General features: G+C 54.6%; 53 protein-coding genes and 2 tRNA genes. 32 read left to right on the forward strand and 23 right to left on the reverse strand.

Features of this window, described 5'->3' with window-relative positions:
• Nucleotides 1-166 precede the first annotated feature (166 nt).
• Nucleotides 167-445, reverse strand: a complete 279-nt coding sequence (locus ACIGG6_RS14095) for a hypothetical protein (protein ID WP_253503593.1) — start codon at nt 443-445, stop codon at nt 167-169.
• A 334-nt stretch (nt 446-779) separates the two neighbouring features.
• Here ACIGG6_RS14095 and ACIGG6_RS14100 point away from each other — a divergent pair, with 334 nt between their 5' ends.
• The 3 genes from ACIGG6_RS14100 (at nt 780) to ACIGG6_RS14110 (ending at nt 3,447) form a co-directional block, all read left to right on the forward strand.
• On the forward strand, nt 780-1,337 hold the full coding sequence (locus tag ACIGG6_RS14100) for a cytochrome b (protein WP_083026435.1): 558 nt from the start codon (nt 780-782) through the stop codon (nt 1,335-1,337).
• Between the two features lie 87 nt (nt 1,338-1,424).
• Nucleotides 1,425-2,009, forward strand: coding sequence for a YceI family protein (locus ACIGG6_RS14105; RefSeq protein ID WP_399845226.1), 585 nt, complete (start codon nt 1,425-1,427; stop codon nt 2,007-2,009).
• A 103-nt stretch (nt 2,010-2,112) separates the two neighbouring features.
• Entirely contained in the window at nt 2,113-3,447 is a 1,335-nt protein-coding gene (locus ACIGG6_RS14110; RefSeq protein ID WP_392567155.1) for an MATE family efflux transporter, read from the forward strand.
• A 1-nt stretch (nt 3,448) separates the two neighbouring features.
• Here the strand turns inward: ACIGG6_RS14110 and ACIGG6_RS14115 are convergent, their stop codons facing one another.
• The 4 genes from ACIGG6_RS14115 to ACIGG6_RS14130 form a co-directional block, all read right to left on the reverse strand.
• Nucleotides 3,449-4,933 carry an NCS2 family permease gene (locus ACIGG6_RS14115; protein WP_399845228.1) on the reverse strand — a complete coding sequence of 495 codons (1,485 nt, stop codon included), beginning with the start codon at nt 4,931-4,933 and terminating at the stop codon, nt 3,449-3,451.
• Between the two features lie 247 nt (nt 4,934-5,180).
• Complete coding sequence (locus tag ACIGG6_RS14120; RefSeq protein ID WP_399845230.1) at nt 5,181-6,371, reverse strand: amino acid aminotransferase; 1,191 nt, start codon at nt 6,369-6,371, stop codon at nt 5,181-5,183.
• Nucleotides 6,372-6,710 (reverse strand): 4a-hydroxytetrahydrobiopterin dehydratase, encoded by a 339-nt coding sequence (locus ACIGG6_RS14125; protein WP_083026445.1) that lies wholly within the window; start codon nt 6,708-6,710, stop codon nt 6,372-6,374.
• A 29-nt stretch (nt 6,711-6,739) separates the two neighbouring features.
• Complete coding sequence (locus ACIGG6_RS14130; RefSeq protein WP_399845232.1) at nt 6,740-7,651, reverse strand: GGDEF domain-containing protein; 912 nt, start codon at nt 7,649-7,651, stop codon at nt 6,740-6,742.
• Nucleotides 7,652-7,893: 242 nt separating this feature from the next.
• Here ACIGG6_RS14130 and cobA point away from each other — a divergent pair, with 242 nt between their 5' ends.
• The 4 genes from cobA (at nt 7,894) to dcd (ending at nt 11,607) form a co-directional block, all read left to right on the forward strand.
• On the forward strand, nt 7,894-8,754 hold the full coding sequence (cobA, locus tag ACIGG6_RS14135) for a uroporphyrinogen-III C-methyltransferase (protein ID WP_399845233.1): 861 nt from the start codon (nt 7,894-7,896) through the stop codon (nt 8,752-8,754).
• A gap of 146 nt (nt 8,755-8,900) precedes the next feature.
• On the forward strand, nt 8,901-10,079 hold the full coding sequence (locus tag ACIGG6_RS14140) for a coiled-coil domain-containing protein (RefSeq protein WP_253503604.1): 1,179 nt from the start codon (nt 8,901-8,903) through the stop codon (nt 10,077-10,079).
• Nucleotides 10,080-10,228: 149 nt separating this feature from the next.
• Nucleotides 10,229-11,029, forward strand: a complete 801-nt coding sequence (gene apbC, locus ACIGG6_RS14145) for an iron-sulfur cluster carrier protein ApbC (protein WP_052509914.1) — start codon at nt 10,229-10,231, stop codon at nt 11,027-11,029.
• An 11-nt stretch (nt 11,030-11,040) separates the two neighbouring features.
• Nucleotides 11,041-11,607: a dCTP deaminase gene (gene dcd, locus ACIGG6_RS14150; RefSeq protein WP_044628317.1), complete on the forward strand. Its 567-nt coding sequence runs from the start codon at nt 11,041-11,043 to the stop codon at nt 11,605-11,607.
• A gap of 79 nt (nt 11,608-11,686) precedes the next feature.
• Here dcd and purN read toward each other — a convergent pair whose 3' ends face one another.
• On the reverse strand, nt 11,687-12,430 hold the full coding sequence (purN, locus tag ACIGG6_RS14155; RefSeq protein ID WP_399845236.1) for a phosphoribosylglycinamide formyltransferase: 744 nt from the start codon (nt 12,428-12,430) through the stop codon (nt 11,687-11,689).
• A complete protein-coding gene (gene purM / locus ACIGG6_RS14160) occupies nt 12,427-13,506 on the reverse strand; it encodes a phosphoribosylformylglycinamidine cyclo-ligase (protein WP_273681968.1) in 1,080 nt (359 codons plus the stop codon). Before purM ends, purN begins: the two co-directional genes overlap by 4 nt.
• Nucleotides 13,507-13,705: 199 nt before the next feature.
• On the opposite strand from purM, the gene ACIGG6_RS14165 reads away from it, so the two are divergent.
• Both ACIGG6_RS14165 and hda read left to right on the forward strand, forming a co-directional pair.
• Nucleotides 13,706-14,818 carry an AI-2E family transporter gene (locus ACIGG6_RS14165; RefSeq protein ID WP_399845237.1) on the forward strand — a complete coding sequence of 371 codons (1,113 nt, stop codon included), beginning with the start codon at nt 13,706-13,708 and terminating at the stop codon, nt 14,816-14,818.
• Complete coding sequence (hda, locus tag ACIGG6_RS14170; protein WP_399845239.1) at nt 14,815-15,519, forward strand: DnaA regulatory inactivator Hda; 705 nt, start codon at nt 14,815-14,817, stop codon at nt 15,517-15,519. Before ACIGG6_RS14165 ends, hda begins: the two co-directional genes overlap by 4 nt.
• A gap of 80 nt (nt 15,520-15,599) precedes the next feature.
• On the opposite strand, the gene ACIGG6_RS14175 is transcribed toward hda, so the two are convergent.
• Nucleotides 15,600-15,974: a phasin family protein gene (locus ACIGG6_RS14175; protein WP_399845241.1), complete on the reverse strand. Its 375-nt coding sequence runs from the start codon at nt 15,972-15,974 to the stop codon at nt 15,600-15,602.
• Between the two features lie 303 nt (nt 15,975-16,277).
• Here ACIGG6_RS14175 and ACIGG6_RS14180 point away from each other — a divergent pair, with 303 nt between their 5' ends.
• Complete coding sequence (locus ACIGG6_RS14180) at nt 16,278-17,654, forward strand: class II fumarate hydratase (RefSeq protein ID WP_399845242.1); 1,377 nt, start codon at nt 16,278-16,280, stop codon at nt 17,652-17,654.
• 37 nt (nt 17,655-17,691) lie between these two features.
• On the opposite strand, the gene ACIGG6_RS14185 is transcribed toward ACIGG6_RS14180, so the two are convergent.
• Nucleotides 17,692-18,762: an endonuclease/exonuclease/phosphatase family protein gene (locus ACIGG6_RS14185; protein WP_399845244.1), complete on the reverse strand. Its 1,071-nt coding sequence runs from the start codon at nt 18,760-18,762 to the stop codon at nt 17,692-17,694.
• 182 nt (nt 18,763-18,944) lie between these two features.
• Here ACIGG6_RS14185 and ACIGG6_RS14190 point away from each other — a divergent pair.
• Together ACIGG6_RS14190 and ACIGG6_RS14195 are read left to right on the forward strand one after the other, a co-directional pair.
• Nucleotides 18,945-19,021, forward strand: a tRNA-Val gene (locus ACIGG6_RS14190).
• Nucleotides 19,022-19,046: 25 nt separating this feature from the next.
• A tRNA-Val gene (locus tag ACIGG6_RS14195) sits at nt 19,047-19,123 on the forward strand.
• Between the two features lie 69 nt (nt 19,124-19,192).
• Here ACIGG6_RS14195 and ACIGG6_RS14200 read toward each other — a convergent pair.
• The 4 genes from ACIGG6_RS14200 to ACIGG6_RS14215 form a co-directional block, all read right to left on the reverse strand.
• Nucleotides 19,193-19,663, reverse strand: a complete 471-nt coding sequence (locus tag ACIGG6_RS14200) for a GAF domain-containing protein (protein WP_399845247.1) — start codon at nt 19,661-19,663, stop codon at nt 19,193-19,195.
• A gap of 93 nt (nt 19,664-19,756) precedes the next feature.
• Nucleotides 19,757-20,551 carry a MetQ/NlpA family ABC transporter substrate-binding protein gene (locus ACIGG6_RS14205; RefSeq protein WP_399845249.1) on the reverse strand — a complete coding sequence of 265 codons (795 nt, stop codon included), beginning with the start codon at nt 20,549-20,551 and terminating at the stop codon, nt 19,757-19,759.
• Between the two features lie 113 nt (nt 20,552-20,664).
• Nucleotides 20,665-21,318, reverse strand: coding sequence for a methionine ABC transporter permease (locus ACIGG6_RS14210; RefSeq protein WP_399845250.1), 654 nt, complete (start codon nt 21,316-21,318; stop codon nt 20,665-20,667).
• Nucleotides 21,299-22,342 (reverse strand): methionine ABC transporter ATP-binding protein, encoded by a 1,044-nt coding sequence (locus ACIGG6_RS14215; protein ID WP_253506098.1) that lies wholly within the window; start codon nt 22,340-22,342, stop codon nt 21,299-21,301. The genes ACIGG6_RS14210 and ACIGG6_RS14215 overlap by 20 nt, the downstream gene beginning before the upstream one ends.
• Before the next feature lie 461 nt (nt 22,343-22,803).
• Here ACIGG6_RS14215 and ACIGG6_RS14220 point away from each other — a divergent pair, with 461 nt between their 5' ends.
• The 10 genes from ACIGG6_RS14220 (at nt 22,804) to moaE (ending at nt 30,592) form a co-directional block, all read left to right on the forward strand.
• On the forward strand, nt 22,804-23,430 hold the full coding sequence (locus ACIGG6_RS14220) for a riboflavin synthase subunit alpha (protein WP_399845252.1): 627 nt from the start codon (nt 22,804-22,806) through the stop codon (nt 23,428-23,430).
• Between the two features lie 197 nt (nt 23,431-23,627).
• Complete coding sequence (locus tag ACIGG6_RS14225) at nt 23,628-24,926, forward strand: NCS2 family permease (RefSeq protein ID WP_399845255.1); 1,299 nt, start codon at nt 23,628-23,630, stop codon at nt 24,924-24,926.
• Between the two features lie 34 nt (nt 24,927-24,960).
• Nucleotides 24,961-25,506 (forward strand): adenine phosphoribosyltransferase, encoded by a 546-nt coding sequence (locus ACIGG6_RS14230; RefSeq protein ID WP_044628303.1) that lies wholly within the window; start codon nt 24,961-24,963, stop codon nt 25,504-25,506.
• Nucleotides 25,507-25,512: 6 nt separating this feature from the next.
• Nucleotides 25,513-25,992, forward strand: coding sequence for a xanthine phosphoribosyltransferase (gpt, locus tag ACIGG6_RS14235; protein WP_044628302.1), 480 nt, complete (start codon nt 25,513-25,515; stop codon nt 25,990-25,992).
• A gap of 1 nt (nt 25,993) precedes the next feature.
• Entirely contained in the window at nt 25,994-26,677 is a 684-nt protein-coding gene (gene ung, locus ACIGG6_RS14240) for a uracil-DNA glycosylase (RefSeq protein ID WP_399845258.1), read from the forward strand.
• Between the two features lie 97 nt (nt 26,678-26,774).
• Entirely contained in the window at nt 26,775-27,404 is a 630-nt protein-coding gene (gene upp / locus ACIGG6_RS14245; protein ID WP_044628300.1) for a uracil phosphoribosyltransferase, read from the forward strand.
• A gap of 88 nt (nt 27,405-27,492) precedes the next feature.
• Nucleotides 27,493-28,722, forward strand: a complete 1,230-nt coding sequence (locus ACIGG6_RS14250) for a uracil-xanthine permease family protein (RefSeq protein WP_399845260.1) — start codon at nt 27,493-27,495, stop codon at nt 28,720-28,722.
• A 22-nt stretch (nt 28,723-28,744) separates the two neighbouring features.
• Nucleotides 28,745-29,293, forward strand: coding sequence for a molybdopterin-guanine dinucleotide biosynthesis protein B (gene mobB / locus ACIGG6_RS14255; protein WP_399845261.1), 549 nt, complete (start codon nt 28,745-28,747; stop codon nt 29,291-29,293).
• A gap of 18 nt (nt 29,294-29,311) precedes the next feature.
• Complete coding sequence (gene moaC / locus ACIGG6_RS14260) at nt 29,312-30,112, forward strand: cyclic pyranopterin monophosphate synthase MoaC (RefSeq protein WP_062360390.1); 801 nt, start codon at nt 29,312-29,314, stop codon at nt 30,110-30,112.
• Nucleotides 30,113-30,115: 3 nt separating this feature from the next.
• Nucleotides 30,116-30,592, forward strand: a complete 477-nt coding sequence (gene moaE, locus ACIGG6_RS14265) for a molybdopterin synthase catalytic subunit MoaE (protein ID WP_074210515.1) — start codon at nt 30,116-30,118, stop codon at nt 30,590-30,592.
• Nucleotides 30,593-30,601: 9 nt separating this feature from the next.
• Here the strand turns inward: moaE and ACIGG6_RS14270 are convergent, their stop codons facing one another.
• Entirely contained in the window at nt 30,602-32,203 is a 1,602-nt protein-coding gene (locus ACIGG6_RS14270) for a ribonuclease J (protein WP_399845262.1), read from the reverse strand.
• Nucleotides 32,204-32,477: 274 nt separating this feature from the next.
• On the opposite strand from ACIGG6_RS14270, the gene purU reads away from it, so the two are divergent.
• Nucleotides 32,478-33,332 (forward strand): formyltetrahydrofolate deformylase, encoded by an 855-nt coding sequence (purU, locus tag ACIGG6_RS14275; RefSeq protein ID WP_399845265.1) that lies wholly within the window; start codon nt 32,478-32,480, stop codon nt 33,330-33,332.
• A gap of 18 nt (nt 33,333-33,350) precedes the next feature.
• Nucleotides 33,351-34,022 (forward strand): energy-coupling factor ABC transporter permease, encoded by a 672-nt coding sequence (locus ACIGG6_RS14280; protein WP_399845268.1) that lies wholly within the window; start codon nt 33,351-33,353, stop codon nt 34,020-34,022.
• A 21-nt stretch (nt 34,023-34,043) separates the two neighbouring features.
• On the opposite strand, the gene lexA is transcribed toward ACIGG6_RS14280, so the two are convergent.
• Entirely contained in the window at nt 34,044-34,721 is a 678-nt protein-coding gene (gene lexA, locus ACIGG6_RS14285) for a transcriptional repressor LexA (protein WP_253504217.1), read from the reverse strand.
• Between the two features lie 228 nt (nt 34,722-34,949).
• Here lexA and ACIGG6_RS14290 point away from each other — a divergent pair, with 228 nt between their 5' ends.
• From ACIGG6_RS14290 to ACIGG6_RS14305, 4 genes are all read left to right on the forward strand, one after another.
• Nucleotides 34,950-35,627: a TetR/AcrR family transcriptional regulator gene (locus tag ACIGG6_RS14290; protein WP_044628292.1), complete on the forward strand. Its 678-nt coding sequence runs from the start codon at nt 34,950-34,952 to the stop codon at nt 35,625-35,627.
• A complete protein-coding gene (locus ACIGG6_RS14295) occupies nt 35,605-36,120 on the forward strand; it encodes a L,D-transpeptidase family protein (protein ID WP_399845271.1) in 516 nt (171 codons plus the stop codon). Before ACIGG6_RS14290 ends, ACIGG6_RS14295 begins: the two co-directional genes overlap by 23 nt.
• A gap of 82 nt (nt 36,121-36,202) precedes the next feature.
• Complete coding sequence (gene nagZ, locus ACIGG6_RS14300) at nt 36,203-37,213, forward strand: beta-N-acetylhexosaminidase (protein ID WP_399845273.1); 1,011 nt, start codon at nt 36,203-36,205, stop codon at nt 37,211-37,213.
• A 48-nt stretch (nt 37,214-37,261) separates the two neighbouring features.
• Nucleotides 37,262-37,840 carry a hypoxanthine-guanine phosphoribosyltransferase gene (locus ACIGG6_RS14305; RefSeq protein WP_139528041.1) on the forward strand — a complete coding sequence of 193 codons (579 nt, stop codon included), beginning with the start codon at nt 37,262-37,264 and terminating at the stop codon, nt 37,838-37,840.
• Nucleotides 37,841-37,852: 12 nt separating this feature from the next.
• Here the strand turns inward: ACIGG6_RS14305 and ppsR are convergent, their stop codons facing one another.
• Nucleotides 37,853-38,686 carry a posphoenolpyruvate synthetase regulatory kinase/phosphorylase PpsR gene (gene ppsR, locus ACIGG6_RS14310; protein WP_044628288.1) on the reverse strand — a complete coding sequence of 278 codons (834 nt, stop codon included), beginning with the start codon at nt 38,684-38,686 and terminating at the stop codon, nt 37,853-37,855.
• A gap of 236 nt (nt 38,687-38,922) precedes the next feature.
• On the opposite strand from ppsR, the gene ppsA reads away from it, so the two are divergent.
• The gene (ppsA, locus tag ACIGG6_RS14315) at nt 38,923-41,307 is read left to right on the forward strand and encodes a phosphoenolpyruvate synthase (protein ID WP_399845274.1); all 2,385 of its coding nucleotides are present in this window, start codon (nt 38,923-38,925) and stop codon (nt 41,305-41,307) included.
• A 151-nt stretch (nt 41,308-41,458) separates the two neighbouring features.
• On the forward strand, nt 41,459-43,246 hold the full coding sequence (gene ggt / locus ACIGG6_RS14320; protein WP_399845275.1) for a gamma-glutamyltransferase: 1,788 nt from the start codon (nt 41,459-41,461) through the stop codon (nt 43,244-43,246).
• A gap of 15 nt (nt 43,247-43,261) precedes the next feature.
• Here ggt and ACIGG6_RS14325 read toward each other — a convergent pair whose 3' ends face one another.
• The 3 genes from ACIGG6_RS14325 to acnB form a co-directional block, all read right to left on the reverse strand.
• The gene (locus tag ACIGG6_RS14325) at nt 43,262-45,205 is read right to left on the reverse strand and encodes a glycerophosphodiester phosphodiesterase family protein (protein WP_399845276.1); all 1,944 of its coding nucleotides are present in this window, start codon (nt 45,203-45,205) and stop codon (nt 43,262-43,264) included.
• Nucleotides 45,206-45,211: 6 nt separating this feature from the next.
• Entirely contained in the window at nt 45,212-45,706 is a 495-nt protein-coding gene (rraA, locus tag ACIGG6_RS14330) for a ribonuclease E activity regulator RraA (protein WP_399845278.1), read from the reverse strand.
• A gap of 151 nt (nt 45,707-45,857) precedes the next feature.
• Nucleotides 45,858-48,461, reverse strand: coding sequence for a bifunctional aconitate hydratase 2/2-methylisocitrate dehydratase (acnB, locus tag ACIGG6_RS14335; RefSeq protein WP_253504199.1), 2,604 nt, complete (start codon nt 48,459-48,461; stop codon nt 45,858-45,860).
• Nucleotides 48,462-48,985: 524 nt separating this feature from the next.
• Here acnB and miaE point away from each other — a divergent pair.
• Nucleotides 48,986-49,642 carry a tRNA-(ms[2]io[6]A)-hydroxylase gene (miaE, locus tag ACIGG6_RS14340; protein ID WP_054640852.1) on the forward strand — a complete coding sequence of 219 codons (657 nt, stop codon included), beginning with the start codon at nt 48,986-48,988 and terminating at the stop codon, nt 49,640-49,642.
• A gap of 29 nt (nt 49,643-49,671) precedes the next feature.
• Nucleotides 49,672-53,577, forward strand: a complete 3,906-nt coding sequence (locus ACIGG6_RS14345; RefSeq protein WP_399845279.1) for an AAA family ATPase — start codon at nt 49,672-49,674, stop codon at nt 53,575-53,577.
• 4 nt (nt 53,578-53,581) lie between these two features.
• On the opposite strand, the gene ACIGG6_RS14350 is transcribed toward ACIGG6_RS14345, so the two are convergent.
• Genes ACIGG6_RS14350 through queC form a run of 4 tightly spaced genes read right to left on the reverse strand, consistent with a single transcriptional unit; the run spans nt 53,582 to nt 56,065 of the window.
• Complete coding sequence (locus ACIGG6_RS14350) at nt 53,582-53,863, reverse strand: YkgJ family cysteine cluster protein (protein ID WP_083026486.1); 282 nt, start codon at nt 53,861-53,863, stop codon at nt 53,582-53,584.
• Entirely contained in the window at nt 53,860-54,693 is an 834-nt protein-coding gene (locus ACIGG6_RS14355; protein WP_399845280.1) for a 6-carboxytetrahydropterin synthase, read from the reverse strand. Before ACIGG6_RS14355 ends, ACIGG6_RS14350 begins: the two co-directional genes overlap by 4 nt.
• Nucleotides 54,693-55,355 carry a 7-carboxy-7-deazaguanine synthase gene (queE, locus tag ACIGG6_RS14360; protein WP_399845281.1) on the reverse strand — a complete coding sequence of 221 codons (663 nt, stop codon included), beginning with the start codon at nt 55,353-55,355 and terminating at the stop codon, nt 54,693-54,695. Before queE ends, ACIGG6_RS14355 begins: the two co-directional genes overlap by 1 nt.
• Complete coding sequence (queC, locus tag ACIGG6_RS14365; protein ID WP_399845283.1) at nt 55,355-56,065, reverse strand: 7-cyano-7-deazaguanine synthase QueC; 711 nt, start codon at nt 56,063-56,065, stop codon at nt 55,355-55,357. Before queC ends, queE begins: the two co-directional genes overlap by 1 nt.
• Between the last annotated feature and the right edge of the window lie 2 nt (nt 56,066-56,067).

The raw sequence follows: 56,067 nt of genomic DNA on the forward strand, positions 1-56,067 counted from the left end.
TAGACGAGAACGGTCATACCCGCGTGCTGTTCGGACACGACCACAAAAATATGCGGTTAGAAAAATGCCAGTCAGGCTTAACTGACTGGCATTACACCGTGAGGTGGGTTTTTTGTCATCTAAGAAGCTAAGCGTTTTCTGCGTTGGACAGCAGCGCTTACCTGTCTTAGGAGGCGTTGCGGTGCGGCAGATCAGACTGCGCAATCTGGTCATTGTTGCTGTTTGAGTGATGCGCTTCAGAGCTAGGCTCGATAACGGTGTTTTTAGCAGCATCACCGTTCACACGCGTCAGATCAGCGGGCGTCAGGTTTAAGCTTTCTGTGCTGTGGTTCACAGAAGAGCTGGCATGAACGATTTCATTGAGCTCAGCAGAGCCTTGTTCGGCTAGAGCCGCTGTAGAGGTCAATGTTAGGGCGATAGCGGAAATAAGGGTCAATTTTTTCATGGGTCATACTCTCTATAAATAGTGGATTCGTTTAAAAGCGTTGTGATGTGTCGTGTCAGAACGTGCGCTAATAATAAGCGCGCTAAACAAATAGTAAAATTGATTAAAATTGCTGGGTTTGTTCGATTTTTTAAACTTTCGTCTAAGATGCTAGGCTTGGAACATGTCGTGGAGAATTTGTGAAGAAGCATCAGAATCATTAGCGACATAACCAATGGTTTTTACGAACGATGTATTCTGCTTTTTTCAGCAGAGTTTTTGCCGGTGAAACGGTATGCTCATTACGAAACGAGCGGGCAGACCCTTGCGGGCAGTTTTATACGGGGAATCAAGGATGTTGCGGAACACACGCAGCGGTTGGGGTGTCATTAGTATTCTTTTTCACTGGCTCAGTGCCCTGACGATCATTGGGTTGTTTATTTTGGGCTGGTGGATGACCGGATTGGGTTATTACGATCCTTGGTATAACCAAGGCCCCTGGGCTCATCGCTCGATAGGTATTTTGTTACTACTGGCGACCGTAGGCCGCTTAATATGGCGTTTTGCACAGCCCACGCCTGCGGGAGAAGGCAGCCGCTTAGAGCAAGCTGCTGCTCACCTGGGCCATATAGCGCTTTATGTACTATTACTGCTTGTGTTGACCAGTGGGTATTTGATTTCCACAGCGAATGGCCGCGGTATTAGCGTGTTTGGATGGTTTGAGATTCCTGCGGTGCTGCACGATCTGCCGAATCAGGCAAGCCTTGCGGGGGAGGTTCATTGGTATAGCGCGATTGCGCTAATGCTGTTGGCGGGTGGTCATGCCCTGGCAGCGTTAGTACATCACTACCGGTATCGTCATACAACGCTGAGTCGGATGGTAAACCCCCGCTATAGCCGAACCAGCCTCTGATTGCTGGGTGACAATTTTTGAACGCTGTCGGGTAAGGTAGAGGCAACGCCGACAGTGCCCATAAAGGAAAGAAAGGAGATGGAAATAATGATGAAGAAAAGCGTAATGGCAGTGGCCGTAGCGGCAGCGGCGATGGTTCCTTTGAGCCAAGCACAGGCAGCGGACTACCAGATTGATACGGAAGGCCAGCACGCCTTCGTTCAATTCAAAATTAACCACCTGGGCTTCTCCTACATCCTGGGCAGCTTTGAAGAGTTCGACGGCCAGTTCTCTTACGATGCTGACGATCTGGACGCTTCTTCTGTCGAAATGGAAGTTCAAATTGATAGTCTGACCAGTAATCATGCTGAGCGTGACCGTCACATCTTGAGTGGTGACTTCCTGAATGCCAGCGAATTCCCCACGGCGACGTTTACTTCTACCGGTTTTGAATCTACCGGCGACAATGAAGGCGTTGTGACCGGTGAGCTAACGCTGCATGGTCAGACTCAAGAGATCGAAATGCCGGTAACGCTGATGGGGGAAGGTGAAGATCCCTGGGGCAATTACCGTGCAGGTTTTGAAGGCAGCACGATGCTTACCCTCGGCGATTTCGGTATTAACATGAGCGATTTCCCGGAAGCTATGCACGAAGTTGAGCTGTACGTGACGTTTGAAGGTATTCGCCAGTAAGCGATACGGTTTAAAAACGCCGCCACCCTAACGGGTGGTGGCGTTTTTTGCGTTTAGTATTCCTACATTTATGACGCTAAGGAGTCAGTTTTTGGCAGCTGTCATGCAACAACGCGAGTTGGCGATAACCCTATGGCGGCAAACGTGGCCGATGGCCATTGGCGTGCTGGCGCTATTGGGTTTTCAGCTTGTGGACAGTGCGTTTATCGCACGTTTAGGCACTGCGCCGCTGGCGGCTCAGTCGTTTACCTTTCCTCTGTCGTTTTTGATCATTGGTATACAGGTGGGAATGGGCATTGCCATCGCCGCGCTGATTTCCAGAGCATTAGGAGCAGGAGAGCAGGCGAGGGCCAAGCGGCTCTCAAGTCTAGTGCTGATTGCTGGTGGGGCGGTGATTGCCGTACTGGCAGTGGCGTTATGGCTGCTTCAGGTGCCGCTCTTTCAGCTGTTGGGGGCGGACGAAACGGCGCTGACGTATATTCGTGCCTACTGGGGGCCTCAGCTATTTTCTGCCTGGTTAGGGGCGCTGCTTTACTTTATGTATAGCGTTTTTCGTGCTCACGGTGATACACGCATGCCCGGCAAGATGATGGTGCTCAGTAGCCTGATCAACCTAGCGCTCGATCCGCTGTTTATTTTTGGTGTAGGTGGCTGGGAAGGTTGGGGGCTTCCGGGGGCAGCGTGGGCGACTGCCGTGGCGTTTTCCGTTGGGCTGTTGCTAACAGGGGCTAAATTGCGGCGCTGTCAGTGGGCGACAATGGATGATATTGGGCAAGAAGCTGTGCGCTCATGGCGGCCTTTTACAGGCATTGCCGCTCCCGCGATGGTCAGCCAGTTAATGCCGCCGCTGGCGGCAATGCTTGCCATTGCCGCAGTGGCGGGCTTAGGCGACACCCAAGTAGCGGCGTGGGGGTTAGCGAGTCGCCTTGAGACGCTATCGTTGATGGTGATTCTTGCCATGACCATGTCACTCCCCCCTTGGCTGGGGCGCTGTTATGGCGCGGGGGATTGGGGGCAAATTCAGCAGCTTATGCGCCTAGCATTAAAAGTGGCCGTGATCTGGCAGCTAAGCCTTGGCGTGCTGCTGGCGTTAGCGTCGCCGTGGGTGGCCATGGCCTTGGCAGGCAATCCAGAGGTGCAGAGTGAACTTGCTCTGCTGATTCGCTTTATGCTGCCAAGCTATGCGGCGCTTGGTGTCTGTATGCTGGTCGTATCGGCGGGTAATGCGCTGGGGTGGCCGCTTAGGGCAATGCTGCTTTCCAGTGCGCGGCTGTTTATCTGCTACTTGCCCTGTTTATGGCTAGGGGCAGAGCTATTTGGCTGGACGGGCCTCGCTGCTGGTGCAGCTATCGGCAACCTACTGGCCGGGCTAACGGCGTGGGTCTTGCTGAAGCGTATCCTCTCCCGCCCGCATCGGCAGGCGGGAGCGTCAGGCTAGCTTAGCGTTTATGGGGGGCTTCTTGGAACGAGAAGTACGTAAACAGCAGGGCCATGGCTAAGTAGCCCATCACAAATTCCGGCGCGGCGTTAAAAGCGAGTTTGGGCGCATGCATTAAGCCGACAAACGAGAAGCCTGCGGCTATCACAGCAAACGCGGCTGCTCGTCGGAATTGGTGATCAAGCACAGACACTGTCATGGCACCCAAGAAAATGGCCATAAACATAGCGCCTTGCCCCATCACCACAATTGCGCTGGAGATATCGCTCACAACTTCGCCTGCGGCTCGGTTAAAGCGCGTCATTACATAGTTGGCAAAGTAGGGCAGCATTGCCAGGGCAATGGCGGGGTAGTAGCGGGTATCGTTAGCTTGGAACGCCGTGGCAATCATCGACATGCCCACAAATACCAGAATGGGGGCAACGACGGAGACCGGAATAATGGCGGCCAGGGCGGCAATCAGCCCAAACATGGTGGCCAGTGCATAGACGGCACCGTTGAGCAGGCTGTAACCGCGACCCGCGCCCATCCATTTCGCGCCCACCGTAGCGATATAAACCGTCGTTGGAAACACCCCACCAAACAGCGCGCCGATCATGGTGCCTACTCCGTCTACCGCTTGGCATTCACGCACGTCGTATTTGTCCCCTGCGGCTTCCATTGCCTCGACATTGTTCATAGTTTCGATGGCGTTATAGAGAGTAATCGGTAGCACGACGGTGAGCACGGCCAGCATACCGGTAAACAGCAGGCCTAGCCCTTCAAACCAGGCGAGGTTAGGTAGCAGCGGGTAAAAGCCCAAATGAGTGAAGGCATCGCTGAATCGCTCGCTACCCGCATCGCCAATCAGATAGGCCATGGCGGTGCCAACGACAATGGCAAACAGTGAGGTGGGCAGCTTGAAGGGCATGCTAACCCGGGCAACCAAACCGACAATAATAATACCCAGTACCAACAAGCCGATGACGGGCATTTCCAGCGTTTTGAACAGCATTTCACCGGCAATAAACGTCAGCGCTACGCCCGCGACTGCCCCCAACATGGCGGCACGGGGGAGGTGATATTGCACCCAGCGGCCAATCACGCTAATCACGGCTTCAATAGCACCGCTGATAAAGCAGGCGGCCACGGCTACTTTCCAGGCCAGTTCCGCGTCTCCAGTCAGCTGTTTGGCAGGGAGTAATACGCCGAAGAGGAAAACAAACATCACCGGGGTAGAGATGCCGTAAGAGAGTGCGGTGACGTCGCTACGGTTCTCTTTGCGAGCAAGTCTTGCGGCACTCCAAGCGTAATAAAAATTGCCTACCATCACCGCAACTGCGGCGCCGGGGAGTACTTGGCCGTAAACAATTGAGGTGGGGAACCCCATGCCTAACATCGTAATCGCGATGATAACGAAGTTGGCAATATTGTTTTGAAAGAGCGCGAAGAAGGCGTCGGTATCTTCTTTTTTGTACCACGGGTAGTGAGTGTTGGCAGCCGCCATGTTAGGCCTCTTGGTTATGGTGTGTTGTATACAAGGCAGCGCTGAGTGTGCCGAAAATTTGACTAATCGGTCAAGCGTTGCTTTGCAACGAGCGCCGCGCGGGCGCCCCAGGCTCTGGCGGCGAACGCGCAATTGTACACAACATTTGCCAAGGGGTTGATAATCTTATGGCTTTTCGAAATAGCCAGTTGTTACCAACAAAAACGCCCAGGCGCTTGGCCTGGGCGTGGATAGCGTATGCTGTTGGTTAGTCGTTAACCGCAGCAATGGCTTTGGCGAGGTAGGGCAGATTTTCATGGGAGAAGCCTGCTACGTTCGCGCGGCCAGAGCGCACCATATAGATGCCGAACTCGTCGCGCAGACGATCTACCTGTTCCGGCGTGAGGCCGGTGTAAGAGAACATGCCGCGCTGCTCGGCAACGCAAGCGTACTTCTCATCCAGGCCGTAAGGCTTCAGGGCTTCGACGAAGTCACGACGCAGCGTGTTGATCCGGTCACGCATTTCGGTCAGCTCTTCGCGCCACATGGCAGAAAGCTCTGCATCATGCAAAATCTCGCTGACAATCGCACCGCCGTGGGCTGGCGGGTTAGAGTAGTTTTCACGGGCGACAATAGCCACCTGGGAGCGAACGTTCTCCATCTGCTCGGCGTTTTTAGCGACCAGAATCAAGCAGCCCGTGCGCTCACAGTAAATACCAAAGTTCTTGGAGCAGGAACTGGTGATGATCACTTCATCCAGGTTCTCAGCTAGCAGGCGAACGCCATAGGCGTCTTCATCAAGGCCTTCACCGAAACCTTGGTAAGCGAAGTCGACGAGTGGCAACAACTGGCGCTCTTTCAGTACCGCCAGCACTTCTTGCCACTGTTGTTGAGAAAGATCAAAACCGGTCGGGTTGTGGCAGCAGGCATGCAATACTACTACATCGCCTTCGGGGATCTTTTTCAGCGCGGCCAACATACCATCAAAATCTAAACGGTTGTCGGCATCTACATAGGGGTACTTATGCAGTTCAATGCCGGCAGCGGTGAAAATACCGTGGTGGTTCGGCCAAGTGGGGTCGCTTACCCAAATGCCTTTACCTGGCAGTTGGCTGGCAATAAAGTCGGCTGCCAGACGTAAGGCACCGGTGCCGCCAGGGGACTGGGTAGCGCTGGCGCGGTTGGCTTTTAGCACTGCAGAGTCAGCGCCCAATACCATCGGCAGAACGACATCGCCATAAGCGGGTGCACCGTGAGAGCCAATGTAGGTTTTGGTGGTTTCATTCTTGAGCAGGCGAGCTTCTGCTTCCTTGACGGCGCGCATGACCGGCGTGTTGCCAGCGGCGTCGCGGTATACACCAACACCAAGGTCCACTTTCTGCGGGTTGGTATCTTTTTTGAAAGCTTCGATCAGCCCGAGAATGGCATCTCCAGGGACTCGCTCAATTTGCTCAAACATTTATTCGGCTACCTCGTCGGTTCTGGCGGCAAGAATGAAGTCATTAAGATGCAGGCCGTTTATTTTATGGGACCACCACGTCACCGTGGTTTTGCCCCATTCGGTCACCAATACTGGGTGATGGCCAGCCTGCTCTGCGACATCACCAACACGCTGGCTAAACGCTAGCGCATCAGCAAAATTACGAAACGTAAATTGTCTCGTCAGCTTCATGATGCCATCGTGCTCGATAATCTGCCACTCTGGAAGCGCCTTAAGATGCGCTTGGCATACGTCATAAGAGAGCGGTATAGCGCTACCACTGCAGGGTTCGCACTGCGACTGAGCAAGAGATGTCATGGTGTTAGCCTCCAAGGTTGACTCATCTATCAGGGTAGAAGGCAGACACAATCACGACCAACATCCTTTGCACTATATAACGCTCGATCGGCCCGTTCGATCAGGCTCACCAGTGGCTCTCCGCAACGATATTCAGCCACACCAATGCTGAGTGTGACGTTACCCTGGCCAATGCCAAAATCGTAGTCTGCAATGGTGTGGCGTAAACGGTCGGCAAGCTTATGGCATTGCTGCAGCGAGGTAAGCGGCAGCACTACCATAAACTCTTCACCCCCTAGCCTTGCCACCATATCTTCACAGCGAAGCAGTGACTGCGTCACATCGGCTAGCTGTGCCAGAACGCTATCACCTTGTAGATGACCCCAGCGGTCGTTGAGCCGTTTGAAGTGGTCGATATCGATCATCATGATCGAAAGCGGCGTACCGTGGCGTGTGCTCAGCGATGTGAGGTGGGTTAATTGCCCCATCAGTTTGCGCCGATTAGGTAGGCCGGTCAGCGGGTCGGTATCGCTTAGTTTGCGCAAGCGAAGCTCTTCCAGCACTTGGTCAGTAATATCCAGCATAATGCCGTTCCAGCGTACCCCCGACTCCATTGGCTCGGGGTTAGCGCTAACGGCGATCCAGTGCGGTTTTGCTTTAGGAAAGGGCAGCCTGAAACGCGTATTTAACGGCAGCATCCAGCGCGCGGAGCGCTCAATGGCTGACATCACCTTAGGGTGATCATTACCTGTCAACTGTTCGATTAGTTGGCTTGCATTGGTCGCTAGCTGCTGTCTGTCAACATAAGCAAGCGCCATGCCGCCGCCCTCTAGGTAAGGGAAGTGCATATGGCCGCTATGGGAGCGATAGAATTGAAAAAGCACCCCAGGGATATGTGGAACTAAGGTATCAGCACTTTGAGGAATGGCTACAGGAGGTACAGGTGCATCATTCACGGGCATGCGTGAATCTCCAATTTTATGCCTGTTGTAATTTAGCCGTGAAGATTAGCGGTAAAATCGTAAACAATATGTAAGCTTTTGCTGACAATTCATCTTTTTTTAATATTTTTTGGTAATTAAAAATTGCTTATCTATTCCATTTTTGTTGTTTTGCCGTAAAAATGACAAAAGTTGGGGCGGATTATGCTTTTTATTCTTTTTTGAAATATTAAAAAATATTTTAATTCTATTTGGTGGTCGCTTTGGTTACGCAGAAATTACATACGGGCGCCGTTACGGCAACAGCATCTGAAGCGACGCCGCGTTCCCAGGGGCGCGTTAGCTTGGTAGGGGCTGGCCCAGGAGACCCTGATTTATTAACGTTAAAGGCTTACAAACGACTTTTGAGTGCGGAAGTCGTGTTGTATGACCGCTTGGTTAGCGATGAAATTTTGGCACTGTTACCCGCAGAGACCGCGCGCTACTACGTGGGCAAAGCGCGCTCCTCCCATAGCGTCCCGCAGGAGGATATCAATCAATCGCTGGTAGAGTGGGCTAGGCAAGGAAAGCAGGTGGTACGCCTGAAAGGCGGTGACCCATTCATTTTTGGGCGCGGTGGTGAAGAGCTTGAGACGCTGGTCGCCGCTAATGTGCCCGTTGAGGTAGTGCCTGGCATTACCGCCGCTTCCGGATGTGCAGCTTATGCGGGCATTCCGTTGACGCATCGCGACCATGCGCAGTCGGTGCGGTTTGTGACCGGCCATCTTCAGCATGGCGAATTTACCCTAGATTGGCCCACCTTAGCTCAGCCTGGCCAAACGCTGGTGTTTTATATGGGGTTGAGCAATCTCACGTTGATCTGTCAGAAACTGATTGCCCATGGTTTAAACCCAGCAACACCTCTTGCACTGATTGAGCAAGGCACTACACAACAGCAACGAACCCACATAGGCACACTACAGCATTTGCCGGATGGCTTTTTAGCAGGTGACATTAAGCCACCCACGCTGTTAATAATTGGTAGCGTGGTATCGCTGCACCGGACGCTTTCATGGTTTGAGACTGATAGCGGAACAGCAGTTGGTTTTTCAGAGGGTAAGCATGCACGTTTAACAGATGGTTGAGCGTTTTGAGAGCCAAGCCGGGTGGCGTTATGTAATTGTCTGTGTATGCTAGTAAAGAACACTTTTAAAAAACGATCATTCACTTATCGTGCTACTTGCCACTAACGCTGCTAACGCCAGCAGCCAAGCAAAAAGAGGGACGCAGCATGTCAGAAGAAAACCGTTCAGATCAGTACACGCCAGGCCACAAGCCGGATATGAAAACGCTGTTTAAGGATAACCGGGTCAAAGGTATTGCCGGTATTGCAGCCATTGCGGTGATCTGGGCCATTATGGCGCAATCCAATTCAGGCACCCACCAGGAGCGTGTAGAGGCGCTCGAAGGGCAGCTCGCCAGCGTTGAGCAAGAGAATACTGAGCTCAGCCAGCGCCTGTCGGAAGTAGAGCAGGCCGAAGCTGATTTGACCGCCATGCGCGATGAAATGGCGTCTTTAGAGCAGCAGCAAGCAGAGGCAACTGCCAGCCTTGAGTCTGCTCAGGGAGATGTCAGCAGCGTACAGTCTCGTCTTGAAGAGTTAGAAAGCCAGCGTGAAACGCTGCAGCAGGAAGTCACTGCGTTGGAAGAGCAGCTTGCCAGCACCGAAAGCGAGTTGCAGTCGCTTCGTGAAGAGCGTGAGCAAGTGGTAAGTGAGCGCGATGAGGCGGAGGCGTCGCTTCAGCAGGTTGAAGAAGCTCGTCAAAGTGCCGAGGACGCTCGTCAGCAGGCAGAGTCTGCTCGTCAGGAAGCTGAAGAGCAGCGTCAGCAGGCTGTTGAAGAGCTAGGCGCCGCTGAAACCAAGCTAAGCGATCTTGAAACCCAAGTGACGGATGCCAATGAGCGCTTAGCGACGCTTGAAGAGGAAATTGCTGCCCAGGAGAGCGAGCTGCAAACCCTGCAGGATGAGCGCGATAACGTGGTGGAAGAGCGTGACTCGCTGCAATCAGAAGTGGACTCTTTAACTCAGCTGCGCGAAGAAGAACAGCAAAGCCTAGAGCAGGTTCGCACTGAAATGGACGACCTGATGGTGGCACTGGATATCGGTCGCGATGAAGTGGCTAAGGTCGAGAGCGATATCGAGAGCCGTGAAGAGCAGCTGGCACGTTTAGAAACACAGTTGAGCGAGTGGCGCGATGAACTCTCTACGCTGGATGAGCGTTTAAACGTAGAAGATGCTGCCTCTGGTGAGGTGCCCAGCCTAACGGGTGAACAGCAAAACCAACAAGATCAGCAAAATCAGGAAGGCCAGGACGAAGGCCAGGACCAAGAAGATAGCGCTGGTGATGACAGCAATGCAGAGAGCGAAGATGCCCAAGCGGCTGAAGAGAGCCAGCAAAGCAGCAACTAAGCACGGCGCCGTGGCTTCCGGGAGTTGATAACTCCTTTAGCGGATGTGGGGTTTCCCACATCCGCTTTTGTTTGTTGGTTTAGAAATAGACCGCTGAGGAGTATCATTCACGCCATGTTCACGATAAACAAACAACGGGAGTGCCATTGATGGATGGTGTAAAACATATTGTGGCAGTGGCATCCGGCAAAGGTGGCGTTGGTAAATCCACCGTGACCGTCAATTTAGCGCTGGCTCTGTCTGCACAGGGCTATCGTGTAGGCGTTTTGGATGCAGATATTTATGGCCCCAGCCAGGCACAAATGCTGGGTGTAGAAGAGGGTGTGCGTCCTCAGGCGGCGGCAGATAATAAGTTTCTGCCGTTGGAAGCCCACGGTATTCAGGCCATGTCGATGGCGTTTATGGTTAACACGCGGGATGCCATGGTGTGGCGTGGCCCGATGGTAGTGGGTGCGTTTCAACAAATGCTGACCCAAACTCAGTGGGATAATCTGGATTTTCTGCTGATCGATATGCCGCCGGGCACGGGTGACATCCAGCTAACGCTGGCGCAGAAAGTGCCGGTATCTGGTGCTGTGATCGTCACGACACCGCAGGACATCGCGCTATTGGATGCCCGTAAAGGCATCGAAATGTTCCGCAAAGTGAACGTGCCTGTGCTGGGCGTGGTGGAGAACATGAGCCTGTACCACTGCGAGAAGTGCGGCCATGAAGCCGCGATTTTTGGCACTGGCGGTGGCGACCGTATTGCGGAGGAGTACGACACTACCGTGTTGGGACGTTTGCCGCTGACCCTGTCGATTCGCGAGCTGGCAGATTCTGGACGCCCAAGCGTGGTTTCCGAGCCAGACAGTGCCGTTAGCCGTACCTTTGCCGAGATTGCCAGCCAAGTAGCGCAGTCCGTCAGTGCTAGCCAAAGCGGCGGCCCTACGATTTCTTTTAGCGAGTGATGAAGTAACCGATGAGCATTAAATCAGACAAGTGGATTCGCCGGATGGCGCAAAGCGATGCCATGATCGAGCCTTTCGAGGCAGAGCAGGTGCGCTATGTGAACGACCAGCGGGTGATCTCCTATGGCACTTCCAGCTACGGCTACGATGTACGCTGCGCCGATGAGTTTAAGGTATTTACCAACATTCACTCGGCGATTGTTGACCCTAAAGCCTTCGACGACAAAAGCTTTGTCGATGTGAAGGGCGATGTTTGCATCATTCCGCCAAACTCTTTTGCGCTGGCGCGGACGGTGGAGTATTTCCGCATTCCGCGTAATGTGCTGACCATTTGTCTGGGCAAATCCACCTACGCGCGCTGTGGCATCATCGTCAACGTGACGCCGCTGGAGCCTGAGTGGGAAGGGCACGTGACGCTGGAATTCTCCAACACCACCAACCTGCCCGCGAAGATCTATGCCCATGAAGGCGTCGCCCAGATGCTCTTCCTGGAGTCGGATGAGGTGTGTGAAACCTCTTATAAAGATAGGGGTGGTAAGTACATGGGCCAACGTGGCGTGACGTTGCCGCGTACCTAATACGCCTTCTGTGCTACTAAAAAAGCCTTGCCGCATCACTGCGGCAAGGCTTTTTTGTAACGGAGGCTCTTCTGAGAAATTAGGCGTCGTCGATCTCTTCATCCAGCTCTTCAGCGGCATCCGCATGGGAGAGGCGCATGCCGTACGGCGGAAGCGGGTGGCCGTCCATGGTGGCACCCTCTGCGTTGTACTGCAGGCGTCCTTCCAGGAACCACTGCACCGCAATCGGGAAGATCAGGTGCTCGCGCGCGTGGACTTTCTCCTTTAGCGTCTCCACCGTGTCATCTGAGCTAACCTGCAGCTCCGCTTGCAGCACAACGGGGCCGCCATCGAGCTCTTCAGTGACAAAGTGTACGCTGCAGCCGTGGTGCGAGGCGCCATCAGCTAATGCACGTGCATGGGTGTTCAAGCCCTGGTAAGCCGGCAGCAGTGAGGGGTGAATATTAAGCATCCGCCCCAAGAAACGCTGTACAAAACGCGGTGTTAGAATGCGCATAAAGCCCGCTAGAACGATAACGTCTGGCTCGTGGCGTTCTATCACCTTGATCAGCGCGCCATCGTAAGCATCGCGGCTATCATATTCACGATGGGGAAGTACTACCGCTTCGATGCCAGCTTCATGGGCACGTTTCAAGCCATAGGCATCGGGCTCGTTGGAGATCACTGCAACGATCTCACCGCCCAAGCGGTCATGCTGCTGAGCATCAATGAGCGCCTGTAGATTACTGCCGCTGCCAGAGATCAGTACCACCACGCGGCGTGCGCCCACAGGATCAGGAGTCATGCCGTTTAGGGTGTCGCTGCTGTAGTCGGTGCTGCTCATGCGTTGTGGCTCGCTTGGGCGTGGTCGAGTACGACCGCCTCGTCCTGGCGCTGAATAATCTGACCGATTTGATAAACGGTCTCGCCCTGGGCCTCAAGGTGCGCTTTAGCGTTCGCTGCCTGCTCTGCGGGCACCACGATGACCATACCAATACCGCAGTTCAGCACGCGGTGCATTTCGGTTTCGTTGACGTTGCCTTTGGCCTGCAGCCAGTTAAACACTTCAGGGCGCTGCCAGCTGGTGAGGTCAATGTGTGCTGCCAGGGTGTTTGGTAGAACGCGGGGGATATTTTCCAGCAGGCCGCCGCCAGTAATGTGCGAAAGGGCATGTACGGGAATGTCGGTGCCGCGCATCATGGAGAGCAGTGATTTTACATAGATGCGCGTAGGGGCCATCAAGGCATCGCCTAGTGGCTTGCCGTCAACGGTTTCTTCCAGGGAAGCATTGCTGACTTCAAGAATTTTACGAATCAGCGAGTAGCCGTTGGAGTGGGGGCCAGAGGAGGCCAGACCGAGCAGCACATCGCCTTCGGCCACCTTGCTGCCGTCGAGAATCTCTGACTTTTCTACGACGCCAACGCAGAAGCCAGCCAGGTCGTAGTCGCTGCCTTCGTACATGCCGGGCATTTCTGCGGTTTCACCACCTACCAGTGCGCAGCCTGCTAGCTCGCAGCCAGCGCCAATACCGGTCACTACGTCGGCAGCAATATCCACATCTAGTTTGCCCGTGGCATAGTAGTCCAGGAAAAGTAGCGGCTCGGCACCCGCCACGATCAAGTCATTCACACACATGGCTACCAGGTCGATGCCGATAGTGTCATGCTTGCCAAGATCCATTGCCAGACGCAGTTTAGTGCCCACCCCGTCTGTGCCTGAGACGAGTACCGGCTGTTTATAACCCGCGGGCAGCTCGCACAGTGCGCCGAAACCGCCAAGGCCACCCATCACTTCAGGGCGTGATGTGCGCTTGGCAACGTGCTTGATACGATCAACAAGGGCGTTGCCGGCATCAATATCGACGCCTGCGTCTTTGTAGCTGAGAGAGGGAGTAGCCTGGGAGGGAGAGGTCTCGGTCATGACAGGTCCTGTGAAGCCTATGCAAAGCTGCAATGCGATTGTGCTGGCAAGTAGCCAGTGCCGGAGCAATAACGGGGTGCGATTGTATCACTCAGCGACGTAAGTCGCATCGATGTGACGCGTTATCAGGTGCGCTGCGGGCAACTTTTGTTACTATTCAAGCATTACCGCTGACCGTATATCCAGGAAGGAGCGTGGAATGAGAAACTCAAGGTGGGGAATTGCGCTACTTGTCGCGCTGGTTGGCACGGTTTACTTTCTCGATGCAGTACTGATGCCCTTTATTGCTGGGTTGATATTGGCGTACTTGGCCGACCCATTGACCAATTATTTCCAACGCCTGGGAATGAAGCGTACTTGTGCAGTCAGCAGCGTGTTTTTAGTCCTGATGATTGTTCTGGCCCTGAGCTTACTTATTCTTATTCCGCTGGTGGTGCAACAGATTAAGCAACTGGGCGAAGCGCTCCCGGGCGTGCTTAACTGGATTGAAGGCGTATTGGCTCCACAGGTGCAAGAGTGGACGGGCTATGACCTCGCCTCCGAGCTGAGCAATGTACGTGAAACGCTGGTTGAAAACTGGCGTGATGCGGGTAGTCACGTTGCCCAGGCGTTAGGCCAGATTGGCCGCTCGGGCATGGCGTTTGTCTCTTGGGTCACCTATGTAGCGCTGATTCCTGTGGTGACGTTTTATTTGCTGCTGGATTGGGAGCGCATGCTTAACAATATGGCGAATCTAGTACCTCGCCAGTGGGTGGACGATACGTTTCGCTTGGCACGTCGCTGTGATGAGGTATTAGCCTCGTTTTTACGCGGTCAACTGCTGGTCATGCTTTGCTTGGGTATTATCTACGCAGTGGGTTTAACCCTGTTGGGGCTTAACTTTGGCCTGCTGATTGGCGTGCTCTCTGGGCTAGTGAGCATCGTGCCGTTTTTAGGTTTTATCGTCGGACTAGTAATTGCTCTGGTGGTGGCACTGTTTCAGTTTGATACTTGGTGGGCGCTACTAGGCGTCATTGCCGTGTTTGGTCTGGGGCAAGTGGCTGAAAGCGTGGTGCTGCAGCCGAAGCTATTAGGCGATAAGATTGGCCTGCATCCGGTAGCAGTTATTTTTGCCGTACTGGCGGGTGGGCATCTCTTTGGTTTAACTGGGGTGTTGTTAGCGCTTCCGGCGGCGGCGGTGATTATGGTGCTGCTGCGAGAAGTAAAAGATCGTTATAAAAATAGTGCGCTGTATGATGCACGGTCAGAACCATTAGAACAGCAAACACAGCATGATGAGCTGGGTCGCGACGACAAAAGGGAGTCATCATGAGCCGAGTACCGGCACAGCTACCGCTTGGGGTAGGGCTGCGCGACGATGCTACGTTTAATAATTACTACGCATCCAGTGCCAATGCTTCGTTGGTAGACCACTTAAGCCATCAGCTAATGGCTGGCTCAGAGCCGTTTCTTTATCTATGGGGCGCACCGGGCAGTGGCCGTAGCCATCTTTTGCAAGCGGCCTGCCATGCGGCCTCTGATCAAGACAAACGAGCGCTCTATTTACCTCTGGCTGATTTAGGTCATTTCCCCCCGCTGATGCTAGAGGATATTGAGCGTCTTGATTTAGTCGCGATTGATGACCTTGAGTATGTGATAGGCCGTAAGCGCTGGGAGGAAGCGCTATTTCACGCGTTTAATCGCTTACGGGATGCGGGCAAAGCATTACTGATTGCCGCCAATAAGCCTCCACGCCACTTGGAAGTAGCCCTACCGGATTTGGCATCGCGTCTTGCCTGGGGGGTAACGTTTCATCTACATCCTATGGATGATAGTGATCGCTTGGCCGCCTTAAAGCTGCGTGCGAATGTCCGCGGGATGCAACTACCGGATGACGTTGGGCGCTACATTATGCATCGTGGTCCAAGGGAGCTAGGGGAGCTGTGTCGAGCGCTGGAAACGTTGGATCAAGCGTCACTCTCTGCGAAACGCAAACTCACCATTCCTTTCGTGAAATCCGCGCTTAATTGGTAAAACGCCCCTGCCAGAGAACTGGCAAGGGCGTCATCTAACCGCTTTTAAGTTGCTGAATCGCTTTCGCGATCAGTTCAATATTAGGCAGTTTTGCTCATTTTGCTGGCAGTAGCTTGTGCCTGCTTAACGTTATCTTCCGTCAGCTTTTGGCTCTTCTGCAAGAAGTCCTGCTGCAGTGATACCACTTTGTCTGCATCACCTTTCACGCGCTCAGCCAGCTCTTTGGCTACTTTCTGCTGGCCTTCCATGTAGCTGCGCAGGCTCTCAGCGTCTTTAACGCTCATCAGCTGGCGCATTTGTGCAATGCCGGTATCAACATAGGCTTTGTTAGCGTCTAGCTGAGCGTTTAGCAGTTTTTCAGAATAGTCGATGCTGAGGCTCATGTAGGCGCGTGCCGGAGCCATAAACAGGTTATCGAACTGCTGAGTCATTTCATTGGTGTTAAAGGTACGCATAATCAACACTCCTGTGCCATTGCTAAGGTCTGTGGGCTGCTAAGCTAAACCCAAGACGATTCGTTTATCAGCGACGGCGAGCTAAGGAATGCACCGTTACTGATCTGGGTTATCTTGCATTGCAGCATAGCAAGTGGTTTTGTGCAGTGCAACAATTTGGGCAAAATAAACCTTGAGCACGTGACCAGTCAGCTTGGTGGTTTACCAAGCCGGGCGGGGTGGCTAGGCTGAAGCGTAGAGAGAATCGTTATCAATGGAGTGGTGTTAGTTCAAATGCCGCTGATGACTTAACAGGAGTGTGGAATGGATACGCGTATTGAACGAGATAGCATGGGAGAGCTTGAGGTACCGGCAAAGGCGCTTTACGGTGCCCAAACCCAGCGTGCCATTAATAATTTTCCCGTCTCAGGCACGCCCATGCCGGTGGCATTTGTGCATGCCGTGGCACGCATTAAGCTAGCGGCTGCTCGTAGCAATCACCAGCTAGGACTATTAGATGCCGAGCGCGCGCAGGCTATCGAAAAAGCCGCACAAGCGGTGATTGATGGCCAGCATGACGACCATTTCCCCATTGACGTTTTCCAGACTGGCTCGGGCACCTCCACCAATATGAACGTGAATGAGGTGCTGGCGACGTTGGCTAGCCGTGAAGGAGTCGAGGTGGCGCCCAACGATCACGTTAATATGGGGCAATCGAGTAACGACGTCATTCCCACTGCGATCCATCTCTCCGCCGCTATCGCCGTGAATGAGTCGCTGAGGCCTGCATTAGTCGCACTACAAGCGACCATTGATCGCCGTGCTGACGAACTCAGCCATGTCGTTAAAACCGGGCGTACCCATTTGATGGACGCTATGCCTTTGCGGATGGATCAAGAGTTAGGGGCGTGGTCTAGCCAGGTGGGGCAAGCCATTGAGCGCTTTGACAGTGCGATGGTGCGGTTATGCCGCCTTGCCCAGGGTGGAACTGCAGTGGGTACGGGGATTAACGCGCCAGAGGGCTTTGCTGACTTAATGGCGAAAGAACTGAGCCAACAAACGGGCCTCTCTTTTGTTCCTAACGATAGCTTCTTTGCCAGCTTGGCTTCGCAAGACGCTGCGGTGGAATTATCCGGCCAGCTGAAAGGCTTCGCCTGCGTGGTGATGAAGATCGCCAACGACCTACGCTGGATGAACTCGGGGCCGCTGGCCGGGCTGGGTGAAATTGAGCTTGAAGCGCTGCAGCCGGGTAGCTCTATTATGCCGGGCAAAGTCAACCCGGTGATTCCCGAGTCGGCGGCACAGGCGGCGGCGCAGGTGATGGGGTTAGATACGGCGATCACAGTGGCGGGGCAGAGCGGCAATTTCCAGCTTAACGTTATGCTGCCGCTGGTGGCGTCTAATCTGCTCACGTCAATTACTCTGATGAGTAATACCGCCAAGCTGTTGGCTGAGCGTGCTATCGCAACTTTCAAAGTGCGTGAAGATAACCTGCAGGTGCCGCTGGCGCGTAACCCGATTTTGGTGACCGCGCTGAACAGTGTGATTGGCTACAACGCGGCCGCCGCGATTGCTAAAAAGGCATATCAAGCAGGACGGCCGATTATCGATGTCGCGGAAGAGGAGACTGACCTGGACCGCGCCACCCTAGAGCGCCTGCTTGATCCCACCGTATTAACGCAAGGCGGTGTGCCCGAGTAACCTATTCCATCCTATGCCTAGCGATTGGGTAAAACGGTTAAGTTTGCTGCGTCTCCGTTTTGCTCTTTTCAATGGTTTCGCTGGCTTCCTGGCGCTCTTCTTGACTGGCTTCTGGTGTTTCATGCTCGTTCTGGCGAGTAGGGCGATAGCAGAGTGTGGCCAGAATAGGGAAATGGTCAGACCCAAAGGCATCCAAGCGCTGCATACTGTCCAGCGTAAAGTGCTCACTGACAAAGACGTGATCTAACGGCCAGCGCAGGACCGGGTAGTTAGCGTGAAACGTGCTGAACATGCCCCGGCCACGACGAGGGTCAAGCATGCCGCTGATGCGGCAGAAGCGTCGGGTGGTGCGCGACCAAGCAACATCGTTTAGATCGCCTGCGACCAGAGTGGCAGAAGGGTGGCGATGAATTTCCTTACCAACTAACAGTAGTTCAGCATCGCGCCAGAGCGACTTCTCGCTTTCACTGGGTGCTGGCGGACGCGGGTGAAGAGCGTATAGGCGGATTCGGTCGCCGCTTTCCAGCGTGACATAGGTATGGATAGAGGGGATGTCATCCTGAATCAGCCACTTTACCTCGGTCTCGCTGAGGGTTAGTCGCGAGTACATATGCATGCCGTAAAGATTATCGAGCGGAATTTTGACGCTATTAGGCCACTTATCCTCTAACGCTTGATCCAGTTGATCCTGCCACCACTGGTCCGACTCCAGCGTTAGCACAATATCGGGCTGGTATTGCTCAATCATACTGAGCAATTTATCCGCCTTGCGATTCGGAGTAAGCACATTGGCGATCAGCAGGGTGATTTTTTGATTGCTTGGCGCCTCATGGGTCGATTTCACTTGAACGGGCCAGAGACGCGTCCAAGGGATGATGTAACGCAGCTGTATCAGCAGGGTAAGCAGCGATAAGCCTGTCGATGCCATTCGCCATTTACCTGGCTCCAGCAGCATCCAGCTTGCTAGCGCACATACCCCAGCGAGTAAGGCAATCTGCAGGCGGGGAAACTCAAAACTGCGTATCCACCACCAGCGCAATCTTATGCGAGCAATTAACGTGGAAAGTAGCAGTAAAACGGCGATGCATCCTAGCAAAGGCCCTAGCAAAACTTACCTCCTTATTTCACGGGCGATCAGTATTAATCTATGTCCAGCTTAGTCCTTAGGTTTGATAAGTGTCGACATTATTCATAGAAACAGCGATAAGGTACTCGCTGGTAAGGGTATGAAGAATAAAAACTACTTGCAATTCAGCTATGAAGCCGTAGAATACGCATCCGTTGCACAGCAGGACCATAGCTCAGTTGGTTAGAGCGCCACGTTGACATCGTGGAGGTCGGCGGTTCAAATCCGCCTGGTCCTACCAAATTTCATATGTGCAAACCCTTTCTAGGACCATAGCTCAGTTGGTTAGAGCGCCACGTTGACATCGTGGAGGTCGGCGGTTCAAATCCGCCTGGTCCTACCAAATTTCAAAAGCCCCGCTCAATGAGCGGGGCTTTTTTGTGCGTGCGCGCCTGGCTTGCCCGGCCTTGAATCAAAGAAAGTGGGGCAGGTCTGTCTGGCGCATGAATGTAGCAACCAGTGCCTCGATGCCGGCTTGGTCTTCTTGACTAAAGCGCGCATGTTGCGGGCTGTCGATATCCAGAACACCCCAGACAAAGCCATCTGTCACGATAGGAATCACCAGTTCAGAGTTCGAGTTTGCATCGCAGGCGATGTGGTCTGCAAGGGCGTGCACATCGTCGACCCTTTGGGTGGCTTGCTCGCGTGCTGCTGCGCCACATACCCCTTTGCTAAACGGGATGGGGTGGCAGGCAGGCTTGCCCTGGAAAGGGCCCAGGCAGAGCACCTGCGCTTCGCGCTGAAGATAAAAACCGATCCAGTTCAGCTCGCTGAGCTCCTGCTGAATAAACGCGCAGGTTTGAGCGCTATTGGTTAGCCAGTCGCGGGTATCCAGCAGAGCCTCTAACTGGCGGTTTAACAGCGTGTAATCGGTGGTCGACATACCCTCTCCTTTGGTGAAAACGCATCAGGCCAGCCTCTCGGCTGGCCTGATAGTACTAGCTTAAGATCGTGCTTGAACGAGCGGTGGGGAAGATTACTCTTCAATCCAGCCCGGTACCGCTGCGCCTTTGAACAGCTCTTCGGCTTTTTCAATGACTTCGTCACGCTGGTAGGCGTCTACCAGTTGGCGAATCTCTTCACGCTCTTCATCGCCACCGCGCACGGCAATCAGGTTCACATAAGGAGACTCTGGGCCTTCTTTGATCAGCGCGTCGTCAAGGCTTAAGCCGGCCGGCTGGGCAAAGGTGTTGTTGATGAAAGCCATGTCCACGTCGGGAAGGACGCGGGGAAGCTGGGCGGCTTCGATTTCGCGGAAGCGGAAGTCGCGCGGGTTTTCGGCGATATCAATCGGCGTCGCTTCCAGGAAGGTCGGATCGTTCAGGGTGATCAGGCCTTCATTGTGCATCAGAATCAGCGCACGGCCTTCGTTAGAAGGGTCGTTCGGCAGCGCGATTTGCGCGCCGTCCGGCAGCTCATCAATGCTGTCGTACTTTTCAGAGTAAGCGCCGATGGGATACACGAAGGTGTAACCGGCAATGGCAAAGTCGTAGCCGCGGTCATTCACCATCGCCTGCATGTAGGGCTCGTGCTGGTAGGCGTTGGCATCCAGGCTGCCATCGGCCAGTGCGGCATTCGGCGTTACGTAGTCAGTGAACTCGATGATTTCGACGTTCAGGTCGTACTCTTCTTTGGCAATGCGAGCGGCGACTTCCATCACTTCGGTTTCAGGACCAGCTACGGTGCCCATTTTAATGGTACGGGTTTCCGCATTGGCAACGTTGATGGCAAGTGCAAGCGCGGTCAGGCTGCCGATAATGACTTTTTGCATGGCGTTACTCCAGTGTCGTTATGCATCGTGGTGCAATGATGAGGGAATAAGAAACGCAAGTCTAATGCGTTTTTGTTATATTTAGCTATGTCGATGAAAGGCGCTGGCTATGACTATTTACGGTCGCTTTTGCGCACTAAATAGTCGCCTAGGCTTTGGAATCCTTGTACCAGCACCACTAGAATCACCACAGTGATTAGCATGATGGTTGGGTTGAAGCGGTTGTAGCCATAGCGAATGCCAAGGTCGCCAAGGCCGCCGCCGCCTACTGCGCCTGCCATGGCTGAGTAGCTCACCAGAGTGACGAGCGTAATGGTGAGGCCAGTAGTAATGCCGCCGCGAGCTTCGGGAATCAGTACCTTGGTAATAATTTGCCAAGGCGTCGCACCCATGGATTGTGCCGATTCAATTAACCCTGGAGAAATCTCGTTGAGCGCGCCTTCAATGAGGCGAGCCACAAACGGAATTGCCGCAATGGTCAGCGGTACGGAGGCGGCGTTGATGCCGATAGACGTACCTACCAGCATGCGGGTGAAGGGGATGATGGCCACCATCAAAATGATGAAGGGAATTGAGCGGCCAATATTGGTAATGATACCCAACACTTGGTTAAGCACCGGCATCGCCAGAATTTGCCGCGGGCGGGTGACATAAAGCATTACGCCCAGCGGCAGGCCAAGCAGTGTAGCGATGACGCCGGACACTGCCACCATATAAAGGGTATCCAGCGTGGCCTGTAAAATAAGATCAAACATTGCGCTGGACATGGCCGAGTACCTCCACCTGTAGTTGATGCGCTTCTAAATAGGACATGGCTTGCTGGGTTTGCTCATGGCTGCCCAGTAATTCGGCAATCATTAGGCCAAGCGTGCGGTCCTGAATGGACTCGACTTTGGCCTGCAAAATGCTGACATCGACGCTGCACTCACGCGCCAAGCGAGAAATGAGCGGCGTGGAGACAGCATCGCCTGAGAAAGTCAGCCGCACCACCGGATGTGTATGTTCGCTGGGGCTCTCTTCCAGGCGTTCCAAAAGCTCTTTGGGAGGACTGAGCTGTAGAAAGTCGTTCAAAAAGTCGCGGCCAAGCTGGGTGGCTGGCGCAGTAAAGAAGTCGCCGACTTCCGCGTCTTCTACCAGCTTGCCGTCAGAGATCAGGCTTACCCGATGGCAAATCGATTTCACCACTTCCATTTCGTGGGTAATCAGCAGAATGGTAATCCCCAACTGATGGTTGATATCCCTGAGGAGTTCAAGGATTGAACTGGTCGTTTGCGGGTCGAGGGCTGAAGTCGCTTCGTCGCATAGCAGCACGTTGGGCTTGCTGGCCAGGGCGCGGGCAATGGCCACGCGCTGTTTTTGGCCGCCGGAAAGCTGGGCAGGGTACTGCTTCGCTTTATCGGCTAAGCCCACCATCTCCAATAGCGGTAAAACACGATTTTTGATAGCGCTGCGCTTTTCGCCCATCAGCTCCAGGGGAAGGGCGACATTATCAAACACGGTCCGCGTGGTGAGCAGGTTAAAGTGCTGAAAAATCATACCAATACGATGGCGAGCATGGTTGAGCTCACGACGGCGTAGACCGGTCATTTCTTGACCATCCACCAAAACGCTACCGCTAGTGGGGCGTTCTAGCAGATTGACGCAGCGAATGAGCGTCGATTTGCCCGCACCGGACAGACCAATCACGCCGTGTATCGTGCCTTTGGGAATCGTTAAATTAACATTCTGAAGAGCATGGACGGCGCTGTCGCCGCTGCCATAGGTTTTACTAACGTTGCTAAGTTCAATCATAGCGTCTGCCTTAATGGTAGGCCGAAGACGGAGTGCGAGGGGGCAAGCGTAGGGCGGGGAACAAAAAAAGGCCACCCTTGCGGGTGGCCATCAACGCTGGACACACCCTTTTAGCTGCACTTCACCCCGCCAAAGGCCAGGTGGACGCCCGCAATCTGGGTACAAATCGGCGTCATTACATTTGCGGCGAAAGTCTAAAGAGTGGCGAATGGGTTGTCAATTAAATCCGTTCTATTTCATGTTTTTAAGTTAATATAAAGGTTTATTTTCTTTTTAATTGATAATTTTTGGTTTTTGTTGCTGTTTTGGGGTGATTGAACTGCTTGCTAACAGCAAAAAAGCCATGATCAATAAGCGTCTGCTAACCACTGGCTGCACAAGGTTGGGTCATTAGTAGTAAGCTTGCGCGAGTTTTTATGGTCTACGCCATCCTACTAACCTGAGATTGAAAGGAAGGGCCAATGTTTACTGGCATTGTTCAAGGTATCGCAGAGGTCGTTGAGGTGCATGAACTAGAGGAGTTCCGCACTCATGTGGTTGCTCTGCCAGAGAGTATGCGTAGCGGGTTAGAGATTGGTGCATCAGTGGCACATAACGGCGTTTGCCTGACGGTAACGGCGATAGATGGTGAGCGCGTTAGCTTTGACCTGATGCGCGAAACGCTGAGATTGACCAATCTTGGTGCAATTACGCCAGGCCAATGCGTCAATATAGAGCGCGCAGCTCGTTTTGGGGATGAAATTGGCGGGCACTCCATGTCAGGCCACATTATTTGTATGGCGAAGGTAGTGGCTATTGAAGAAGCTCCTAATAACCGTCGGCTCTGGTTTGCGTTGCCTGATAAAGCGGCCAAGTTTGTGTTTGAAAAAGGCTATATTGGCGTCGACGGTATCAGCCTCACCGTTGGCGATGTACGCCCATCTGCCGATGGGGTAGGGGTGGAGTTCAGTGTTAATCTCATCCCTGAAACATTGTCACGCACGATGTTAGATAGCCGTTTGATGAATGACTGGGTCAATATTGAAATTGACCCGCAGACTCAAGTGATTGTTGAGACGGTGGAGCGGGTTCTGGCGAGCCGCCAATAGTGGAAAATCTTGGCTCTTTGTTGACCAATCGGTTAGCTCATGGCCTGAAGTTTGCTAATAAATTAGGTATGAGGCTTCTCCTCAACTTAGCCAGCCGCACTTGAGGTGCTCGCATCGCGTGGTGCCTTTCGGTAGTATGTGCGGCTTTTCTCGCATCAAGGGACGCATTCAGCGTAAGCGCGAAGGATAAAAACTAAATGAAATCACTGGACAACTACTTCAAGCTCACAGAGCAGAAGACCAATGTAAAAACGGAAGTGATCGCCGGGATTACAACGTTTCTTACCATGGCGTATATCATCTTCGTTAACCCAAGCATTCTCTCGGAAGCGGGAATGGATTACGGCGCTGTGTTCGTAGCCACCTGTTTGGCCGCGGCGATTGGCTGTTTCGTGATGGGCCTATGGGCCAATTATCCGATCGCTCAAGCGCCGGGTATGGGGTTGAATGCCTTCTTTACCTACGGCGTGGTGCTGGGTATGGGCTACACCTGGGAAGCGGCGTTAGGGGCCGTCTTCTTCTCCGGTTTGACCTTTTTCCTGCTGAGTATTTTTAAAATTCGCGAATGGATCATTAATTCTATTCCGCTCTCTTTACGTTTGGGCATCGCGGCGGGTATCGGCCTTTTCCTGGCAATGATTGCACTGAAGAATGCCGGTATTGTCGTGGCAAACCCGGCAACCTTTGTTGCCCTTGGTGACCTATCAGAGCCTGCGCCGCTTTACGCGCTGCTGGGCTTCTTCGTGATTACCGCGTTGGCTTACCTGCGTGTTACTGGCGCCGTTATGATCGGCATTATTGGTGTCACCGTGCTGGCCATGGTGCTGGGTCACAATCAGTACGGTGGCATTATGTCGATGCCTCCTTCGATTGCACCGACGTTCATGGCGATGGATCTGGTGGGCGCGCTAGATGTAGCCATGCTCAGCGTTATCTTCGCTTTTTTGTTTGTCGATCTGTTTGATACGTCCGGTACGCTGGTAGGTGTTGCTCACCGTGGCAAACTATTGGATGAAGACGGCAAGCTGCCGCGTATTGGTCGTGCCATGATGGCAGATAGTACCGCTTCGATGGCTGGCGCCGCGCTGGGTACCTCCACCACGACCAGCTATATCGAATCAACCGCAGGTATTGTATCTGGTGGGCGTACTGGCTTAACGGCCGTTGTGGTGGGCGTACTGTTCTTGATCAGCCTATTTTTCGCGCCGCTGGCAGGTTCTATTCCGGCTTATGCAACGGCGGGTGCGCTACTGTATGTAGCGGTACTGATGGCGGGTAGTCTTGCACATGCGAATTGGGAAGATCCCACCGATGCTGCTCCGGTACTCATTGCTGCTCTGGCCATGCCGCTGACCTTCTCTATTGCCGAAGGCATCGCGCTGGGCTTTATCAGCTATGTGGCGATTAAGACGCTGTCGGGCCGTTTTGAAGATCTGAACCCGGCGGTGGTTGTACTGGCGCTGCTATTTGCGGCGAAATTTTTATTCCTGGGTTAATTACCCGACCTTTGACTAATCAATGAGAGACGCGATGAGCATCTACGGCGATTACATTAAGTCCGTTATTCGCACGGTTCCTGACTGGCCAGAGCAGGGGGTGAACTTTCGTGACATTACCCCACTGCTGCAGAACAGCGCTGCCTTTCGTAAGCTGATTGATAGCTTCGTGCACCGCTACCAGGAAATGAACTTGGATGCCATCGCGGCCATTGACGCCCGTGGCTTTATTATCGGTGCGCCGCTGGCGTATGAGTTGGGCTGCAGCTTTGTGCCGGTGCGCAAAAAAGGCAAGCTTCCGTTTAAAACCATCAGCGAAACCTACACGCTGGAGTATGGCCATTCAGAAGTAGAGCTGCATGCTGATGCGTTCCAGGAAGGCGACCGGATCCTGTTAATGGACGACTTGATTGCCACTGGTGGCACGATGCTGGCAGCCGCGAATTTGATTCAGCGCTGCGGTGGGCAGGTGGTGGAAACAGCCACTATCATTGATCTACCTGAGCTGGGTGGTTCTCAGAAAATTCGCGATGCGGGCTATAGCGTATTCGCGGTCTGTTCCTTTAACGAAGACGAGTAACTCCCCATGAGCAGCGAACGCTACCATCAACATTTCACCGTCTCTTGGGACCAAATTCACCGCGACGTGCGCCAACTTTGCCATCTTTTAATCGAACGTGATTTTAAGGGCATTGTGGCGATTACTCGCGGCGGCTTGATTCCGGCTGCGCTGATTGCTCGCGAACTGAATATCCGTTTGATTGATACCGTGTGCATCAAAAGTTACGACCATATGGATCAAGGTGGTCTGGATATTATGAAAGGGGTGGATCACGACGGTGACGGCTGGCTGCTGGTTGATGACCTCGTCGATACGGGAAAAACTGCACGCGCCGTACGCGAAATGCTCCCAAAAGCGCACTTTGTCACGATTTACGCTAAGCCAGAGGGTCGCCCTTTGGTGGATCAATACCTGACCGAAGTGGCTCAGCAGTGCTGGATTCAGTTCCCTTGGGATATGGGCATTGCCTACGTAGAGCCTCTCGCTGACCAAATGAAGAAGTAATATGGCTAACCCGCTACCTGAAGACTGGAGCCAGTGGCTGGGGCAGGATTTTCAGGCTGACTATATGTCCGCCCTGAAAGCATTTTTGGCCGCAGAGAAAGCGGCTAAGAAAGTGATCTACCCTCACTCCTCAAACTGGTTTCGCGCCTTTGAATTAACGCCGTTCTCCTCGGTGAAAGTGGTAATTCTAGGGCAGGATCCTTACCACGGGCCTAATCAGGCCCATGGGCTCTGTTTTTCGGTACAGCCGGGCGTGCAAGTGCCGCCGTCGCTGGTCAATATCTACAAAGAGTTGGCAAGCGATGTCGGTTTTACCCCAGTGCGTCATGGCTTTTTAGAGTCGTGGGCGAAGCAGGGGGTGCTGCTGCTGAACACAGCGCTTACCGTTGAGCAGGGCAACGCCGCGTCGCATCGTGGTAAAGGTTGGGAGCATTTTACTGACCGAGCGATTGAAACCGTGAGTCAGCATGCAGAGCCCTGCGTTTTTTTGCTGTGGGGTAGCCATGCTCGCCAGAAAAAAGCGCTCATCGATACCTCTCGCCATTTGGTACTTGAGTCACCACACCCGTCGCCCCTGTCGGCGCACCGTGGTTTCTTTGGTAATCACCACTTTTCGCGGGCGAATCAATTCTTGCAGGAGCAAGGGCGGACGCCAATTGAGTGGCAATTGCCCGAAACCCCTTAACCTGATGGTCAGTTGCGGGTAGAATGGCGCGCAATTTTGTAAGCATGTCGATGCGACCTAGGTCGCCATCCTGAATCCCCTGCAGTGAGGAAGTCCCATGAGTGTCTACGCCATTAACCATCCGCTTGTTCAACATAAGCTGGGATTGATGCGCGAAGCTGATTTGAGCACTAAGAGCTTTCGTGAACTGGCAGGTGAAGTGGCTAAGCTTTTGACCTATGAAGCAACCAAAGGTCTGGAGCTGGAAGACCATGAGATTCAAGGTTGGAACGGCGAGCCCATTGCGACCCGTCGTTTGAAAGGTAAGAAAGTCACTATCGTGCCGATCCTGCGTGCCGGGCTAGGCATGTTGGAGGGCGTAACGGATTTAATCCCTAGCGCACGGGTAAGCGTTGTTGGTCTTTACCGGGATGAAGAGACGCTTCAACCGGTACCTTACTTCGCTAAATTCGCCAACGACATCGAAGAGCGCATGGCGATTGTGATTGATCCGATGCTGGCGACTGGTGGTTCGATGGTGGCCACGTTGGATATGCTGCGTGAGCGTGGCTGTGAACATATGAAAGTGATTGTCTTAGTTGCTGCCCCTGAAGGGATTAAACGGGTGCAAGATGCTTATCCTGATGTAGAGATTTACACCGCGTCGGTAGATGACCGACTCGATGAGAATGGCTACATCGTCCCCGGTTTGGGAGATGCCGGCGATAAGATTTTCGGAACGCGTTAAGCGCTCCGCCTCAAAAGGCCCCTTACGCTTTGCGTTGGGGGCATTTTTTTGCCTCCGTTACTAATAACCGACCCCCAGGAGTGGTGTGATGACAAACAGTGCTGGTCAAGAGTCGTGGCCTAAAATGCTGCTTACCGGCGCGCAAATGCTGTTCGTGGCCTTTGGTGCGCTTGTGTTGGTTCCGCTATTAACCGGGCTAGACCCCAGCGTGGCGCTCTTTACCGCCGGGATTGGCACGCTGGTGTTTCATAGCGTGACCAAACAAACGGTGCCGGTGTTTCTAGCTTCTTCCTTTGCATTTATTGCTCCTATTCAAGGCTCAATCGCCAGTTTTGGCGTTTCTGCCACGCTGGGTGGCCTGATGGCCGCGGGCCTTGTCTATGTTGCCATTTCCCAGGCGGTGCGCTTGAAGGGCACCGCCTGGTTGCATCGTTTGCTGCCTGCTGTCGTGGTGGGCCCAGTGATTATGGTGATCGGTTTAGCGCTAGCGCCAGTCGCGGTCAGTATGGCAACCGGTGAAACCAGCGATAATATTAGCTATGGGCAAGCTATTTTTCTCTCCATGGCCAGTCTGTTAGTAACCTTATTGCTCGCGGTGTTTGGCCGTGGGCTGCTGCGTTTAGTGCCGATTATAGGCGGCATTGCAACGGGGTATGCGTTGGCGCTGATTATGGGGGTGGTTGATTTTACTCCGGTGCGTGAAGCGGCTTGGCTCTCTATCCCCAACTTTACCGCGCCGAGTTTTCACTGGGCGGCCATCCTGTTTATGATTCCAGTGGCCATCGCTCCCGCCGTTGAGCATATTGGCGATATGGTGGCGATTGGCTCGGTGACACGTAAAAACTATCTTGAAAAACCTGGCTTGCACCGCACGTTACTGGGCGATGGCTTGGCAACGACGGCAGCAGCCCTGTTCGGTGGGCCGCCTAACACGACCTATTCAGAAGTTACCGGTGCTGTGACGCTAACCAAGGCATTCAATCCAAAATATATGATTGTGGCTGCCATTATTGCCATCATCCTTGCCTTTGTTGGCAAATTGGGGGCGCTGCTGCAGACAATTCCTGGGCCGGTCATGGGTGGGATTATGACGCTGCTATTCGGCTCTATTGCCGTAGTGGGGATGAATACCCTGGTGCGCGCAGGTCAGTCGCTTACTGCGGCGCGTAACCTAGTGGTGGTGTCACTTATTTTGGTGTTTGGTATCGGTGGTATGCAGTTTGGTGGCGGGCAATTCACTTTGCAGGGCGTTAGCTTAGCCGCTTTGGTAGGCATTGCGTTAAACTGGTTATTGCCCGCAGAAAAAGAGGATGAGTAACCCGTGGCGCGAATGGTGACTTATGAGTGATGCCCTACGATGCTCGTTTCCCGTATTAGGGGTGGCAGCCTGGAGTGGGACCGGTAAAACCACGCTGCTAGAGCAGCTGTTACCTCTACTGCGCGAAAAGGGCCTTTCGGTAGCGGTGATTAAACATGCCCACCACCAGTTTGATGTGGACCAGCCGGGTAAAGACAGCTACAAGCTGCGTAGCGCCGGGGCCACCCCTATGCTGATTGCATCGCGCCAACGTTTTGCACTGATGCAGGAAACGCCAGGGCAGGAGGAGCCTGATTTAGCCTATTTGCTTACCCTAATGGCGCCGCATCACCCTGATTTAGTGATCGTTGAAGGCTTCAAGGCATGGCCTATTCCCAAGCTGGTGCTTTACCGGGAAGGGATTGGCGATCCGGCTATTTTAAGCGATGAGTGGGCGCAGGCGGCTGCGCTTACTGCTGAGCCGCCGGTGGCTCTTAGGCCATCGGTGGCTCGCTTGGATTTAAATAATTGTGAAGAAATTGCTCGCTGGGTAAGTGAGTGGGCCGACCAACAACGCCGCACTCTGGCTTGATGATGAAAAGGTGACACCATGCAGTTAACCCACCTAAACGCGCACGGCGAAGCGAATATGGTTGATGTCGGCGATAAGCGCGAGACCCGTCGTGAGGCTGTTGCCTCTGGGCGAATCGTGATGCAGCCCAATACTCTGCAGCTATTAAGCGATGGGGCGCTGCCCAAAGGGGATGTACTCGCAACAGCGCGTATTGCGGGTATTCAAGCAGCGAAGCGAACTCATGAACTGATTCCGCTCTGCCACTCGCTGGCGCTCTCCAAAGTAGCGGTGGATTTCGATATTGACCATGCAAATGGCTGGGTGAATGTATCGGCCATGTGTCGCTTGAATGGGCGCACGGGCGTCGAGATGGAAGCGTTGACGGCCGTTTCGGTTGCCTGCCTGACGCTTTACGATATGTGTAAAGCCGTTGATAAAGAGATGCGCATTGAAGCTGTGCAGCTCGACAGCAAGCGAGGCGGATTGCGTGGTGACTATCAGCGGGAGCGTGAGATGGTCACGCCCATTGTCACCGGTGAAGGCGCAGTGGGAGAGGTAAGCTTAGGTGAGCGCTGTGCCTCGCCCTGTGTGCGCGTCAAGTTTTTGGCAGAGCTGCGTGAGCGGGTCGGTGAGAGCGATCTGGCCATTGGGCTTGATAAGCTGCCAAGCCGCGATGTGGCCGGGCTAAAAGCTGCGCTTAGCGCCCAGGATGCACGCTTTTCTGTGCTGGCTGATCAGCGCACTCTATGTGCCATTAACCAAGTGATGGCAAATGATAGCGCTCGTATCACTGATGATGACGAAGTGGCCTTTTTTCCACCGGTAACGGGAGGCTAAGCCGTGTCTGTTAGCGAGCCGACATTGCCAGATATCGCGGTAGAAGTGCAGTCCGCTCCGTTTTCAATGGCGTACGGCTATGAGAGCGCGCTGCGCCAGCGCACCGACATTGGTGCGATTGTGACGTTCACCGGGTTAGTGCGAGATTTTAACGAGACGCCCGACGTAACGGGGTTAACCCTTGAGCACTATCCAGGAATGACCGAGCGCACCTTAACGCAAATTGCTGAGCAAGCCTGGCAGCGCTGGGCGCTGCAGGCGGTGCGCGTTATTCATCGGGTGGGCGACTTATCCCCGGGCGACCCTATCGTTAGAGTGCTGGTGGCAAGCGCGCACCGCCGCGATGCGTTTGAGGCCTGCGATTTCATTATGGATTATTTAAAAACCCAGGCGCCGTTTTGGAAGAAAGAGCACTCCAAGCAGGGGGCGTACTGGGTTAAAGAGCGCCACACCGATCAGCAGGATGCTGAACGCTGGTAACACCTGTGTTTAAGGCTCGTCGTTTAACTCTTCGATGGTCGGCATTTCAGCGGCCATGATCTGCAGGTGCACGTCTGGCATATGTTGTAAGTGGTTAGCCAGCCAGTGCACCAGCCTTGGCTGCAGCGCATGGCGCAAATCAGCCAAGGTGTCTGCCTCAATCTCTTCTAGCTGCTCATCCAGCCACTCGCTGAAGCTATCTTCATCCATAGGGCTTGCGCCGTTGGCGTCAAGCAGCAGACGACCAATACGACACCATCCCGTTTCTGTTGCTGCTACCGGTAGCGCTAGAAACAGACTGCCACGACGGGCAGTGGGATGGCTGCTCTCAAGGCCAGGGTGAGGCACGACGCTATTTTGGTTAACAATGCAAGGAGGCTGTGGGTAGCGCGTTTCGCAGCGCAGCCCTTGGTGGTCAAGCACGATCATATCGCCATTCACCGGTGCTAGCGGCGCTCTGATACCTAGCTCCTCAGCAAGCGCTTGGTGCGCCTCCTGATGGCGCGCTTCACCATGTACCGGCAGTAGCATTTTGGGCCTAACCCACTGGTAGAGCTTTTTCAGTTCTTCCTGAGCGGGGTGGCCGGTTGCATGAAGCTCGGGGTGGTTCATTTCGTCGAACAGCGTGACATCGAGTTGCAATAAACGTTTTTTAAGCTGCTCGATAGGGCGCTCATTGCCTGGAATTGTTTTGGCGGAAAAAATCACACTATCGCCGGGTTCCAAGTCCACAAAGGGGTGTCGACGCTGCGTCAAACGCTGCAAGGCAGCGCGAGGCTCGCCTTGGCTACCGGTGGCAATAATCACGACCTCCTCCGGTGGCAGATAGCCCAAATCATGGGGTGGCACCAGGGGGGGAAAGTCATCCAGATAACCAAGGCCGCTAGCGACACTGACCATGCGCTCCATTGAGCGGCCCATCAAGCTAACGCGACGGCCACACGCTTGGGCCGCTAAGCCAATGGCCAGTACGCGCGCTAGGTTGCTAGCAAAACAGGACACTACCACACGGCCTTTACACGCTTTCAATGTGGTGGAAAGCGCCTTGGCAACATCCCCCTCGCTGCCCGACTGCCCTGGCATTGGCGCATTGGTCGAGTCACCTACCAGAAGATCCACCGGCGCCAGTGCTCTAAACTGGGCAGCGTTCACGGGGGCGCCAATCAGTGGGTTGGGGTCGAGTTTCCAGTCGCCGGTGTGCAGTATGCGGTAATCACCCGCCTGCATCATGATGGAGCAGCTTTCGGGGATGGAGTGGGTAACACTCAAGTAGCGCAGTGTAAATGGCCCGCTCTCCACCGCATCGCCTGGTTCAATCACTTCAATGGAGGCGCTGCTGAGCTGGTGTTCGGCGAATTTGTAACGCAATAGCCCTGCCGCGAGAGGAGTGGCAAAGATAGGGCAACCCCATTTGGGCCATAGCCACGCCACCGCCCCAATATGATCTTCATGACCATGGGTGATAAACAGCGCCTTAGGTGTGATCTTCAGCGCCTCTAGGGTATCGGTATTAGGTACTTGCAGCGGCGAGTTGGGCAGGTCTTGGCGAATCATCATGCCGCAATCTACGGCGATCCACTGGTCGTCGTATCCATACAGCGTAAGATTCATTCCAATTTCACCACATCCACCTAGCGGGAGTAGGCGCAGGGGCGGGCGACGACGGGGACGAAGTTGAACGCGGGATGGATGCATCAGTTATGAAAAGCCTAGAAAGTAATTCCTTAACTATACGGGAAGCGGGGGGCGGGTAACAATCATCGCGGCACCTGACCACGGTGCTTCCTCATCGTGCTTACGGTACACTACCGCCGCTAATGTGGTTTACCTGCTGGTAGGCAGGTGCTTGGCGAGCGTGCCGTTAAATACGTTAAGAGTGTTTGTTATGTCTCATTACTATCGTTTAGTTGTTTCCTGCCCAGATCAAGTGGGCATCGTGGCGCGTGTCTCAAGTTTTATTGCTCAACAAGGTGGCTCAATTACCGAAGCCAGCCAGCACTCTGACTTAGAGACTGGCCGCTTTTTTATGCGTTACGAGATTCTGGCGGATTCTCTGGGTATGTCGGCGGAAGCACTGCGCACGTCGTTTGAGCCGGTGGCGGCTGAATTTGATATGCAGTGGTCGCTGGTGGATACCCAAAAGCGCCGCCGTGTGGTGTTGATGGTGTCTCGGGAATCCCACTGCCTGGTGGACCTTCTCTACCGCTGGCAGGCAGGTGAGTTGGATTGCGATATTGTCGGCGTTATCTCTAATCACGATGATATGCGCTCGCTGACTGAATGGTATGGCATCCCTTACCATCATGTACCAGTTGACCCGGCTAATAAACAAACGGCTTTTGAACAGGTGCAGGAGCAGATTGATGCTGCCCGCGCTGACTGCATAGTGCTGGCGCGCTATATGCAAATTCTGCCGCCTTCGCTTTGCGAACGGTATGCAGGGCGCGTGATTAACATTCATCACAGCTTCTTGCCTTCCTTTGCGGGTGCCAAGCCGTATCATCAAGCCTATGAGCGCGGCGTGAAACTGATTGGGGCAACTTGCCACTATGTGACAGAAGAGCTGGATGCGGGCCCTATAATTGAGCAGGACATTCACCGGGTCAGCCACTGTCACACGCCTACCGATTTGGTACGTTTTGGTCGCGATGTGGAAAAAGCGGTATTGGCGCGGGGGCTGCGTTGGCACCTAGAAGGTCGCGTGCTAATTCACGGCAACAAAACGGTCGTTTTTAGCTAATCGGCAGAAGGGGACGCTATGTCATTTGCACAAAGCGTATTGGCACCGTGGGCACTCGTGATGACGTGGCTTTTATCGTTGGGTGTCATCGTCTGGTGCTTATGCCTGCGCCCCTGGCGGCCACTACTTGAGGATACAGCGCTTCAGCACCGCTGGATGGCAGCTACGTTGGCCGTCATGTTGATGTGGCAATTGCGTGCGCAAGCGGTGGACTGGTTAACTCTTCACTTGGTGTTTACGGTGCTGATGACGCTAGTCTTTAAAATGCCGCTGGCGTTGATCAGTAACGTGATGATTAATGTCGCCATGGTGGCTATTGGCAGAAACGATTGGTCGCTAATGGGGGCAAATGTGCTGGTGACAGGTATTGTGCCTGCGATCGTGACCGGTTTTGTATGGCGAATCGTTGACCGTCGGTTGCCTGATAATTTGATGGTGTTTTTATTTGCTTGTGGCTTTTTTGGAACGGCCTTGGCGACCTTAGGGGGAGGGCTATCTGCTGTTGCGCTGATTATCGTAGCGGGCACTGATCCCGAGGCCGTCTATCTCGCCCAAGAGTATGCCCGCTTTTTACCGTTACTGATGCCGTCAGAGGCATTTATAACCGGTATGCTGCTGAGTATTTTGCTGGTGTACCACCCAAACTGGGTGGCCACCTTTAATGACCACCGCTATATCGACTTGCAGTAGCCTGCCTTACAGGTTGGGCAACTAGCCAAGCGCTTGCCCATTACCACCGCGAATGACACCAACACCCACGCCTTCAATATCAAGCTGCTGAGTGCGTAGGTCGATCTCAATTGGTGCGAAATCTGCGTTCTCGGCAATCAGTGTTACTTGATGCCCCTGGCGTTTAAAACGCTTGACCGTTACTTCGTCTTCTAATCGTGCTACGACAATTTGCCCATCGCGAACGCGGTCAGTGCGATGCACGGCCAGAAGGTCGCCTTCAAGAATGCCTACATCTTTCATGGATAGGCCGCGCACCCGTAGCAGGTAATCTGCTTTAGGCGTGAAGTACTCAGCGGGCAGCGGGCAGTAACGGTCAATATGTTCAGCCGCAAGGATAGGGCTGCCAGCGGCGACCTCACCAATCACAGGAAGCCCATTGGGCAACGGCTCATTAGTAGCAGGTGCTGCAGCCGCTGGCGTTTCATTAAGCTCCTGCGGCTCCTGGTTAGGTAAGCGGATGCCCCGTGATGTATTGCGAATTATACGAATAGCGCCTTTGCGCTCGAGCGCACGCAAATGCTCTTCTGCTGCGTTAGGCGAGCGGAATCCCAGCGCTTTGGCAATTTCGGCGCGGGTAGGGGGGTAGCCAAGCTCACCCATGGTCTTAACAATAAAATCAAATACGTGCTGCTGACGTGCTGTGAGTGGACGCGACATACCAAACTCCAAAACAGTGAAAAGACAGTAGCTACATGTCGGCTTAATCAGTATGTGTTTAAGTATACAGTATGTTGCTCTGTCCAGTACATGACGAGTTACACCCAACCGAGCCAGCCGTTAAGTGTCCAGTTAACGCTTACTACCATTTGGATAAGAGATTGAGCCAGCAGGGGTTATGACATAGTATTCAGCCATGTTTAAAACACCTGTTTTTTGGAGGGCGCTATGGCCCAATCGGATACGGTAACGCGTATTTTAGATACTGCAGAGGTACTGTTTGCAGAGCGAGGCTTTGCCGAGACGTCGCTGCGCAATATCACCAGCAAGGCCCGGGTTAATTTGGCGGCCGTGAACTACCACTTTGGTTCCAAAAAAGCGCTAATTCAAGCGGTGTTTTCCCGCTATCTCGATCCATTTTCAGAGCGCTTTCACACCGCACTGGACGAGCTAGAAGCTCACTATCAAGGCCAGCCTATTCCTCTAGAAGTGCTGTTAGAGACCATGGCCACTACGGTACTGGCAGTGCCCGCCGAACGTAATAGCCTGAAGGTATTTATGCGGCTACTAGGGTTAGCCTACAGTCAGGCGCAAGGGCATCTGCGTCGCTACATTCAGCAGCAGTATGGCGATGTATTTACCCGTTTTACCGAGCTGGTGCGTAAAGCCACGCCTGAGCTGCCGGACGCCGAGCGCTTTTGGCGGCTACACTTTATGCTAGGCACAGTGATATTTACGCTTTCGGGACTGGATGCCCTGCGTGATATTGCTGCAAAGGATTATCAAGAGCAGGTGACGGTGCGTGACCTTGTGCGGCGGCTACGTCCAGTCGTTGTTGCTGCGATGAACGCGCCGCTACCGGCTGCGGTTGAAGAGGGAAACCATGGCAACGCCCAGGCTAGCTGAATTACCGCCTTCCCAATCTGGTTGGGTGGAGATTGACACCCAGCGGCAGCGGTTGCGCTGGTGGCAGGGAAAGGAAGTGAGCTATGAGTGCGCGATCTCCACTGGGGTTGCTGGCGTAGGGCAGCAAGAGGGTAGCGGCCAAACACCGCTGGGCTGGCACTATGTCCGTGCGTCTATCGGCAAGGGCTTGCCTGATAATGCGGTATTTCGTGGTCGCCGATGGACTGGCGAAGTATTTTCGCCTGAATTGGCGACAAATTACCCTGAGCGAGACTGGATTCTAACGCGCATTATGTGGCTCTGCGGTCTTGAGCGCGGCGTTAACCGTGGCGCTGATGTGGACTCCCAGCGGCGCTACATTTATTTGCACGGCACGCCTGAAGAACAACCGATGGGGGTGGCTGCCTCTCACGGCTGCATACGCCTGCGAAATCACGATTTACACTACCTGTTTGCACACGCCCAACCCGGTACGCCGGTTTGGCTGCATTAAGCCCACTTCCGGGCGTCCTGCCAGAATTTTGACACGCTAAGCGGTTAGTCTAAAATGGCGCCCTTTTTGTCGGATCCTCCCCATGACGCAACCCATTGGCCCGGTCATGCTTGACCTAGAAGGGCCGCAGTTATCCAGCGCTGAAAAGACATTGCTAAAAGACCCTGCGGTGGGCGGCGTTATCCTGTTCGCCCGTAATGTCGAAGATGCGTACCAAGTGCGGCAGCTCTGCAGCAGTATTCGTCGTGTGCGTGGTGATCTACTGCTAGGTATTGACCAAGAGGGCGGTCGAGTCCAGCGGATCAAAAAAGGGGTGACCAAGCTGCCCGCCATGGCGCGAATTGGCGATCTGTATGCCAGCGACCCAGTAGCAGGGCTCACCTTAGCCAAAGACACAGGCTGGCTGCTGGGGATGGAAATGGCCGCCTGTGGGTTGGATATGAGTTTTGCGCCAGTGTTGGATGTTGAGAGCGGTATCTCCAGCGTCATTGGCGACCGTAGTTTCAGCAGCGATCCAAAGCATGTCGCCCAACTAGGGCACGCCTTTATCGAAGGCTTGCATGACGCTGGCATGGCGGCAGTTGGTAAGCATTTTCCTGGCCATGGCGGAGTGGCGGCGGATTCCCATATTGCGCTGCCAGTGGATGAGCGACCCCTGGCCGAGCTGAAAGCCCGAGACCTCGTGCCGTTTCGCGAGTTAGCGGGTGTGTTGAACGGCGTCATGCCTGCCCACGTGATTTATTCAGCGTTTGATACTCGCCCTGCAGGGTTCTCACCCAACTGGTTAGGCATGCTGCGTGAATCATTGGGGTTCAAAGGGTGTATTTTTTCCGATGATTTAAGCATGGCGGGGGCGCATGAGGCAGGCGGCCCGGCTGAGCGTGCCAAAGCGGCGCTGGCCGCTGGCTGCGATATGTTGCTGATCTGCAATGACCGAGCGGCAGCCATTGAGGTGCTAGAGGCCTGCCAAGGGGTGCTGAATAAACGGCCTGCCAAGCTGCGTTACGGCCGTGCTAGGCCTGAACTGGATGCACTGGCTGCACTCGGCCGTTGGCGCCGCACGCATGCCAAGCTCGAAGCGCTAGCGAATTAATTCCATTTTTATACCGTTTTCTTATTAGATGTTTTTTGGAGAAGTAGCATGTCCAAGTTGGATAAAGAAGCGCTTGAATCATTAGATTCTATGCGTGAGTTGATGGATAACGCCGACTGCCTGATTTCGCAAGAGCAGGTTGAGCGAGCGTTGGATCGCATGGCGGAAGAGATCACGCGAGACTTGGGCGACAAGCTACCGGTGTTTTACTGCGTTATGAATGGCGGGCTCATTACCACGGGGCACCTGCTGACGCGTCTTGGTTTCCCGCTGGAAGTGGACTATTTACATGCGACCCGTTACCGCAACGAGCTGCGCGGCGGTGAGCTTTTCTGGCGCGTATCGCCTGAAGTTCCCATGGCGGGCCGACATGTAGTGATTGTTGACGACATCCTCGATGAAGGCGCAACCCTAGCGGCCATTCTGGAATACTGCAAAGAAGCCCAGGCGGCCAGTGTGACTACCGCAGTGTTGGTCGACAAGCAGCACGACCGCAAAGCCGTTCCAGGATTAAAAGCAGATTACTGCAGCCTAGAAGTGGCCGACCGTTACGTGTTTGGTTTTGGTATGGACTACAAAGGCTACTGGCGTAATGCCCCTGGAATTTTTGCTCCCAAGGGCATGTAAGCTAGCGCAATCCTAGCGGGGTGAGAACCGCCTCGCTAGGCCGGTTTCCGCAATCATGCGCGTAGAGATCTCTTCTATTGAAAATCGCGTCGTATCAATAAACGGAATATGCATTGCCCGGTACAGCGATTCTGCCTGCTCTACTTCTTGTAAGCACTGATCCATCGAGCTATAGCGGCTATTGGGGCGGCGTTCATTACGAATGGCCGAGAGTCGGCGTGCATCAATGGTAAGGCCAAACAGCTTGTGCCGATGAGGTGCCAGCGCTTTGGGTAGCTTCAAGCTGCCATCTTCATCCAGGTCATCTTCGGTGAGCGGATAGTTCGCGGCGCGAATGCCGAACTGCAGCGCCAAGTAGAGTGAGGTCGGCGTTTTACCACAGCGGGAAACCCCCACTAGAATAATATCGGCTTTGTCGTATTGGTGGGTGCGTGCTCCATCGTCGTTATCGAGTGCAAAGTGAACCGAGTGGATGCGATCCATATAAACGTCGTCGCTACCGATGGAGTGCGTTCTGCCGACGCTGTAGGAAGAGTGCGTTTCCAGCTCCTGCTCAAGGGGCTCTAGAAACGTCGAAAAAATATCGACCTTAAACCCTGACGCTTGGCGGATAACGTTACGAATCTGTTGATCCACAATCGTATCAATGATGATCGGTCTACAGCCATCGCGTACGGCGGTCGATTCGATAATCTGTGCCAGTGCCTGTGCTTTTTCAACCGTATCAATATACGGTTTAGTCAGCATATTGATCTCTACATCACTGAACTGCGCTAAGAGACTGCGCCCTAAGCTTTCTGCGGTGATGCCGGTGCCATCCGAAATAAAGAAAGCTGTTCGTTTCATAACCTGATCCGCCAGTCTGCCATGTTCATAGATAAGCTATTGTGTGCTGTACAAACGATGAGCACAACGCCTAGTCGATACTACATAAAACGCTAATTTCGTGTATTTGTTGTAAAAATCCTCCACTCCCTTCGCTGTTAGACCAATGGCGAATACGGTGTCGCAGTGCTAGGGTGACAACGTCTATTAGTGTCGTCCCAACGGGTCGTAACGAAGTCTAAAAGCGAGGGGGTTGCGTGGAAGAGTACATTCTGTGGTTCGGTCAGCTAGGTATGGCAGACGTCGAACGCGTGGGTGGTAAAAACGCTTCGCTTGGCGAAATGATTTCCAATTTATCGGGTGTAGGCGTCACGGTGCCAGGCGGCTTCGCGACCACTGCTCACGCGTACCGCGAGTTTCTCTCTCACGAAGGTCTGAACGACCGCATTAACGACAAGCTTGCTCGTTTAGATGTCGATGATGTCAAAGCACTGGCTGAGGCAGGAAAAACGATTCGCCAGTGGATCATTGATACACCGCTGCCGCCTGGCTTTGAAGCCGCGCTTCGCGATGCCTACGAACAGCTCCAAACGCAACATCCAAGCCTCAAAGTAGCCGTGCGCAGCTCCGCCACGGCGGAAGACCTTCCCGATGCCTCCTTCGCTGGGCAGCAGGAAACCTTCTTGAACATTGAAGGTTTTGCCAATATCAAACATGCGGTGCATGAAGTGTTTGCCTCGCTGTTTAACGATCGCGCCATCTCCTACCGTGTGCATCGTGGCTACGCCCACGAGAATGTTGCGCTGTCAGCGGGCGTTCAAAAGATGGTGCGCTCTGAAACCGGCGCATCAGGCGTTATGTTTACCCTGGATACCGAATCTGGCTACCGTGATGCCGTTTTTGTCACGGCCTCTTGGGGGCTGGGTGAAACCGTGGTGCAAGGCGCGGTTAACCCGGATGAGTTCTACGTTCACAAATCCACGCTGGCCGCTGGCCGCCCGGCCGTTCTGCGCCGCACGTTAGGCTCTAAGCTGATTAAAATGGTGTATGGTCAAGATGCCAGCGCCGGTAAATCTGTTGAAACCGTTGACGTGCCTTTCAAAGACCGTGGCCGCTTCTGCATCAACGATGAGCAGGTGATGGATCTTGCTCGTCAAGCAGTGACCATTGAGCAACACTACCAGCGCCCGATGGATATTGAGTGGGCATTGGATGGCGACGACGGCAAGCTCTATATCGTTCAAGCGCGCCCTGAAACCGTCGTGTCACAGCAGGAGGGCGGTAAGCTTGAGCGCTTCCAACTGCGTGAGAAAGGGCGCACGCTGATTACTGGCCGTGCCATTGGCCAGCGTATCGGCCGCGGGGCAGTTAAGATTGTCCTCAGCCCAGACGAGATGGACAAAATTCAAGAAGGCGACATCTTGGTCACCGACATGACGGACCCAGATTGGGAACCCATCATGAAGCGCGCCTCGGCAATCGTGACTAACCGTGGTGGGCGTACCTGCCACGCGGCGATTATTGCCCGGGAATTGGGCATTCCTGCGGTGGTTGGCTGTGGCGATGCGACCACGCAGCTACAAGAAGGCATTGACGTTACGGTTTCGTGTGCGGAAGGGGATACCGGCCACGTTTATGAAGGGTTGCTGGCCTTTGACTGCAACGTGTCCAGCGTTGACTCGATGCCAGAAATTCCGTTTAAAATCATGATGAATGTGGGCAACCCTGATCGTGCTTTCGGGTTCGCCAGCTTGCCCCATGCAGGCGTGGGCTTGGCGCGTCTTGAGTTCATCATCAATCGCATGATTGGTGTGCACCCGAAAGCGCTGCTTGAGTACGATACGCTGCCTGCTGATCTACAGCAGGTGATCGATCTCCGTACCGCTGGTTACGCTGACCCGGTGAGCTTTTACGTCGATAAATTAGTTGAAGGGATCTCTACGCTAGCGGCAGCTTTCCATCCACAGCGTGTGATTGTCCGTCTATCGGATTTCAAATCCAACGAATACGAAAACCTGATTGGCGGCAAACTCTATGAGCCGGGCGAAGAGAACCCGATGCTGGGCTTCCGTGGCGCGTCTCGCTATATTTCAGAATCTTTCCGCCCCTGCTTCGAGCTTGAGTGCCGTGCGCTGAAGCGTGTGCGCGAAGAGATGGGCTTTAAAAACGTCGAGATTATGGTGCCGTTTGTGCGCACCACAGACGAAGCGCGGGAAGTGGTCGATTTGCTCTCCGCCAACGGCTTGAAGCGCGGTGGTGACGAAAATCCCGACGGCTTGAAAGTCATTATGATGTGCGAGCTGCCGGCCAATGCGTTGCTGGCGGATGAGTTCCTTGAGTACTTTGACGGTTTCTCGATTGGCTCGAACGACTTGACTCAGCTAACGCTGGGTTTGGATCGAGACTCGGGCATCGTCGCGCACTTGTTTGACGAACGTAACCCTGCGGTGAAAAAACTGCTGGCCATGGCTATTAAGGCCTGTAAAGAGAAAGGTAAGTACGTGGGGATCTGCGGCCAAGGCCCTTCGGACCACCCGGATCTTGCCAAGTGGCTGATGGAGCAGGGCATTGACTCCGTGTCCCTCAACCCCGATGCAGTGCTGGAAACGTGGTTCATGTTGGCGGGGGAAACTATTGCTTAAGCCTCCTTCAGCTTGATTAGCGTGCTTGCTATTTTGCGCCCGGCCATTGTGCCGGGCGCAGTCGTTTTATAGGCTACGCTATTGCTTGAGCGCTCAAAAGGCGGTTACGCCTTGGTGATCACGCCTGAGACACGGTTTAAGGAGAAAGGTTATGCTGCCAAAAAGGGCACTCTCACTCACGGGTTTACTGCTGGCGCCAATGGTGAGTTGGGGGTTTAGTTACGAAACACCCTCCATTACACCAGAAGTAGGGTCAGGCTTTGAGGAGAAGCCGGGATGGGCGGCAGACTCCTTCGCGGTGGCGGCGGCTAACCCGCTGGCTACCGACGCGGGCTATCAGGTGCTCAAGGCCGGGGGGAATGCCATTGATGCGGCGGTAGCCGTACAAATGGTATTAACTCTGGTGGAGCCGCAATCCAGTGGGATTGGTGGCGGCGCTTTTTTGATGCACTTTGATGGTGCTGATGTACAGGCCTATGATGGCCGTGAAACGGCGCCTGCCGCCGTAACCGGCGAGCTGTTTATGGAAGATGGCGAGCCTCTGCCTTTTATGGAAGCGGTCGCCAGCGGGTTGTCGGTGGGCGTGCCCGGTACCTTGCGTATGTTGGAACAGGCCCATGCTGAGCACGGCCAGTTGGCTTGGCAAGAGCTCTTTACCCCCGCGATTACACTGGCGGAAGAGGGGTTCGCGGTGAGCCAGCGGCTGCACACCAGCCTGGCTAATGACGAAGATCTGCGCGAAAACGACCTGGCTCAAGCGTTTTATTACTCCGCCGATGGAGAGCCCCTGGAAGTGGGCACCACACTAAAAAATCCTGCCTTAGCCGCTATTTTGCGTCGCATTGCAGAAGAGGGCAGCGCTGCCTTTTATGAAGGTGAGGTCGCGGAGGATCTTGTTGAGCAGGTGCAATCGCATCCGGTTCGACCCGGTAAAATCTCGCTTGATGACATCAGTGGTTACCAATCTCTTGAGCGTGAGCCGCTATGCACCCCCTGGCAGCAGTGGGAAGTGTGCGGGTTTCCTCCTCCCTCTTCTGGCCATCTAACGATCATGCAAATTCTCGGTATGCTGGACCAGCAACCGCTGTTGGAAGCGCCGCTGGAAAATGGCGTGACCAGTAGTGGCTGGCTGCATCAATTTCTAGAAGCCTCGCGGCTGGCGTTTGCTGACCGGGGCCGCTACATTGCTGACCCTGACTTTGTCGAGGCACCGGGCGGTGACTGGTCGCTCATGCTAGCGCCTGATTACCTTGGTAAACGCAGCGAGCTAATCGGTGAAGAGAGCATGGGTGAGAGCGCCGAACCGGGCAATCCAGGTGAATTGACCGTTAGCTTTGCCAGCCAGCCCGAGCAACCTGAGTATGGCACCAGCCATATCAGCATTGTGGATGCCGATGGCAATGCGATTGCGATGACGACCACCATTGAGCAAGCCTTTGGTTCGCGGATTCTGGCGGATGGCGGCACTGACCTGCCTGGCGGCTATTTATTGAATAACGAGCTGACGGATTTCTCTTTTGCTCCTGAGGTGGACGGGCAGCCGGTGGCTAACCGAGTGGAGCCTGGTAAGCGGCCACGCTCTAGTATGAGCCCCACCTTGGTATTTGATCAGGAAACCGGTGCGCTGGTGGCGAGCCTCGGCTCCCCTGGTGGCGCCGCGATCATCCACTATACTGCTCGGACATTGGCAGCGATGCGCGATTGGGGGTTGAACGCTCAGGAAGCGCTGAGTCTTCCCCATGCGATTACGTTGGGTGGTGATGTTTACTTAGAGGAGGGGCGCTTCCCTGAAGAGATCATCGAATCGCTGCGTGAGCGGGGTCACAGCGTGAGCGAACGTGAGCTCACGAGCGGCCTTCAGGCGATTCGGCGATTGGAGGATGGCACACTGTTTGGTGGTGCCGACCCGCGTCGGGAAGGCGTCGTGATGGGTGAGTAAACGACGCCCCGACTGTTACTGACGTAACCAGTTGCGTAGCTTGACCAACATAAGACCGCCGTCGCTTAGCGCACGGCGGTCTTCTGTTAAGGCGTGCAAGCGATCAGGATAATCGGTAATGATGGCATCAACGCCGAGGTCAATCAGCGCCGACATGCGCGCCCGATCGTTGACCGTCCAGGCATGAATCTCGTAACCGAAAAGCGCCGCCAGGCTCACCTCTTGGGCGCTAATGCGGTTATGACGAAGGCCTAATGCATCAAATTGGCGTCGGTCTAGGGTGCCTGGAAGAATGAGCTGTGCTAGCAGAGTGACACGCAGCTCCGGGGCCTGGTGCTTGATGTAACGCACCAGTGCAGGCGACATGGTCGCCATACGCATATCCATCAGCGCGTTAGGAAAGCCGCAGGCCGTCACGGCTGTTAGTGCTTCGTGCTGGGTGGCCCAGCAGCGATAGCGTATGTCGCTTTCCTGCCCCAGTGCATCGATGACTGCTTGTGCCAGTCTCTCTTCTTGTCCCGGCAGGGCTTTCATATCGATCATCAGCGATGCGCGCCCGCGGACGGTGGCCAACGCTTCATCCAGCCCCGCTATGCGCTCCCCTTGAAAGGCGTCGCCAAACCAACTACCCACATCAAACTCGCTGAGTTCGCTACGGGTAAGGTCGCCAAATTCTCGAGGATCACTGGTGAGGCGGGCGAGCGTTCGGTCGTGATAGAGCATGACCTGATTATCGGCGCTCAGGCGAACATCCAGCTCTACGGCGTCAGCGCCATCCTCCAGCGCTTGAGACACGGCAGCAAGGGTGTTTTCCGGTGCCACCATGGAGCTTCCGCGATGGGCGATGATGGCCACGTTATCGCGAATCTCAAAACTGTTAAGAATCCACCACGCCTGTAGCCCAGCGAGCAGCAGCACGCTAAGTTCAATCGCCCATGCCATGCGTCCAGGGTGCGCATCGTGGGAAGGCGGCGCAGGGCGTGGTTCATGATGGGCCAGCTGTAAATAGAGGCAGGCGGACAGCAGAGCGTTAGTAGCAATACCGAGGAAAGTGATGGTGAGCGTTACCAGCACATAGCCGGTTAAATAGGCCAGCATCGCTGGAATCAGCACCGCGTTGTGCTCTGGTAGCCACCACAATAAGGGCGTGACCACCGTGTCAAACAGCCACGTGGTAGCAATGGGTAAGCTAATAATAATCAGTAGCAGGGTGAGCACAGCCACCCCAATAGAGAAGTGCCAGCCACGGGTTAAATAAACGCTTCGCTTGAGTGCTTGATACGGTGAGCAAGATTCCAGCGACACTAGTGGCAGTGCCAGCAGCCAGCGCAGATACAGCCACGCTGCTAAGATCATCCAGATAACCACCAACGGTGTCGCGCAAGCTAAAAAGTACCACAGCACAGGAGGGCGAATGCGCTGTAGATAGTAAGGGTCGATACCGCTAAGCCATAGATCGTGTAACCAAGCGAGGGCCATCATAAAGGGGGCAAGCAGCAACAGGTGGGCACCGACCTGAAGAATCACCAGTACCGTCAGAGCGGGAAGCCGTCGTGTGCTCAGCCAGAGTGCCTCGAACGCCAGCCGGTAGTGGTTGTCTTTTGACCGGACAGCCACTTGCAACATGCCAGCCTGCTGCCAGTAAATGAGTAAAAACGTAAAACCAAGGCCCACCAGCATGACCAATAACCCTAGTGGGCTAAAGAGCAGCGCTAACAGTGCATCCGTGGTGACTACAGTGCGGTTTAGCTGTGCCAAAAAGCGTTGCGATACCCAGGCAATGGCCGGTACCAATAAGGCAGAGGCCAGCAAGGTAAATAGCAAGTGATAAGCTATGAGCGGACGGAGGTGATCCCGGAGAGTGCGAAGAAGAGCGTCGCCTAATTGAGTGAGCGGCTGCATGGTCACAAAAGTGTCAGAGTGAAGCATCAGGGTGGCACTAACTGCCACCCCTGGCAAGCGGGATTAGGAGAGCTTTAAGGGCTGCTCGGCGATGATAATGCCGTTATTATCAGCATACAGCCACTGGCCAACTCTGAACGTAACGCCCGCAAACGTTACGGCGATATCCCGCTGGCCTTCGCCGCGCTTTTCGCTTTTACGCGGGTGGCTGCCGAGTGCCTGCACGCCTAAAGGAAGCGTGGCCAAAATGTCGACATCTCTCACGCAACCGTACATCAATACGCCTGCCCAACCATTTTGCGCTGCCTGCTCTGCCAGCATATCGCCTAACATCGCGCAGCGATGAGAGCCGCCGGCATCCACAACCAGTACGGCACCTTCGCCAGGCTCCGCCACAGCCTGTTTGACCATTGAGTTATCTTCGAAGCACTTTACCGTGCGAATTGGGCCATAAAAGCTGTCGACACCGCCGAAGTTAGCAAAGAGGGGCTCTAGCACCTCTACGTCGGGGTAAGCGTCGCACAGATCGGGGGTGACCACTTGGGTTGTCGTTGTCATCGTTTACTCCTATGTTTACGGCACTATGGTTCACAGCGTTATAAAAAACGCCCCAACCTCGAAAGGAAGGGGCGTTCTGTCATCGGCTCAGCGAGGGGTTACCCTGGCTGCGATGTTGCGAGCATCGGCGATGGGTCGGTGCCACTGGCGATTAAGCCTCTTGGGCTACCGGAATCACGTTCGAGGCGATTTTTTGATACTCCTCGATTTCGTGGAAGTTCATGTAACGATAGATCTCGCCTGCCATGGCGTCAAACTCACCCATGTAACGCTGATACTCATCAACGGTCGGCAGACGACCTTCTACAGCAGCAACCGCTGCTAGCTCTGCCGAGGCGAGGTAAACATTTGCACCATCGCCCAGACGGTTCGGGAAGTTACGTGTAGACGTGGACACCACGGTGCTTTTCGCTGCAACGCGTGCTTGGTTACCCATACACAGTGAACATCCCGGCATTTCCATGCGGGCGCCTGCACGGCCATAGATGCCGTAGTAACCCTCTTCGGTCAGCTGGTGCTGATCCATTTTGGTCGGTGGCGCAAGCCACAAGCGGGTTTTCAGGCTGCCCGCAGGCTGTTTTTCGAGCAATTTACCTGCCGCGCGGAAGTGACCAATGTTGGTCATGCACGAACCGATAAACACCTCGTCGATTTTCTCACCGGCAACATCAGACAGTAAGCGGGCGTCATCCGGGTCGTTCGGGGCGCAAAGAACCGGTTCTTTAATGTCAGAGAGGTCGATCTCGATGACTTCGGCGTACTCGGCGTCTTTATCAGCACGCATCAGGCTCGGATCAGCCAGCCATGCTTCCATACCTTCGATACGACGGCTGATGGTGCGCTCGTCACCGTAACCGTTGGCAATCATCCACTTCAGCAGTGTGATGTTGGATTTCAGGTACTCGGTCACGCTCTCTTCAGACAGCGTAATAGTACAGCCAGCGGCGCTACGCTCAGCGGACGCGTCGGAAAGCTCAAATGCCTGCTCAACGGTGAGGTCTTCCAGGCCTTCGATTTCCAGCACGCGACCAGAGAAGGCGTTTTTCTTGCCGGATTTCTCGACAGTCAGCAGACCTTGCTTAATCGCGTACAGCGGAATGGCGTGAACCAGGTCGCGCAATGTGACGCCCGGCTGGCGCTTGCCTTTGAAGCGCACCAGAACGGACTCCGGCATGTCCAGCGGCATGACGCCCGTAGCAGCGGCGAAGGCTACCAGGCCAGAACCCGCAGGGAACGAAATACCCAGCGGGAAGCGGGTGTGGGAGTCACCGCCAGTACCTACGGTGTCCGGCAGCAGCATGCGGTTCAACCAGCTATGGATGATGCCGTCGCCGGGGCGCAGCGAAACGCCGCCACGGTTCATGATGAAGTCCGGCAGGGTGTGGTGAGTGTCCACATCTACTGGCTTCGGATATGCCGCCGTGTGGCAGAACGACTGCATGACCAAGTCTGCCTGGAAACCTAGGCAAGCCAAGTCTTTCAGTTCGTCACGGGTCATCGGACCAGTGGTATCTTGCGAGCCCACAGTGGTCATCTTCGGCTCGCAATACATGCCGGGGCGTACGCCATCCATGCCGCAGGCCTTGCCGACCATCTTTTGCGCCAGGGTGAAGCCTTTGCCGGTATCGACAGGCTGGTCGGGCAGGCGGAATACGTCAGAAGGTGCTAAGCCCAGTGACTCGCGTGCTTTGCCGGTCAGGCCACGACCGATGATCAACGGAATACGGCCGCCGGCGCGCACTTCGTCAAGAATCAGCTGAGTTTTCAGTTCGAAAGTGCTCAACACTTCATCGGTGCCGTGCTTGCACACTTTGCCTTCGTAGGGATAAACGTCAATGACGTCGCCCATTTCCAGCTTGGAAACGTCCATTTCTACCGGCAGTGCACCGGAATCTTCCATGGTATTGAAGAAGATAGGCGCGATTTTACCGCCGAAACAGAAGCCGCCAGCGCGCTTGTTCGGGACGTAAGGAATGTCGTCACCAAAGAACCATAGCACGGAGTTAGTGGCTGACTTGCGTGAAGAGCCGGTACCTACTACGTCACCTACGTAGGCAACCGGGAAGCCTTTGGCTTTGACGTCTTCGATCTGCTTGAGCGGGCCAGTGGTGCCTTGTACTTCAGGCTCAATGCCTTCGCGCTCGTTTTTGAGCATCGCGTTAGCATGCAGCGGAATGTCGGGGCGTGACCAAGCATCCGGAGCTGGAGAGAGATCGTCGGTATTGGTTTCGCCGGGCACCTTGAAAACGGTCAGGGTGATTTTCTCTTCCAGAGCTGGCTTGGAGAGGAACCACTCGGCATCTGCCCAGGATTGAATGACGTCTTTGGCGACGGCATTGCCTTTTTTGGCACGCTCTTCCACATCGTGGAAGGCATCAAACATCAGTAGGGTGTGCTTTAACTGCTCGCCAGCTTCACGGGCCAGCTCTTCGTTATCCAGCAGCTCCACCATAGAGACGATGTTGTAACCGCCTTGCATGGTGCCTAGCAGTTTAACGGCGTGAATTTTATCAATTAATGGAGAGGTGGCTTCCCCTTTAGCAATCGCGGTCAAAAAGCCCGCTTTTACGTAGGCGGCCTCATCAACACCGGGCGGAACGCGGTTGGTGATCAGGTCAAGGATGAATTCCTCTTCACCCGCCGGGGGCGCTTTGAGCAGCTCAATTAAGGCGGCGACTTGCTCGGCGGTTAGGGGCTTAGGTGGGACGCCCTCTGCGGCGCGTTCCTCGACATGTTGGCGGTAAGCTTCAAGCACGTTGGGGCCCTCTCATCTTCTTAGTAGTGATGAATCAGTGGTGCCGAACGACTACTAGCACGGTGGGTGAGGTGTTCGGACACGTGACATACGCTTGACAAACAGCGTCTGGTGGATGAGCGGGATTCTACGGGAAACTGTCGACAATGTTAAGAAGCCAAGCTAAGTGCCTGCTTGTACTTTATGTTGAGGCGCTGATATTGAGCTCCTTTCTTGCGGCTTTTTTAGTTAATGTGCCCAAAATCTGAAAGTTTTTTACCAGCAGGGGTGTTTTGAGGTAAGCGCGGGTGTGATTATTGTGATGCCGCGTTACCATAGGCATACGATTAATTCGTTATTAAGTAACGTAGTGAAGTGGTTTAGGCGGTGTGTGGAGCGCCAAATAAGCTGAGCTTATATATTAGAAATATGCTATATGAGAATTGAGGCGCCATTAAATAAGTGGCCTTCGGATAGCTAGGGAACAAACGCCAACGGCGTTTATATGTTATACAATAGTGAGATAAACGCTCGGTAGCGGTATTATGTCTATACAACTAATGGCACTAAAAACAGCAGATCACTCCCTTTCAGCGGATGATTTGCTACCAGAAAGTCTGCATCAGTTTCTTGCCTGCCCAACGCCTGATGCGTGGTTGCAGTGGGCGCTTGCCAATCCTGAAACGCTGCTGATTGACCATGCGCAGTGTGAGAAGAAGGCGGCTTCCACCGCGATGAGCCTGCTTTACCGCTATGTCGATCAACCGCTTTTATTAAGCAAAATGTCTCAGCTTGCCCGCGAAGAGCTGCTGCACTTTGAACAAGTGGTGGGCCTGATGGAAAAGCGTGGGGTGGCCTATCATCACCTCACTGCCTCGCGCTATGCCGAGGGGCTGCGCAAACATTTACGCAGTAACGATCCTGAGCGCTTAATCGATGTACTGATTATTGGCGCATTAATTGAGGCACGAAGCTGTGAGCGCTTTGCCCGCCTTATCCCTTACTTAGACGAAGAACTGGCGAAGTTCTACCGCACGCTGGTGAAGTCAGAAGGGCGCCATTTTGAAGATTATCTGCTGTTGGCGCGTCAACAGACCGCTGAGCCGATTGATGACCGTATTGCCTTCTTTGTCGCACGTGAAGCGGAGCTGATGACGACTCCGGATACGGCGTTTCGTTTCCATAGCGGCGTGCCCGCCTAAGCCGCTGCTAGTCAGGCAGGATGTGTATCATGCGCGATGCTCAACAGACAGACCAGCTGACCTTGTTTGGTCACTTCTCCTTAACCCAGGGGGAGGATGTACTCACTCATTTCAGTTACGACAAAGTTAAGGCCCTGTTGGTGTATCTTTTGTTGCATCGCCAGCCGGTCAATCGTGCGGCACTGGCTGAGCTGCTCTGGCCAGACCAGGGGCTTTCGTCAGGTCGTACCAACTTGCGCCACGCGTTGCACTGCCTGCGTCAGTCCATGGGTGATAACGCCGATCAGGTATTGAACGTATCGCGACAGACTATCGCCTTTCATTTACCTGCCCACTGGCAGGTAGATCTACATGACCTGCAGCAGTTGCTAGAAGGCCCCAAGGATTTAGAAACCCTTGAGGAGGTGATGTCATGCTACCAAGGCGATCTAATTGAAGAGTTGCAGTTGGCAAGTTGCAGCGAATTTCAGCGCTGGCTAGTGCAGGTGCGCAATGAGTGGCGTCAGCGGGTGATCCGGTTTGCCGAGCAAGTGCTTGAGGCTCACGACGAAACGCCAGACGACATGCTGGAAGGCCTGGTGAGCCGCTTTTCAGGCTATGGGCCTTTCCATGAACGTTTGGTGCGTCAACTGGCCGAAAAAAATCAAATGGCCGCTGCTCATGAGCAGTACAACAGCTATTTGCAGTTGCTCGCGCTGTCGGGCCAGCAGCCGGAGCCCAGTTTCTTACAGTTGGCCAGCTACTGGTCGGACGGCCACCACGACCCGCGAGCCATGTCGCCCCAGGGCGCTTTTTCTCGTGCACTGGCAGCCGATAGCAAGCCGCTGCGTGAAGATGAGATTGAGCTTCGCCAACTGTCGGTTATGGCGATTCGCTTACGTCTGAAAGGCGACTGGCAAGACCGGGCGGCAACTCGTAACTGTCTAGCGCTTCAGCTGGAACTATTGCGCTGGCTAGAACAGCAGTGCCATCACTTAGGTGGCTTCTGGCTGCCAGGGGCCACCGGCGGTTTGGGACTGGCGTGTTTCGGCACCCACGGCCCTGCGCATCAGCTTGCCGAGCTGGTAGCGCTCTATGAACACTGCCGCCAAGCGCTGCCGCAGGAAACTCAGCGCCATTGGAGTGGGGAAGGGGAAGTGCCTTCGTTTGAGCTGGCGGCTGGGTTACATAGCGGCCGTGTGGTCTATCTGCCTGAACGCCAGTTGGCTGACCCGCTTGGCCAAGTCACCCAGGTCTCCCTTGAGCTAATGGGCGCTGCTGAAGGTAGTGAACTAGTGATTTCTCAAGAAGCCAGCCAGCACATGCCCCCGGCACTGGACCTGCAGCCGCGGTTGGTGTCGCGCTTGGTGGCAAGCGATGGTCGAGTGCGCTTGCGGGCGCTGGTGTTAGGCCAGAATGAAGGCGGCCGGGATGCGCTGCCGCCTAGTCTGGTCGGCCGCGAAACGTCACTGCGTACGCTGCGTGATGCGCTGGCAAGAGCGGGTATCGGCTTAAGGCAAAGTGTCTTGGTGCGGGGTGCCTCAGGCATGGGAAAATCGGCGCTGATGGTTGGTTTTCGTCAGCTTGAACTTAGCCGCGATGCCGCTATCTGTTGGCAGCCAACCACACGCTTGTCGGTGTTAGAGCCTTACGGGGTGGCCCGTTCTCTCTTGGCGTGGCATCTAGGCGCCACGCCTACTCAAGAAGCATTGCATGAGTTGCAGGCATCGTTGGGTGATACAGCGCTAGACGATGCTCGCCAACAGCTGTTGGAAGAGGCGCTGGGGGTTAGGGACGTTCAGGAAATTACTCAGCTTACCCAAAGCGGGGAAGCGGTAGAGTTGGTCGTGAAACTGCTGCACCGTCTGATCGACCAGCGCGCTGGCACCCAGACTCTCGTCTTGATGGTTGATGATCTACAGTGGTTGGACGAACCCTCCTTCAAAGTATTGGCCGGTTTACAAGCTCGTCTGCCCATCAATACGGCCTTCATGCTGGTGGCCAGTCATCACGGTCGTGAAGCGCTACCAGTGAAGCTGCATTGGGATCAGCAAATTACCCTCGGCAAGCTCGATGCGCTGCAGTCGTCTCGGCTGCTCTCCCAGCTATCGCGCCGTTATCGAATGCATTTGAGCCCTCGGCTGCGTAATCAGATTATTGAGCGATGCGACGGCGTGCCACTCTACATGCAGGAGATATGCCGTCGTCTGGATATGGACCGTCGCGAAGGGCGCAGCGTCCAGTTCGATGAGTTGCCCAAAGGGCTGCTTGGCCTGCTGGCCAGCCGTATCGATCAGCTGGAAGGGGATCGGGAAATTGCCCATATTGCGGCGGTGCTGGGCAAACGCTTCCGCCTCGACTTCCTGGCTGAATGCAGCGGCTGGGATAAAGCGCGGATTTCTCAAGCCGTAGAGCATATGCGCCTGCTGGAAATTATTGAGCCGGTTGATAAAGAGAGCGGCGAGCACGAGTACCAGTTTAGCCATCAGCTACTACAAGAAGCGGCTTATTTCTCCTGCCCCCGGGATGTACGGGTCAAGCTGCACCAGCAGGTCGTTACGCTGATTGAAGAGCGTTTCCCTGTGTGGATCAGCCGCCATCCGGGGGATTTCGCCACCCATCTGCGCCGCAGCGGCCACTACGCTCGAGGCGCGCGCTATTTCGAACTGTCTGCCCGTGAAGCGCTGAAGGTGAGCGCGAACCGTACGGCGCTGCGGATGGCCGACTTCGGTTTGGCCAGTTTGCGCCACGTTGACCATGAAGTGGAACGTGAGGTCAGCCTACTTACCGTGCGTGGGCAGGCAGCGTTTGCGCTGGAAGGCCATGGCTCGCCCACTGCCCACGAAAGCTTTGTGCGCGCCCGGGAGCTGCTGCGTCAATCCGGTGGTGATTCGCCGGACGACCCGGAAGATTTAGAACAAATTTTCCTAGTCAAGTGGGGGCTGTGGGTAGGCCGCAGCCAGCGCTACGCCCATGCCGATGCGTTTGCACTTGCCTCTACCTTGGCGGATATTGCCGAGCGTCTGGAAGACCCGCGCTATCGCCGTTTGGCCGACTATGCCCGGGCGCACTGTGAGTACTGGGCCGGACGAATTCAGCAGGCCCATGACCACCTGGATGAAATCGACCCGCTCAATGCGCAAATGATGATCGAGTGGCTGCCCTTCTCGGATCACCCGCAAGTGACAGCTGCCTGCTTCCAGGGCTGGGCACTCTGTTTACGTGGCGACTATCAGCGCGCCGAGCGTCACGTCTCGTCGGCCATCCGTCTTGCTGAGAAAATTGGTCACCCGGGAACGCTTGCCATGGCGTTAATGTTTGCCGCAGCGCTCTATCGCCAATTAGGGCATGTGCATCTTGCGGCACGCCATGCTGAGCGCGCGGCCGCCATGACGGGCACGCCGGACCTTCAGCTGTGGCAAATCTCCGCCCAAGGTGTGTTGGGTTGGCAGAGGGCCATGGCGGGGGATCACGCTGGTTTAGTCCAATTAAGAGATAGTCTGGACCAGATGGCTGAGCTGAATGGGCGAGATCGTTTCCAGCGCCCCGTCCTTTGGTACTCAGATGCCTGTATTGAACTTGGCGAGTTAAAGGCCGCCGAGGAGTATCTGGATCAGTGTTTGGTGATTGCCCGAGAGCGCACCACGCTCTTTTTGCCCGAGTTGGCGACTCAACTGGCCAGAGTGCGTGACTTGCTGGGGCACCCGGCCAGTGAAGTAAAGGCGCTTGCCGAAATGGCGATTGTGCAGTCACGGGAACATGGCAACCGCCATCAAGAGTTAGCGGCCTTGGAGCTTTGGCTTACGCGGATTTCACCCAATGATCAGCAGGCAAAAGAGGCGTTCCGTCGCCTGTTGAGCGAGGTTAGCCACAGCGATGCGCCGGTGCTGGTGCGCTGGGTTAGCCTACTGGATCGCCGTTTGCCCCACTCGCTGAGTGTTGAAAACGAGGCTTAAACGTTCAGCGAGTGCTCTCTTCTAGCCACGACAGCGTGGCGAGCGCCTCATCGCGGTGCTCGCCACACACGGTGGGGTCATAATCGAACTGCCCGCACACCATCGGGCGCAGCGGGCTGCCAAACAGCATGCATAAGTTGTTGGCGTCGAGTTGAACGCAGCGCACCCCCGCCGGTTTGCCCTCGGGCATTCCGGGTATCGGCGATGTAATAGACGGAGCTATACAACAAGCGCCGCAGCCTGCTCGGCATGTGGCGCTGCTGTCACTGGTGATCAACTCGCTCATGGGCTCGCTTGTGCCGTCGCGCCTTTGTCGATTCCTTCAAAGGCGTGTACGTGAGTGGCGGTCCCCGTTTGCTTGGCGATCTGATCGGCCAGCCAGAGGGCAATATTTTCTACCGTCGTGGGCTTTGGCAGCACGCTACAGCGCTCAGATGGCAAGGTGATTGAGAAGCTGCCTTGGGCTGCTTCATAGCGGCAGGTGAGCTGTGACTCGCTATGCTCTGCTATATCTGCCTCTTCCAAAAGATAACGATTATCCAGCCACGCTCCCCATTGCTGTTCCAACTGCGGCTGTCGCTGTTGTTCCTGGAAGATATGCAGGCGAGAGCGATGCCCGTGGGCAATGCGCTGGCAGTTACCCGAATGACGTTTTAATCCATGGCTATAGCCATAGGCAGCACCATTGATAAGCTCATCGCTTAGCGTGAGCGTCACGCGTTCAACATTGGCTGGCCGCTGCTCGGTGAGTTGGGCGCTGAGGTGCTGAGTCACCCGTTCTAGAGTGATCGATGCCCAGGGAAGCAGGGTAAATGCCTCTGTCGGTCCACGAACTTCCATCACGTAGGGCGTGGTGGTGCGAATGCAGAGCCCTTCATCGCATTCGCTGACCTCAACACCGGGTGCTTGGGTGGGCACCAGTAGGGTGTGGTCCAGTCCGCTATCCAGGGTGCGTTTGATCCACGGCTTTACTTCACCGAAGTCGAACAGCATTCCGTCCTCGCCTAGTTCACCCTCTAGTTGAGCATCCACTTGCCAGCTACAGCCAACCAACCCTTTCGTGGGGCACCAAAGAGAGACATCGATATGGGTCAGGTGGTTAACAAATAGCGCCATTACTCAAATCCTGCGATTTTGTGCGTTTGCAGTGACAGCCGCCACTGTGGGTTGGCCATGCAGTACGCAGTGGTGGCCTGAACGGTCGCCGCGCCGTCGGTGGCAATACTCTTTTGAGCGACGGCACTGAGATCCATCGGCTGTAAAAAGAAGTGACTAAAGGCGAGGTGAGAAAACTGCTCCGGTGGCGCATCGGCCTGGGGGAAAACCAGTTTCAACTCATCGCCTTGGGTGATCGCTAGCGGGTTGCTAGCCTTAGGGCTAACGCAGAGCCAGTCAATGCCCGCAGGAGCGGGCACCGTACCGTTGGTTTCCACTGCCACTTCGAAGCCTTCGCTATGCAGCGTGGCAATGAGCTCGGTATCGAGCTGTAGCAGCGGTTCGCCGCCGGTAAATACCACGTATGGCACGGCGTTGTTAGCTTCCTGAGGCCACAGCGCTTTGATGTGTTCTGCCAGCGCCTGGGCTGTGTTAAACCGGCCGCCATTAACTCCGTCGGTACCGTTAAAGTCGGTGTCGCAAAAGGTACATTGTGCGTTCGCTCGATCTATTTCCCGGCCTGACCAAAGATTGCAGCCTGTAAAACGGCAGAACACGCTGGCACGACCTGCCTGGGCGCCTTCACCCTGTAAGGTGTAGAAGGCTTCTTTAACGTGATACATCAGTGCGCCACCTGTGAAGTGTCGATGGCGTAGTCGAGAGGATCGACGCTGTGATTAGCCGCAAAGGCGGCCAACCGCTCGCGACAACTACCGCACTGGCCGCAGGCAAGCTCGCGGCCCTCATAGCAGGTCCACGTGTGACGATAGTCCAAGCCCATGCTCAGCCCGTCGCGCAAAATATCCGCCTTGCTGGCATGCAGGTAAGGGGCATGCAGCGCAACAGGCTCAAAGTTGGCAATGCCAGCTACGTGGTTCATGGCTTCCACAAACTCGGGGCGGCAGTCGGGATATAGGATGTGATCGCCGCCGTGAGCGCCATAATCGACGCGCGCAGCGCCAATGTTGACCGCTTTGGCAATCGCCAGTGACAGTAGAATCATATTGCGATTGGGCACCACCGTGGTGCTGAGATTGTCAGCATCATAGTCGCCGGTGGGCATGTCGATAGCGCTATTGGTTAGCGCTGAGTTATCAATCAAGCCGTGAATCGCGCGAATATCAACGACTTGATGGGGGATGCCCAGCGATTCGCACACTTGGCGGGCGGTATCGAGCTCCCGACGATGACGCTGGCCATAGTCGAAAGAGAGAGCGTGAACGTTAAGCCCTTCGCGAATAGCGCGGTGTAACACAGTAAAGGAGTCCATGCCGCCTGAGTAAATCACGACGGTGGCTGACGCGTTAGCGTCTGGTGTGACGATAAATGACATAC

The organism is Vreelandella lionensis, from assembly GCF_044543515.1.
In the GTDB taxonomy this organism is placed as follows: domain Bacteria; phylum Pseudomonadota; class Gammaproteobacteria; order Pseudomonadales; family Halomonadaceae; genus Vreelandella; species Vreelandella lionensis.

Excerpts from the sequence above, each read along its gene's own strand:
- ACIGG6_RS14095 (WP_253503593.1), bottom strand. The coding sequence starts at position 445 with ATGAAAAAATTGACCCTTATTTCCGCTATCGCCCTAACATTGACCTCT.
- ACIGG6_RS14100 (WP_083026435.1), top strand. The coding sequence starts at position 780 with ATGTTGCGGAACACACGCAGCGGTTGGGGTGTCATTAGTATTCTTTTT.
- ACIGG6_RS14105 (WP_399845226.1), top strand. The coding sequence starts at position 1,425 with ATGATGAAGAAAAGCGTAATGGCAGTGGCCGTAGCGGCAGCGGCGATG.
- ACIGG6_RS14110 (WP_392567155.1), top strand. The coding sequence starts at position 2,113 with ATGCAACAACGCGAGTTGGCGATAACCCTATGGCGGCAAACGTGGCCG.
- ACIGG6_RS14115 (WP_399845228.1), bottom strand. The coding sequence starts at position 4,933 with ATGGCGGCTGCCAACACTCACTACCCGTGGTACAAAAAAGAAGATACC.
- ACIGG6_RS14120 (WP_399845230.1), bottom strand. The coding sequence starts at position 6,371 with ATGTTTGAGCAAATTGAGCGAGTCCCTGGAGATGCCATTCTCGGGCTG.
- ACIGG6_RS14125 (WP_083026445.1), bottom strand. The coding sequence starts at position 6,710 with ATGACATCTCTTGCTCAGTCGCAGTGCGAACCCTGCAGTGGTAGCGCT.
- ACIGG6_RS14130 (WP_399845232.1), bottom strand. The coding sequence starts at position 7,651 with ATGCCCGTGAATGATGCACCTGTACCTCCTGTAGCCATTCCTCAAAGT.
- ACIGG6_RS14140 (WP_253503604.1), top strand. The coding sequence starts at position 8,901 with ATGTCAGAAGAAAACCGTTCAGATCAGTACACGCCAGGCCACAAGCCG.
- apbC (WP_052509914.1), top strand. The coding sequence starts at position 10,229 with ATGGATGGTGTAAAACATATTGTGGCAGTGGCATCCGGCAAAGGTGGC.
- dcd (WP_044628317.1), top strand. The coding sequence starts at position 11,041 with ATGAGCATTAAATCAGACAAGTGGATTCGCCGGATGGCGCAAAGCGAT.
- purN (WP_399845236.1), bottom strand. The coding sequence starts at position 12,430 with ATGAGCAGCACCGACTACAGCAGCGACACCCTAAACGGCATGACTCCT.
- purM (WP_273681968.1), bottom strand. The coding sequence starts at position 13,506 with ATGACCGAGACCTCTCCCTCCCAGGCTACTCCCTCTCTCAGCTACAAA.
- ACIGG6_RS14165 (WP_399845237.1), top strand. The coding sequence starts at position 13,706 with ATGAGAAACTCAAGGTGGGGAATTGCGCTACTTGTCGCGCTGGTTGGC.
- hda (WP_399845239.1), top strand. The coding sequence starts at position 14,815 with ATGAGCCGAGTACCGGCACAGCTACCGCTTGGGGTAGGGCTGCGCGAC.
- ACIGG6_RS14175 (WP_399845241.1), bottom strand. The coding sequence starts at position 15,974 with ATGCGTACCTTTAACACCAATGAAATGACTCAGCAGTTCGATAACCTG.
- ACIGG6_RS14180 (WP_399845242.1), top strand. The coding sequence starts at position 16,278 with ATGGATACGCGTATTGAACGAGATAGCATGGGAGAGCTTGAGGTACCG.
- ACIGG6_RS14200 (WP_399845247.1), bottom strand. The coding sequence starts at position 19,663 with ATGTCGACCACCGATTACACGCTGTTAAACCGCCAGTTAGAGGCTCTG.
- ACIGG6_RS14205 (WP_399845249.1), bottom strand. The coding sequence starts at position 20,551 with ATGCAAAAAGTCATTATCGGCAGCCTGACCGCGCTTGCACTTGCCATC.
- ACIGG6_RS14210 (WP_399845250.1), bottom strand. The coding sequence starts at position 21,318 with ATGTCCAGCGCAATGTTTGATCTTATTTTACAGGCCACGCTGGATACC.
- ACIGG6_RS14215 (WP_253506098.1), bottom strand. The coding sequence starts at position 22,342 with ATGATTGAACTTAGCAACGTTAGTAAAACCTATGGCAGCGGCGACAGC.
- ACIGG6_RS14220 (WP_399845252.1), top strand. The coding sequence starts at position 22,804 with ATGTTTACTGGCATTGTTCAAGGTATCGCAGAGGTCGTTGAGGTGCAT.
- ACIGG6_RS14225 (WP_399845255.1), top strand. The coding sequence starts at position 23,628 with ATGAAATCACTGGACAACTACTTCAAGCTCACAGAGCAGAAGACCAAT.
- ACIGG6_RS14230 (WP_044628303.1), top strand. The coding sequence starts at position 24,961 with ATGAGCATCTACGGCGATTACATTAAGTCCGTTATTCGCACGGTTCCT.
- gpt (WP_044628302.1), top strand. The coding sequence starts at position 25,513 with ATGAGCAGCGAACGCTACCATCAACATTTCACCGTCTCTTGGGACCAA.
- ung (WP_399845258.1), top strand. The coding sequence starts at position 25,994 with ATGGCTAACCCGCTACCTGAAGACTGGAGCCAGTGGCTGGGGCAGGAT.
- upp (WP_044628300.1), top strand. The coding sequence starts at position 26,775 with ATGAGTGTCTACGCCATTAACCATCCGCTTGTTCAACATAAGCTGGGA.
- ACIGG6_RS14250 (WP_399845260.1), top strand. The coding sequence starts at position 27,493 with ATGACAAACAGTGCTGGTCAAGAGTCGTGGCCTAAAATGCTGCTTACC.
- mobB (WP_399845261.1), top strand. The coding sequence starts at position 28,745 with ATGAGTGATGCCCTACGATGCTCGTTTCCCGTATTAGGGGTGGCAGCC.
- moaC (WP_062360390.1), top strand. The coding sequence starts at position 29,312 with ATGCAGTTAACCCACCTAAACGCGCACGGCGAAGCGAATATGGTTGAT.
- ACIGG6_RS14270 (WP_399845262.1), bottom strand. The coding sequence starts at position 32,203 with ATGAATCTTACGCTGTATGGATACGACGACCAGTGGATCGCCGTAGAT.
- purU (WP_399845265.1), top strand. The coding sequence starts at position 32,478 with ATGTCTCATTACTATCGTTTAGTTGTTTCCTGCCCAGATCAAGTGGGC.
- ACIGG6_RS14280 (WP_399845268.1), top strand. The coding sequence starts at position 33,351 with ATGTCATTTGCACAAAGCGTATTGGCACCGTGGGCACTCGTGATGACG.
- lexA (WP_253504217.1), bottom strand. The coding sequence starts at position 34,721 with ATGTCGCGTCCACTCACAGCACGTCAGCAGCACGTATTTGATTTTATT.
- ACIGG6_RS14290 (WP_044628292.1), top strand. The coding sequence starts at position 34,950 with ATGGCCCAATCGGATACGGTAACGCGTATTTTAGATACTGCAGAGGTA.
- ACIGG6_RS14295 (WP_399845271.1), top strand. The coding sequence starts at position 35,605 with ATGGCAACGCCCAGGCTAGCTGAATTACCGCCTTCCCAATCTGGTTGG.
- nagZ (WP_399845273.1), top strand. The coding sequence starts at position 36,203 with ATGACGCAACCCATTGGCCCGGTCATGCTTGACCTAGAAGGGCCGCAG.
- ACIGG6_RS14305 (WP_139528041.1), top strand. The coding sequence starts at position 37,262 with ATGTCCAAGTTGGATAAAGAAGCGCTTGAATCATTAGATTCTATGCGT.
- ppsR (WP_044628288.1), bottom strand. The coding sequence starts at position 38,686 with ATGAAACGAACAGCTTTCTTTATTTCGGATGGCACCGGCATCACCGCA.
- ggt (WP_399845275.1), top strand. The coding sequence starts at position 41,459 with ATGCTGCCAAAAAGGGCACTCTCACTCACGGGTTTACTGCTGGCGCCA.
- rraA (WP_399845278.1), bottom strand. The coding sequence starts at position 45,706 with ATGACAACGACAACCCAAGTGGTCACCCCCGATCTGTGCGACGCTTAC.
- miaE (WP_054640852.1), top strand. The coding sequence starts at position 48,986 with ATGTCTATACAACTAATGGCACTAAAAACAGCAGATCACTCCCTTTCA.
- ACIGG6_RS14345 (WP_399845279.1), top strand. The coding sequence starts at position 49,672 with ATGCGCGATGCTCAACAGACAGACCAGCTGACCTTGTTTGGTCACTTC.
- ACIGG6_RS14350 (WP_083026486.1), bottom strand. The coding sequence starts at position 53,863 with ATGAGCGAGTTGATCACCAGTGACAGCAGCGCCACATGCCGAGCAGGC.
- ACIGG6_RS14355 (WP_399845280.1), bottom strand. The coding sequence starts at position 54,693 with ATGGCGCTATTTGTTAACCACCTGACCCATATCGATGTCTCTCTTTGG.
- queE (WP_399845281.1), bottom strand. The coding sequence starts at position 55,355 with ATGTATCACGTTAAAGAAGCCTTCTACACCTTACAGGGTGAAGGCGCC.
- queC (WP_399845283.1), bottom strand. The coding sequence starts at position 56,065 with ATGTCATTTATCGTCACACCAGACGCTAACGCGTCAGCCACCGTCGTG.